The 56,026-nt window shown below is 54.0% G+C and carries 64 protein-coding genes, 1 tRNA gene, 1 other RNA gene and 1 other annotated feature (1 of these 67 only partly in view); of the genes, 12 read left to right on the forward strand and 54 right to left on the reverse strand.

Annotated features, from left to right (window positions below):
- Window positions 1-92: 92 nt before the first annotated feature.
- The 10 genes from ABUA09_RS00960 to ABUA09_RS01005 all read right to left on the reverse strand — a co-directional run bounded on the left by ABUA09_RS00960 (window position 93) and on the right by ABUA09_RS01005 (window position 5,311).
- The gene (locus tag ABUA09_RS00960; RefSeq protein ID WP_208319115.1) at window positions 93-827 is read right to left on the reverse strand and encodes an ATP-binding protein; all 735 of its coding nucleotides are present in this window, start codon (window positions 825-827) and stop codon (window positions 93-95) included.
- Between the two features lie 218 nt (window positions 828-1,045).
- On the reverse strand, window positions 1,046-1,234 hold the full coding sequence (locus tag ABUA09_RS00965) for a hypothetical protein (protein WP_208319116.1): 189 nt from the start codon (window positions 1,232-1,234) through the stop codon (window positions 1,046-1,048).
- A gap of 25 nt (window positions 1,235-1,259) precedes the next feature.
- Window positions 1,260-1,427, reverse strand: coding sequence for a hypothetical protein (locus ABUA09_RS00970; protein ID WP_156113726.1), 168 nt, complete (start codon window positions 1,425-1,427; stop codon window positions 1,260-1,262).
- Between the two features lie 301 nt (window positions 1,428-1,728).
- Window positions 1,729-2,253, reverse strand: coding sequence for a hypothetical protein (locus ABUA09_RS00975; RefSeq protein WP_208319117.1), 525 nt, complete (start codon window positions 2,251-2,253; stop codon window positions 1,729-1,731).
- Window positions 2,254-2,423: 170 nt separating this feature from the next.
- Window positions 2,424-2,636: a hypothetical protein gene (locus ABUA09_RS00980; protein ID WP_208319118.1), complete on the reverse strand. Its 213-nt coding sequence runs from the start codon at window positions 2,634-2,636 to the stop codon at window positions 2,424-2,426.
- The gene (locus tag ABUA09_RS00985; protein ID WP_279201875.1) at window positions 2,636-3,754 is read right to left on the reverse strand and encodes a hypothetical protein; all 1,119 of its coding nucleotides are present in this window, start codon (window positions 3,752-3,754) and stop codon (window positions 2,636-2,638) included. The genes ABUA09_RS00980 and ABUA09_RS00985 overlap by 1 nt, the downstream gene beginning before the upstream one ends.
- 25 nt (window positions 3,755-3,779) lie before the next feature.
- Window positions 3,780-3,854 (reverse strand) — tRNA-Thr (locus tag ABUA09_RS00990).
- Entirely contained in the window at window positions 3,833-4,687 is an 855-nt protein-coding gene (locus tag ABUA09_RS00995) for a rolling circle replication-associated protein (RefSeq protein WP_208319120.1), read from the reverse strand. The genes ABUA09_RS00990 and ABUA09_RS00995 overlap by 22 nt, the downstream gene beginning before the upstream one ends.
- A gap of 101 nt (window positions 4,688-4,788) precedes the next feature.
- Window positions 4,789-4,995, reverse strand: coding sequence for a hypothetical protein (locus ABUA09_RS01000; protein ID WP_208319121.1), 207 nt, complete (start codon window positions 4,993-4,995; stop codon window positions 4,789-4,791).
- Window positions 4,996-5,065: 70 nt separating this feature from the next.
- A complete protein-coding gene (locus tag ABUA09_RS01005) occupies window positions 5,066-5,311 on the reverse strand; it encodes a hypothetical protein (RefSeq protein ID WP_208319122.1) in 246 nt (81 codons plus the stop codon).
- A gap of 397 nt (window positions 5,312-5,708) precedes the next feature.
- On the opposite strand from ABUA09_RS01005, the gene ABUA09_RS01010 reads away from it, so the two are divergent.
- From ABUA09_RS01010 to ABUA09_RS01025, 4 genes are all read left to right on the forward strand, one after another.
- Window positions 5,709-5,927, forward strand: coding sequence for a helix-turn-helix transcriptional regulator (locus tag ABUA09_RS01010; protein ID WP_195615481.1), 219 nt, complete (start codon window positions 5,709-5,711; stop codon window positions 5,925-5,927).
- Window positions 5,928-6,280: 353 nt separating this feature from the next.
- Window positions 6,281-6,460, forward strand: a complete 180-nt coding sequence (locus tag ABUA09_RS01015) for a hypothetical protein (protein WP_033116695.1) — start codon at window positions 6,281-6,283, stop codon at window positions 6,458-6,460.
- A 1-nt stretch (window position 6,461) separates the two neighbouring features.
- On the forward strand, window positions 6,462-6,701 hold the full coding sequence (locus ABUA09_RS01020; protein WP_208319124.1) for a hypothetical protein: 240 nt from the start codon (window positions 6,462-6,464) through the stop codon (window positions 6,699-6,701).
- An 83-nt stretch (window positions 6,702-6,784) separates the two neighbouring features.
- A complete protein-coding gene (locus ABUA09_RS01025; RefSeq protein ID WP_208319125.1) occupies window positions 6,785-7,015 on the forward strand; it encodes a hypothetical protein in 231 nt (76 codons plus the stop codon).
- A 316-nt stretch (window positions 7,016-7,331) separates the two neighbouring features.
- Here ABUA09_RS01025 and radA read toward each other — a convergent pair whose 3' ends face one another.
- The 3 genes from radA to ABUA09_RS01040 are packed head-to-tail and all read right to left on the reverse strand — an operon-like array spanning window position 7,332 to window position 10,868.
- Complete coding sequence (gene radA / locus ABUA09_RS01030; protein WP_033116693.1) at window positions 7,332-8,702, reverse strand: DNA repair protein RadA; 1,371 nt, start codon at window positions 8,700-8,702, stop codon at window positions 7,332-7,334.
- Window positions 8,692-9,441 (reverse strand): N-acetylmuramoyl-L-alanine amidase, encoded by a 750-nt coding sequence (locus ABUA09_RS01035; protein ID WP_147586118.1) that lies wholly within the window; start codon window positions 9,439-9,441, stop codon window positions 8,692-8,694. The genes radA and ABUA09_RS01035 overlap by 11 nt, the downstream gene beginning before the upstream one ends.
- A gap of 50 nt (window positions 9,442-9,491) precedes the next feature.
- Entirely contained in the window at window positions 9,492-10,868 is a 1,377-nt protein-coding gene (locus ABUA09_RS01040) for an MATE family efflux transporter (RefSeq protein WP_208319126.1), read from the reverse strand.
- Between the two features lie 186 nt (window positions 10,869-11,054).
- Here ABUA09_RS01040 and ABUA09_RS01045 point away from each other — a divergent pair, with 186 nt between their 5' ends.
- Window positions 11,055-11,513, forward strand: coding sequence for a spore coat protein CotJB (locus ABUA09_RS01045; protein ID WP_058117713.1), 459 nt, complete (start codon window positions 11,055-11,057; stop codon window positions 11,511-11,513).
- On the forward strand, window positions 11,514-12,110 hold the full coding sequence (locus ABUA09_RS01050; protein ID WP_033116692.1) for a manganese catalase family protein: 597 nt from the start codon (window positions 11,514-11,516) through the stop codon (window positions 12,108-12,110). It begins immediately after the preceding gene.
- A gap of 63 nt (window positions 12,111-12,173) precedes the next feature.
- Here the strand turns inward: ABUA09_RS01050 and ABUA09_RS01055 are convergent, their stop codons facing one another.
- The 9 genes from ABUA09_RS01055 to murD all read right to left on the reverse strand — a co-directional run bounded on the left by ABUA09_RS01055 (window position 12,174) and on the right by murD (window position 22,791).
- Window positions 12,174-13,535, reverse strand: a complete 1,362-nt coding sequence (locus ABUA09_RS01055) for a radical SAM/SPASM domain-containing protein (protein WP_279204867.1) — start codon at window positions 13,533-13,535, stop codon at window positions 12,174-12,176.
- A 141-nt stretch (window positions 13,536-13,676) separates the two neighbouring features.
- A complete protein-coding gene (gene ligA / locus ABUA09_RS01060) occupies window positions 13,677-15,653 on the reverse strand; it encodes an NAD-dependent DNA ligase LigA (RefSeq protein WP_195614467.1) in 1,977 nt (658 codons plus the stop codon).
- Window positions 15,631-16,245: a VanZ family protein gene (locus ABUA09_RS01065; RefSeq protein ID WP_081959787.1), complete on the reverse strand. Its 615-nt coding sequence runs from the start codon at window positions 16,243-16,245 to the stop codon at window positions 15,631-15,633. Before ABUA09_RS01065 ends, ligA begins: the two co-directional genes overlap by 23 nt.
- 13 nt (window positions 16,246-16,258) lie before the next feature.
- Entirely contained in the window at window positions 16,259-16,954 is a 696-nt protein-coding gene (gene yunB / locus ABUA09_RS01070) for a sporulation protein YunB (protein ID WP_082636035.1), read from the reverse strand.
- Between the two features lie 30 nt (window positions 16,955-16,984).
- Entirely contained in the window at window positions 16,985-18,235 is a 1,251-nt protein-coding gene (locus ABUA09_RS01075) for a methionine gamma-lyase family protein (RefSeq protein WP_058118747.1), read from the reverse strand.
- Between the two features lie 35 nt (window positions 18,236-18,270).
- Window positions 18,271-19,263 carry a M42 family metallopeptidase gene (locus ABUA09_RS01080; RefSeq protein ID WP_058117717.1) on the reverse strand — a complete coding sequence of 331 codons (993 nt, stop codon included), beginning with the start codon at window positions 19,261-19,263 and terminating at the stop codon, window positions 18,271-18,273.
- 16 nt (window positions 19,264-19,279) lie between these two features.
- A complete protein-coding gene (locus ABUA09_RS01085; RefSeq protein WP_195969455.1) occupies window positions 19,280-20,302 on the reverse strand; it encodes a M42 family metallopeptidase in 1,023 nt (340 codons plus the stop codon).
- A complete protein-coding gene (locus tag ABUA09_RS01090; protein ID WP_242943921.1) occupies window positions 20,296-21,336 on the reverse strand; it encodes a zinc-binding metallopeptidase family protein in 1,041 nt (346 codons plus the stop codon). The genes ABUA09_RS01085 and ABUA09_RS01090 overlap by 7 nt, the downstream gene beginning before the upstream one ends.
- Before the next feature lie 78 nt (window positions 21,337-21,414).
- Window positions 21,415-22,791 carry a UDP-N-acetylmuramoyl-L-alanine--D-glutamate ligase gene (gene murD / locus ABUA09_RS01095; protein WP_075703869.1) on the reverse strand — a complete coding sequence of 459 codons (1,377 nt, stop codon included), beginning with the start codon at window positions 22,789-22,791 and terminating at the stop codon, window positions 21,415-21,417.
- Between the two features lie 115 nt (window positions 22,792-22,906).
- On the opposite strand from murD, the gene rnpB reads away from it, so the two are divergent.
- Window positions 22,907-23,303, forward strand: an RNA gene (rnpB, locus tag ABUA09_RS01100) — RNase P RNA component class A.
- Between the two features lie 78 nt (window positions 23,304-23,381).
- Here the strand turns inward: rnpB and ABUA09_RS01105 are convergent.
- The 19 genes from ABUA09_RS01105 to ABUA09_RS01195 all read right to left on the reverse strand — a co-directional run bounded on the left by ABUA09_RS01105 (window position 23,382) and on the right by ABUA09_RS01195 (window position 39,559).
- Window positions 23,382-24,110 carry a YebC/PmpR family DNA-binding transcriptional regulator gene (locus tag ABUA09_RS01105; protein ID WP_033116685.1) on the reverse strand — a complete coding sequence of 243 codons (729 nt, stop codon included), beginning with the start codon at window positions 24,108-24,110 and terminating at the stop codon, window positions 23,382-23,384.
- A 74-nt stretch (window positions 24,111-24,184) separates the two neighbouring features.
- Window positions 24,185-24,985 carry a Nif3-like dinuclear metal center hexameric protein gene (locus tag ABUA09_RS01110; protein WP_075703870.1) on the reverse strand — a complete coding sequence of 267 codons (801 nt, stop codon included), beginning with the start codon at window positions 24,983-24,985 and terminating at the stop codon, window positions 24,185-24,187.
- Window positions 24,973-25,683: a tRNA (adenine(22)-N(1))-methyltransferase gene (locus ABUA09_RS01115; RefSeq protein WP_075703871.1), complete on the reverse strand. Its 711-nt coding sequence runs from the start codon at window positions 25,681-25,683 to the stop codon at window positions 24,973-24,975. Before ABUA09_RS01115 ends, ABUA09_RS01110 begins: the two co-directional genes overlap by 13 nt.
- Window positions 25,684-25,782: 99 nt before the next feature.
- Window positions 25,783-25,989, reverse strand: coding sequence for a DUF1858 domain-containing protein (locus tag ABUA09_RS01120; protein ID WP_033116682.1), 207 nt, complete (start codon window positions 25,987-25,989; stop codon window positions 25,783-25,785).
- 183 nt (window positions 25,990-26,172) lie between these two features.
- Window positions 26,173-26,457: a zinc-ribbon domain containing protein gene (locus tag ABUA09_RS01125; protein ID WP_033116681.1), complete on the reverse strand. Its 285-nt coding sequence runs from the start codon at window positions 26,455-26,457 to the stop codon at window positions 26,173-26,175.
- 74 nt (window positions 26,458-26,531) lie between these two features.
- Window positions 26,532-27,167: a sigma-70 family RNA polymerase sigma factor gene (locus ABUA09_RS01130; RefSeq protein WP_033116680.1), complete on the reverse strand. Its 636-nt coding sequence runs from the start codon at window positions 27,165-27,167 to the stop codon at window positions 26,532-26,534.
- Window positions 27,168-27,250: 83 nt separating this feature from the next.
- Complete coding sequence (gene glmM / locus ABUA09_RS01135; protein ID WP_033116679.1) at window positions 27,251-28,603, reverse strand: phosphoglucosamine mutase; 1,353 nt, start codon at window positions 28,601-28,603, stop codon at window positions 27,251-27,253.
- Window positions 28,604-28,623: 20 nt separating this feature from the next.
- Entirely contained in the window at window positions 28,624-29,673 is a 1,050-nt protein-coding gene (gene ruvB, locus ABUA09_RS01140; RefSeq protein ID WP_052082488.1) for a Holliday junction branch migration DNA helicase RuvB, read from the reverse strand.
- Between the two features lie 39 nt (window positions 29,674-29,712).
- Complete coding sequence (gene ruvA, locus ABUA09_RS01145) at window positions 29,713-30,321, reverse strand: Holliday junction branch migration protein RuvA (protein WP_279204857.1); 609 nt, start codon at window positions 30,319-30,321, stop codon at window positions 29,713-29,715.
- Window positions 30,322-30,332: 11 nt separating this feature from the next.
- Window positions 30,333-30,866: a crossover junction endodeoxyribonuclease RuvC gene (gene ruvC / locus ABUA09_RS01150; protein WP_058117725.1), complete on the reverse strand. Its 534-nt coding sequence runs from the start codon at window positions 30,864-30,866 to the stop codon at window positions 30,333-30,335.
- 138 nt (window positions 30,867-31,004) lie between these two features.
- Window positions 31,005-31,883 (reverse strand): site-specific tyrosine recombinase XerD, encoded by an 879-nt coding sequence (gene xerD, locus ABUA09_RS01155; protein ID WP_033116676.1) that lies wholly within the window; start codon window positions 31,881-31,883, stop codon window positions 31,005-31,007.
- 29 nt (window positions 31,884-31,912) lie between these two features.
- Window positions 31,913-32,539: a hypothetical protein gene (locus ABUA09_RS01160; protein WP_033116675.1), complete on the reverse strand. Its 627-nt coding sequence runs from the start codon at window positions 32,537-32,539 to the stop codon at window positions 31,913-31,915.
- A gap of 52 nt (window positions 32,540-32,591) precedes the next feature.
- Window positions 32,592-33,392: a pyrroline-5-carboxylate reductase gene (proC, locus tag ABUA09_RS01165; protein WP_052082486.1), complete on the reverse strand. Its 801-nt coding sequence runs from the start codon at window positions 33,390-33,392 to the stop codon at window positions 32,592-32,594.
- Between the two features lie 325 nt (window positions 33,393-33,717).
- On the reverse strand, window positions 33,718-34,134 hold the full coding sequence (locus ABUA09_RS01170; RefSeq protein WP_279204852.1) for a TIGR04086 family membrane protein: 417 nt from the start codon (window positions 34,132-34,134) through the stop codon (window positions 33,718-33,720).
- 65 nt (window positions 34,135-34,199) lie between these two features.
- Window positions 34,200-34,487, reverse strand: coding sequence for a preprotein translocase subunit YajC (gene yajC, locus ABUA09_RS01175; protein ID WP_033116673.1), 288 nt, complete (start codon window positions 34,485-34,487; stop codon window positions 34,200-34,202).
- 101 nt (window positions 34,488-34,588) lie between these two features.
- On the reverse strand, window positions 34,589-35,722 hold the full coding sequence (gene tgt, locus ABUA09_RS01180) for a tRNA guanosine(34) transglycosylase Tgt (protein ID WP_058117726.1): 1,134 nt from the start codon (window positions 35,720-35,722) through the stop codon (window positions 34,589-34,591).
- A gap of 559 nt (window positions 35,723-36,281) precedes the next feature.
- Window positions 36,282-36,491, reverse strand: a complete 210-nt coding sequence (locus tag ABUA09_RS01185) for an enolase C-terminal domain-like protein (RefSeq protein ID WP_147586122.1) — start codon at window positions 36,489-36,491, stop codon at window positions 36,282-36,284.
- Window positions 36,492-36,940: 449 nt separating this feature from the next.
- Window positions 36,941-37,966 (reverse strand): tRNA preQ1(34) S-adenosylmethionine ribosyltransferase-isomerase QueA, encoded by a 1,026-nt coding sequence (queA, locus tag ABUA09_RS01190; RefSeq protein WP_033116671.1) that lies wholly within the window; start codon window positions 37,964-37,966, stop codon window positions 36,941-36,943.
- A 27-nt stretch (window positions 37,967-37,993) separates the two neighbouring features.
- Window positions 37,994-39,559 carry a SpoIID/LytB domain-containing protein gene (locus ABUA09_RS01195; RefSeq protein WP_272052046.1) on the reverse strand — a complete coding sequence of 522 codons (1,566 nt, stop codon included), beginning with the start codon at window positions 39,557-39,559 and terminating at the stop codon, window positions 37,994-37,996.
- 313 nt (window positions 39,560-39,872) lie between these two features.
- Here ABUA09_RS01195 and asd point away from each other — a divergent pair, with 313 nt between their 5' ends.
- The 5 genes from asd (at window position 39,873) to ABUA09_RS01220 (ending at window position 43,662) form a co-directional block, all read left to right on the forward strand.
- Window positions 39,873-40,958: an aspartate-semialdehyde dehydrogenase gene (asd, locus tag ABUA09_RS01200; protein WP_033116669.1), complete on the forward strand. Its 1,086-nt coding sequence runs from the start codon at window positions 39,873-39,875 to the stop codon at window positions 40,956-40,958.
- Window positions 40,959-41,028: 70 nt separating this feature from the next.
- Window positions 41,029-41,943 carry a 4-hydroxy-tetrahydrodipicolinate synthase gene (dapA, locus tag ABUA09_RS01205; protein WP_195614533.1) on the forward strand — a complete coding sequence of 305 codons (915 nt, stop codon included), beginning with the start codon at window positions 41,029-41,031 and terminating at the stop codon, window positions 41,941-41,943.
- 74 nt (window positions 41,944-42,017) lie between these two features.
- Window positions 42,018-42,635 carry a GNAT family N-acetyltransferase gene (locus ABUA09_RS01210; RefSeq protein ID WP_033116667.1) on the forward strand — a complete coding sequence of 206 codons (618 nt, stop codon included), beginning with the start codon at window positions 42,018-42,020 and terminating at the stop codon, window positions 42,633-42,635.
- A gap of 1 nt (window position 42,636) precedes the next feature.
- On the forward strand, window positions 42,637-43,413 hold the full coding sequence (dapB, locus tag ABUA09_RS01215; RefSeq protein ID WP_033116666.1) for a 4-hydroxy-tetrahydrodipicolinate reductase: 777 nt from the start codon (window positions 42,637-42,639) through the stop codon (window positions 43,411-43,413).
- Between the two features lie 48 nt (window positions 43,414-43,461).
- Window positions 43,462-43,662 carry a hypothetical protein gene (locus tag ABUA09_RS01220; RefSeq protein ID WP_373688370.1) on the forward strand — a complete coding sequence of 67 codons (201 nt, stop codon included), beginning with the start codon at window positions 43,462-43,464 and terminating at the stop codon, window positions 43,660-43,662.
- A gap of 52 nt (window positions 43,663-43,714) precedes the next feature.
- Here ABUA09_RS01220 and ABUA09_RS01225 read toward each other — a convergent pair whose 3' ends face one another.
- From ABUA09_RS01225 to ABUA09_RS01285, 13 genes are all read right to left on the reverse strand, one after another.
- Complete coding sequence (locus ABUA09_RS01225) at window positions 43,715-44,848, reverse strand: AI-2E family transporter (RefSeq protein ID WP_242848449.1); 1,134 nt, start codon at window positions 44,846-44,848, stop codon at window positions 43,715-43,717.
- Between the two features lie 188 nt (window positions 44,849-45,036).
- Window positions 45,037-46,263, reverse strand: coding sequence for a tyrosine--tRNA ligase (gene tyrS / locus ABUA09_RS01230; protein WP_033116664.1), 1,227 nt, complete (start codon window positions 46,261-46,263; stop codon window positions 45,037-45,039).
- A 248-nt stretch (window positions 46,264-46,511) separates the two neighbouring features.
- Window positions 46,512-46,752, reverse strand: a binding site (T-box leader).
- Window positions 46,753-46,786: 34 nt separating this feature from the next.
- Window positions 46,787-47,320: a YcxB family protein gene (locus tag ABUA09_RS01235; RefSeq protein ID WP_279204846.1), complete on the reverse strand. Its 534-nt coding sequence runs from the start codon at window positions 47,318-47,320 to the stop codon at window positions 46,787-46,789.
- Entirely contained in the window at window positions 47,307-49,010 is a 1,704-nt protein-coding gene (gene recN, locus ABUA09_RS01240) for a DNA repair protein RecN (protein ID WP_033116662.1), read from the reverse strand. Before recN ends, ABUA09_RS01235 begins: the two co-directional genes overlap by 14 nt.
- Window positions 49,011-49,029: 19 nt before the next feature.
- Window positions 49,030-49,482, reverse strand: coding sequence for an arginine repressor (locus ABUA09_RS01245; protein ID WP_058117734.1), 453 nt, complete (start codon window positions 49,480-49,482; stop codon window positions 49,030-49,032).
- Between the two features lie 5 nt (window positions 49,483-49,487).
- Window positions 49,488-50,357: an NAD(+)/NADH kinase gene (locus ABUA09_RS01250; protein ID WP_033116661.1), complete on the reverse strand. Its 870-nt coding sequence runs from the start codon at window positions 50,355-50,357 to the stop codon at window positions 49,488-49,490.
- Window positions 50,354-51,166: a TlyA family RNA methyltransferase gene (locus tag ABUA09_RS01255; protein ID WP_033116660.1), complete on the reverse strand. Its 813-nt coding sequence runs from the start codon at window positions 51,164-51,166 to the stop codon at window positions 50,354-50,356. Before ABUA09_RS01255 ends, ABUA09_RS01250 begins: the two co-directional genes overlap by 4 nt.
- The gene (dxs, locus tag ABUA09_RS01260) at window positions 51,159-53,006 is read right to left on the reverse strand and encodes a 1-deoxy-D-xylulose-5-phosphate synthase (RefSeq protein ID WP_208318380.1); all 1,848 of its coding nucleotides are present in this window, start codon (window positions 53,004-53,006) and stop codon (window positions 51,159-51,161) included. Before dxs ends, ABUA09_RS01255 begins: the two co-directional genes overlap by 8 nt.
- 70 nt (window positions 53,007-53,076) lie before the next feature.
- A complete protein-coding gene (locus ABUA09_RS01265; RefSeq protein WP_033116658.1) occupies window positions 53,077-53,541 on the reverse strand; it encodes a divergent PAP2 family protein in 465 nt (154 codons plus the stop codon).
- Window positions 53,542-53,547: 6 nt separating this feature from the next.
- The gene (locus tag ABUA09_RS01270; protein WP_033116657.1) at window positions 53,548-54,429 is read right to left on the reverse strand and encodes a polyprenyl synthetase family protein; all 882 of its coding nucleotides are present in this window, start codon (window positions 54,427-54,429) and stop codon (window positions 53,548-53,550) included.
- A 5-nt stretch (window positions 54,430-54,434) separates the two neighbouring features.
- On the reverse strand, window positions 54,435-54,668 hold the full coding sequence (gene xseB / locus ABUA09_RS01275; protein WP_033116656.1) for an exodeoxyribonuclease VII small subunit: 234 nt from the start codon (window positions 54,666-54,668) through the stop codon (window positions 54,435-54,437).
- Window positions 54,669-54,670: 2 nt separating this feature from the next.
- A complete protein-coding gene (gene xseA, locus ABUA09_RS01280) occupies window positions 54,671-55,885 on the reverse strand; it encodes an exodeoxyribonuclease VII large subunit (RefSeq protein ID WP_279204839.1) in 1,215 nt (404 codons plus the stop codon).
- A protein-coding gene (locus ABUA09_RS01285; RefSeq protein ID WP_195607648.1) for a Kae1-like domain-containing protein crosses the window boundary here: on the reverse strand, window positions 55,882-56,026 show its end. Its footprint extends 791 nt past the window's final position; only the last 145 of its 936 coding nucleotides appear in the window; its start codon lies off the right edge, out of view — the gene reads right to left on this strand; its stop codon occupies window positions 55,882-55,884. Before ABUA09_RS01285 ends, xseA begins: the two co-directional genes overlap by 4 nt.

Consider the following 56,026-nt stretch of genomic DNA (forward strand, 5'->3'; position numbering starts at 1 on the left):
GGCACAAAAAAGGGAGAGCCGTAAGGCCCTCCCCTTTTTATCGAAAGAAACAAGAATCTTTATTTTGTTTACTTGGAGGTAAATCCGTATGCCTACCTCCTCCCTCTGAGTTTAAGCCTCGGAAACAGTCTAGCACGTTTCACCGGGATTTTCAATTCCGGAACCTTTTCAAAATCCCGCTGCTTCAGCTCAGGAACCTTGAAGGAATCGAAATACTTAGTATACCTAGGGATGAAAGTAAACTTCCGAGCACCAGCCCAAAACAAAAGCAAAGAATCAAACACAAGATTCTCATCGATTTTACTCGGACTCTGGCCCGTAGCTTCCACCAAAACCGTTTGACGGAGAATCTTCTTCGCATAAGAAAATACGCGCAGTTTCTTAGTAACAAGATACATTTCATCGGCCAAGTCCCTTATCTTCTTATCAACATCGAAAGTCTGACTAGCAAGAATCACCACATGCTGATAATGACGCTGGAGCTTAAAATAATCTCTAACCTGGGTAGAGAAATTCTTAAAATCTCTATTATCCCAGATCATACCGACCTCATCCACGATGATAACAGACCTGGGAGGAAACTGAACAACACCAACATCTTCCGGACGGATATGATATGTACCAGGACAATTTTCTGTAGAATAGACATTCCAACCACGTTTCAGGTAATCTAAAGCATATTTTGTAAGAAGAGTAGACTTACCACTCCCCTTCTTACCGAAGATGAAAATCAGCTTATAGGGATTTACATACTTTTGAGTACAACGGAAGTAAACAAAAAATAAGATAGGGAAAATAACAAACGCAAAAACAGCAAAAGCAGTCATCAAAAAGACCTCATCAATCGTTTAATCAGGACAAAGGAAAAGCAGAACAGGAAAACACCGAAAACTACAAGGAAAAGACTATTATCAGAAAGAGAAAAAGGGAAAAACAATAGATTAAGCAGAGCTTCAACCAAATCCGGTCCATTCATAAAAACACCTCAAATACAGACAGAGGGGCCCCGGCCAAACTAAAGTTTATGGCCGGGGCCCCTCTATACTCAACTCCGAGACAGGAGACGGCCAAAGATGCCGATCACGCCGCCGATAAAAAGGAACCCTACCGTGAGCAGGAGCAGGGGCTGAGCAACAATAACACCGGCCACATCAGACACAGTATCAAGGACCGAAGTACCGACCGTGCCCAGATCACTGAGGAGAGAAGTCATAGCGGAAGGAGTTTCTGTCAAAAGACCACCTTTCAAAAATCATATCCTAGCCGCGAGAGAGCAGCCGCCCAAAAATGCCGATCACACCACCGATGAAGAGGAAGCCGACAGTCAGCAGAAGCAAAGGCTCACTGGTGATTGTCGAACAGACGGAAGCAACAAAAGTCAAAACCTTAGTAGCAACCTCTCCAAGAGACGTAAGCAAAGCAGCCATATTCCTATCCTCCCTTCTAATAGAGTTGGCGAAATATCTTCACGACCTTACGCAGGAGCCATAAGGCCAAAACGCCCGTAAGAACCATCGTGCCAGTATAAAGATTAAAGATAGACGTGAGCAGGTCAAAGATAGAACCGACCATCAGAGTAAGATCATCCAGCACACTACTTCCCCCCTATCCAGCTGAGCACAGACCAGAGGACAGAGGAAACAAACTGGAGGAACCACAGGAGCAGGAGACAGCAAAACACATAGACAAGAGGTTCAAACCCCTGGGGGACCTCACCAAGGAGGGCGACTACTTCTTCATAAAGCATACGACAAGGACACCTCCAAGAAACAAAAGACCAATGAACGGTAACAGATCAGAAACAGAGTAAGTAGGACTAGGAGAGTCAGGCAAAACCAGATTCGACTCTGAGGGTACCAGATAAAGATCATAATACTGATAACTAGAGCCGCTATAAAGCCGGTAACGAGGAGTAGCAAAAGAGCCAAAGGATACATAGTAAGAAGCCCCCGAAGAATCATACAAAACACCAGTAAAAGAGGCGTCCGAGACATTGAAGAGCCTGCCGGAAGAATCCAGGCCAAGATAGCCATCCTTACGATTGATCGGGAAAAACAGAGCGACTTCACCCAGGCCGGAGGCCGTCCCCTTCACCCAGGAGGAGCCATAAAACGGGAAGCCATCACCAGCAGAGGCCAGAGCAGGGGCGGAGAAAACAACCGGCTCAGAGAGCTCATAAACCGGATCAGCCTCAGCAGCAGAAGCCGGAACCACCAGCAGGAGCGAGACCAGGACACCCAGAAGAAGCGACATACCGACCACCCTACAAATGGAAAATAGCAGCACGAACAATCAAACTAACAAAAATAGACGCCAAAATAATCCACATAACAGAGACACCAAGAAGCTGAACAGAGCCCAACCACTGAACAGAAGTCTGAATAAGGGCAATACACCATTCAATCCAATCCGTCATAAAAAAATCACCTATCTATCAGAAGGAAAAAGATAGAAACCGTTATACAAGTAGACGCAAAAACAAACAATACAGAAGGAAGATACCCAAGAACAACAACAAAAAAAGTAAAAGACTGACCGACTAAAATAAACACCTGAACAAGACCTGAAAAAAAAGAAACAATAGCGTTTAAAACAACCCCCATAGCCTGGGCAAAAGAAGAAAGGAAACCAAGCATCAAGGATACCTCCCACTACCAGCAGAAGAGGAAGAACGAGAACGTGAAAGCCTACCAACAAGAACCGAACAGACAGCCAAAGTCAAAGGGAACACAAAAAGTATCTTATAATCTCCGAAAGCATACCAGATATCTTGAAAAATACCTGTAAGAAGAGCAGGCGCATTTTCAAAATCAGTAGGAAATGTGAAATCAGAAACAGACAAGGAATTAAAGTTATCTGCCATCTTCTGACCCCAGTCAGTTTCAAGGCCTTCCATTTCATCTATCTTAGACTGAGTATTATCGGATATGCCACCTAAAGCATCAGACCCGGAAAGGATAGAAAACGTAAAATCATACCCAAAAAAACTAAGCCAGAGAGAATAAGAAGAAACAGCATCAGAACCAGAAACATAAGACAGAGGATAATCAACCACAAAATAGACAGACGTGATAGGAACCGATTTGGTGAAAATATAAGACCCAAAATCATACCAACCCTTACTATCAGGGTAGAAAGTTTCCATCAAAGCACCATTAACATATAGAGAAAGGCTTTCAGTACTAGGACTATCAGTATAAAAAGGAAAGAGAATACCAGACAACTCAAAAGATGAAAAAGAAGAAAGGCCCTCCAAACTCAAATCATACCTAAAAGACATATTAGGCTCAGATTTATTATAAGGAGGCACACAAAAACCATAGACCCCCTCATAATCACCATTATTCAAATTATCCTGAGTAGGAATAACGGCACTAACATAAAAATTATTTTTATCATAATGAGGTGTAAGTACTACACCATCAACCGGAGAACTACGGAATTCCTCCCAAGCAGGGACAGAAACACCGGCAACAATTTTAGATTCATGATAGACCCTAACGACAGCGGAAACCGTATCATGAGCAAAAGAAAACCGGCTAAAAAGGTCAATACCTGACAAAACAGTAGCAGAAAAACCCGACTCCGCAGCATAAGCAGAAACAGATCTGGAAGCCCTGCGAATTGCAGGAGTATCCCCTATTGCGTACATGCTGTAATCATTGCCTATAAAAGACTCCGAATCCCAGGCGAAACACGTACCAACAAGGAGAGAGGCGGACAGCGACAGAACCACCAACAGACGACGAATCACTTCTACCTCTCCCCTCTTCAAATTCTGGGTGCGGGGGCTGGAATCGAACCAGCGGCCAGTCATGACAAGAGACTAATGTTAGCCACTACACCACCCCGCAGGATCAAACATAGACAACTGCAACGGCGCATTGGACATACAAAGAGGAACTGGAGACTCAGGCGCATAACACGGAAGCTGGAGCGGCTCAGCCGGAAGGTAATCCAACCAGAAAGACCAATCAACATCCTTCACATACCCGGTAGAACAATACTTCCCATCATTCTGGATAAACTCATCCAAAGTAGCATACCGCTCATAACTATACCCCATAGCGACAGCACGGGCCAGACGAATAGAGCAGTAATACATGTGAAGCCCGTAGCCTACACACGCCTCGGCCATATCTTCCGTAATATACTTGGTCACATAATGACCAGCAGCGACAGGATCCTTGATACGGGCAAGACTGCAAAAGCCGAATTTATAAGAGCAATCTCCCCAATTCAAAAAACCGCCATCCACCAGATCGCGAGGATGAATACCACGAACAAAAGGCGTCAGGCGATCAGAAGGAACGCCACGGAGAAACCCGTGAATATGCCAGGCGCCATCTTTATGACGCTCAGGCACTAAGAGATAACGTATCTTACAACGGTACTTCTTGTTATAATCCCGGAGCCATTGAGGGAATACTTTACGAAAAGAGTCCAGGTCATAACGGTCATGCTTAGCCCCATCCAAAGTACAAGTAAAGAAATAATCCCAATCATTACAGATAGCGACCTGAGTAATTACAGACCGGGCACGGGCAATCGCCTGAGACAACTTCTTCTCCGCATCACCAAAAGCCTCACGAGGAGTCGGGAGCCGAGGGATACGAGGCGTATTAAAGCGGATCAGCTTATAATACCCATCACGAAAATACTTGACGCTATAGACTGGACACAACATATAAAAAGCACTCTCCCCGACTTATGTTACAGAGTCAAGTGCCCCACTGGGAGGCCTCAGCCTCCCGGGAGCACCGCGGAGAATGCATGTCATCACGACGTTCATTCACGCAGACGGTCAAACATGGACCGCCGTACCTTAATCCCATGCTCACGGCACAGGTCCAACAATTCAGTGTTCACTACTACCTCACAGCGATAGAGGAACTCAGTATGGTTATAGGAGGCCCGGAGAGCGTCCAATTCCTTTTCAAGGGATTCTATCCGGGCACGGAGGGAAAGAACCTCATTGGAGTCCGTGAGGCTCACAGAGAGGCTTACAGGCCCCTCCCCTACCCTGTCCGCCAACCGGGACAAGGCAGAGACCAAAGGCGAGAGATCAGACCGGGACGATATCCGCGATCTTGCCATACTTGTTATACAGCAGCCGGCACCGAGCGCCGATCTCAGGAACAAAAGACAGAGAGGAAAACCGCCTAGAGGTGACAAAAACCTTCTCGACCCCTACGCCCTCAATATATTCGTCCTCATAAGTAAGATAGAGGTTTGTACCCTCCACCTGCTTGCCATCGGAGCCCGTGAAACTCACGCCACGAATACCGACCAACTCATACACATCATTCATTACTAACTACTCCTTTCTTACTATTTTTTATCATCACGCCAAAAGGCGGGATTAACTATTCTTCTCCGAAACAGGGTCATCAGACTGACGCTCCAATTCAATACGGTCGATAGGGTCAGGAGGCAAAAACCGAAAGACGCAGACCAGGACGCTCCTCATGAAACTTCGCTAGAAAATAGTATTGCGCAGACGCGAAAGAGGCAAAATCCTTATGCCGTCGATCTTCAAACTTCCCAGAAACATAACTTACTCGAAACATACAATTCATCCCTTCTAAAAAAGCAGTGACTAATACTTCACAAAAAATATTATAGTGACGCTTTAGTCACAAATCAATAGTGAAGAATAGGTCACATGATAAAATCAGCAATATAAACAAATGGAGAACCTTAAAAATATGGAAATATACGAAAGATTAAAAGCCACAAGAGAAGACAAAGACATAACGCAAGAACAAGCAGCGCAAGCAGCCGGATGCAGTCGAAGACAATATATAAGACACGAACGAGGAGAACAGGAAATGACCATAAGCAAATTAAAAGCGTTATGTCTTTATTACCACGTATCCGCAGACTACATCTTAGGGCTACCCAAAGGACTTGACTGGCCAAGATAAATAAAGAAAAGAGGTAAAAAAAACATGGAACTAATAACCAGCGCAATAAAATTCATAGTCCCCTGCTTTATACTTGCAACGATTGGAGCCATAATAAAGATGGTAAAAGGAAAATAAAAAAAAGCCGTCTCCCCGCCCAGGGAGGCGGTTTTCTTATGCGCACTACCGCCGCCATCGTGCGGTATTGTTTTGGCACATCTGGGCTTTGCACCATAGCAGGCCAGAGGCCTATGGATACAAGGGTCAAGACGAGCGCCTGCGGCGCCCTTGTATCCGGCCCTCCAGCCTGCTCTTTGTGCTTTGCCAGATGTACCTTGACAAACCAATACACAGCACCGAAGGAGGCGATCAGGTTGCGCAAAAGAAGGTACGCCCTCCCGGCTAACGAGGCGGAGATCGTAAGACTGGCGTTACGCATCACCCTCGACGGCCTGGAGGAAACCAAAAACGACAGCGCCTACATGAAGTGGGTACACGCACGGGCCGAAGAGCTCCTAAACAAACTGCAAAATTATCAATGGGAGGTATTCTAAAATGAAAAATTACCGTGATTGCATCGCAGACGCAAAAATCCTAAGCGAAACACTGGAACATTTGCAAGAAAGAATTGAATCCTTCGCGGAAAGAGAAGAAGAAAACAGAAAACACGCAGAAGAAGAAATAGACAGCCCAGGCTCAGGAGAATACTACGAAGAAGAAGCCAACGAATGCAGAGCAAAAGCAGAAGCCGCCGAAAGACTACTCAAAAAGCTGATAAACGGTACATTCAAATAAAAGAGGGGAGGCCAACCCCTCCCCTCTTCCTTGACAACCATGTTATAATCAAATCACTCAGATCACCAAAGGGAGGCGTTACAATGACAGATCAGGAAATGCTCCAGGCAATGAGCAAAATGATGGACGAAAAACTCGACCCCATCAAAAAAGAGATCAGCACAATAAGAGAAGACCTGGAAGAGACCCGCGAAGAGATCAGCATGATCCGAGAGGACCTGGAGGAAGTACGTACCGGAGTAAATACCCTCCTGGACTGGGCGGAACGGACGAGCCAAGTACTAGAGTTCCCGCTGCCAAAGGTAATCGAATAAAACAAAGGGGAGAGGTAAAAGCCTCTCCCCTTTTCTATGCCAAAACAACGGCAAGAAAGTCTTTATTTTGTTTACTTGGAAATCTCCAACTCTGCCGCCGCGACACCTCCTCTTCTTTGATATTTTTATATTCTTATCATTGCTGGACAGACTAACCAAACACAAAAGCTTTGGAGGGATTTCCTTGAGTTTGATCGCCTGTACCAGCGAATGCATCTACCAGCAGGACGGCTACTGTGTACTCACCCATGCGACGTCGATTGGAACGCCCAGTCATCTGAATTCCTGCGTCAACTTCGCACCACGTAAAGACCATTCACAAAACTGCACTGAGCGCCTCCCGAATATTTCGGACTCGGACAAGCTGTAAGCCCTCAGGTTCCACCAGCTTCATACTGTTTTGAGCTGGGATCAGACACCGTTTAAAGCCCAAACGCCTAACTTCAGAAAGACGCTGCCCCAAGGCGCTGACGGAACGGAGTTCGCCGGTAAGCCCCACCTCGCCAATTGCAGTCAATTCGCCCGGTACAGGCTTGTCCCGAAAACTAGATGCAATGGAAATAATTGCAGCTAAGTCCGCAGCGGGTTCATCCAGATAAAGTCCGCCTATCACATTCATATAGGCGTCACAAGAACTTACTATGAGCCCGCCCCTCTTTTCCAAAACCGCCAGCAAGAGCATCGCGCGGTTGTAGTCAAACCCATTGCTGGTCCTGCGAGGGTTTCCAAAACTTGTAGGGGCAAGCAGCGCCTGGATCTCAGCCAGCACAGGTCGATTTCCCTCCATAACACAAGTCACACAGGTTCCTGGAGTGTCCTTGGGGCGGCCTGCCAATAGTGTCTCGGAGGGATTTGGGACCTCGACGAGACCGCTGTCGGCCATCTCAAAAACACCGATCTCATTGGTGGCTCCGAACCGGTTCTTTGCTGCTCGCAGGATCCGATAGGACATATGGGGCTCCCCTTCAAAGTATAGAACACAGTCTACCATATGTTCCAGTACCTTGGGCCCGGCAATGGAGCCTTCCTTGTTCACATGTCCAATGACGAATACAGTGATTCCCTCTCCTTTTGCGAGCTGCATCAGTGACATGGTACAGCACTTTACCTGACCTACACTGCCTGGAGAAGTAGTCTGCTCCTCGTCGTACATGGTCTGAATAGAGTCCACAATAAGTACATCGGGTTTTAACTCATGGACGGACTCCAGAATATTCTCCAGACTAGTTTCAGCCAGCAGATAAAGGCTCTCACTGCGGACGCCTAACCGCTCGGCCCGCAGCTTGATCTGCCGTTCAGACTCTTCGCCGGATACATAGAGCACTTTGGAAAAGCGGCAAAGATTATCGCAGATTTGAAGCATCAGCGTAGACTTTCCAATCCCCGGAGCACCGCCCACCAAAACCAGAGATCCCTGAACAGCTCCGCCGCCCAAGACACGGTCCAACTCACTCAGGCCTGTGGGGAATCGCAGTTCATCTGTAGTTTCGACCTCTGCAAGAGATTTAGGACGACTGACAGAACTCCCTCTGACAGATATCCCCTGAGCCACAGGACTCCCTTTCTTTTTGGCCTCTTGGGGCTGTTCCACCATAGTATTCCAGCTCCCGCAGGCAGGACACTTCCCTACCCATTTGGGCGTTTCATTGCCGCATTCCGTACAATAAAAAATCGTTTTAGCCCTCATTTTGGAATGGTTCCTCCAAATTTGTCTCAGAATAACCAAGATAAGCTCCCGCCAGTGCAGTTGCGATTTTGGTTTGATAGCCACTGGTTTGAAGCAGGACGTCCTCATCCGGGTTGGATAGAAAGCCGCATTCTACCAAGATAGCCCGGCAGGTAATGTGGTTCATGAGATAAACGGTATCTGGGATTTTAGCAGCTTTCCGCCCGTTTTCAGGATCCAATACCACGCGCAGTGTCTCTTGTGCAAATTTGGCAAAGGGCAGGCTCGACGCTTCGCTTGCATAAAAGACCTGTGCACCGTGATATTTCGAACTGCCGCTGTAGGTATTCTGGTGGATACTGATGAGGGTTGCATTGGGAGTTTCCTCAATGATTTTTACCCGGTTATGAAGATCCGACACTTTTTTTTGACGTAGCGTCTCGGAGCCGGGATCATGAAGGGACACATCCTTTTCCCGAAGCATGATGACATTGGCCCCATAAAGGCCTAGAATGGAGTCCAGCCGCTTCGCAACGGCCAAATTGATGCTGCTCTCCACTGTCCCGGAAGGCGAGACGGCTCCCCCGTCCTCACCGCCGTGTCCGGCATCGATTACGATTGTCTCGGCTGAGAATCGGTCGGGATGCGCCATGGCAGGTACCGTGTTTCCCTTCCAGAGAAAAAGATAATAGCAGGTACTTAACGTTAATATACTCAGCAAGGCGACAGAAAAAATGCGTTTCTCAAAGATCTGTTTCACTGTGGACACCCCCTCTCTGCACTCTATGAGAGGGAGGCATCCGATATGTATTACACCTCAGGCAGGGGTTCCGCAGGGGAACGCTTGTTTAATATCTTTCGGATGGTCAGCAGGTAGACCACGACAGATACCAACGCTCCTCCAAAATCTGAAATGGGGCCGGTAAAGAAGACTGCCTCCGCTCCAAAGGCGGCGGGAAGGGCAAACAGACTTACAAAGTAGATCAGCTTGCGCCAAAATGAGAGCGGCAGCGCGGCCTGGACCACCCCCATTCCAGTAAAGCCATCCACAATTTCATACTGTATCCCCAAGGGGATGATGCCCAATGTATAAATTCTTATGGCGCGCGAAGCCAACGCCACATATTCCGGTTCACGTGTGAAAATCAAAACAAACAAGTGAGGAGCCAGTTGGGCAAACAAGAACAAGAGTGCAGTGAAGGAGACGCAGAGCAGGATAATATACTTTTGCGCCTTGAGCACCCGGTCTGGCCGCCTCGCTCCATAGTTAAAGCCCAGGATGCTCTGCGTGCCCCCCGTGATGCCGCCTAACGGCATGGTAACCATCAGCATAAAGCTCTGCATAATGGTGCAGCAGGTAATCAAGATATCCCCCTGTCCAGGGCCTCCATATCGCTGTAGCACAGCATTCATGGCAATGATCATCCCATTATCGATGGCAATAATCAGAAAGGATGTGAAGCCCACGGTCAGAACCGAACGGACGACCTTGAGCTGGTAGCCGCCAAATGTAATTCGAATCGGCGGGCGCTGTCCGAACAGGAAGAGAAGTACATACGTGCATGACGCCATTTGGGAGAGAACGGTAGCCAAGGCCGCCCCTTTTACCCCCATATCCAAGCTGAAAATAAAAATCGGATCAAGAATAATGTTGAGCACCGCGCCCAAAAGGACCGAGCGCATCCCTGCGTTTGCAAATCCCTGGCAGACGATAAATTGATTCAATCCGGAAGACATCAGGGCAAAGACTGTGCCTAGGAGATAGATTGTGATATAGTCGTTTGCGTATGGGAATGTCAATGCACTGGCGCCAAACCACATCAGGAGCCGTTCCCTCCAGACAAGCGCCAGCGCGGTCAGCAGAGCGGACAGGGCGGCAAGCATCAAAAAGCAATTGGAGAGGATTCTTTGCGCCCCCTCCCGGTCTCCCTCTCCCAGCTTGATGCTCATCAAAGGGGCACCGCCTACCCCGACTAAAAAGGCAAATGCGCCAACTAGGTTCACAATTGGACCGCAGATTCCCACGCCGGCCAGGGCTGTATCGCCGATCTCCGGGATATTCCCGATGTACATCCGGTCCACGATGCTATAGAGTACGCTGACGAATTGCGCCAACATGGAGGGCAGCGCTACACGCAGGACAAGCTGCTTGATGTCGTCTCTGCCCAGGTCATTTACATGCTGCAAAAATTTTTTCTCCCCTAAATCATATTCACTGTGGGCCATTATACCACACCCGCGCTTCAAAAGCAAAATGGTTTCCGGCTTTAAAACGTCAGGTTCCCTTTTGCACCATGTCACATAAGATAAAACGGAGGGGAACTCTGCCGTACAGAGTGTTCTCTCTGAAACCATAGAAGGAGGAATCCTGAATTGTACCCTGACAATGCACCGAACCCCGCCACATGCAGCGATAACTGCGGCACACTGCCCGAATGTGCCCCTCTGGCGGTACCATATGTCCCCTTTCAGCAAAACAATCCAAAGCGATATTCCCAAATGGATGCCCTCAATAATGGGACGCTTTATCCCGGCTTAAATCTCCCCTTCCGTGCCAAAGTCAACGCGGCCAGCCTGCCGCAGACGCCTATGACGGAACTGCAAGCGCTGGAATTTGTGCTCCAGGAGCTGGCGCTCTATCTGGATACGCATCCCTCTGACGGCGAGGCCTTCGAGCTTTTCCGCCAGTATGCCGCTCTGGAGGAGACCGCGCGGGCCGACTATGTAGAGATCGGCGGCCCCATTATGCGCGGCGAAACCGCCAGGAGCAAGACCTACACTTGGCTCCAGGATCCGTGGCCCTGGAACTACACAGAGAAGGAGGGCAAATAAATGTTTTCTTACGAGAAGAAACTACAGTATCCAGTGAAAATCAAGACGCCCAATCCCAAACTGGCGTCCTTCATTATCAGTCAGTATGGCGGACCGGATGGCGAACTCGGCGCATCTTTACGCTATCTGAGCCAGAGATACGCGATGCCCTACGCCGAACTGAAAGGCCTTTTGACCGATATTGGTACAGAAGAACTGGGGCATTTAGAGATGATTGGCGCCATCGTCCATCAGCTCACGCGGAACATCAGCGACACCGATGCTCGTATTGCTGAGTTTGCCCCCTACTTTGTGGACCATACCACAGGGGTCTATCCGACTGCGGCCTCCGGTTTTCCCTGGAGCGCCGCCTCCATGGCTGTAAAAGGCGATGTAATCGCCGACCTTACCGAGGACATGGCCGCGGAGCAAAAGGCCAGAGTCACCTACGATAACATTTTACGCCTTTGTGATGATCCGGACGTTACCGACGTAATCCGGTTCCTCCGTGAGCGGGAGGTCGTCCACTTCCAGAGATTTGGTGAAGCGGTCCGCCTGGCAAAAGAAAAAATGGATCAGAAAAATATTTACTTCACCAATCCCGTTACAGACAAATAATCCCCTTCAGGCCGAAAGCGGCGCAAGGCCGATCGCCTTGCGCCGCTTTGAAATAAGAGAAATCTATTCCGCCTTATGGACGCCATCCGGATGTGAAGCCGCCCACAGCGCTCCAGCGGTGACTGCCCAGTGTTCAGCTGCATCCTTACATTTTCCGCAGAGGGTATGTACATCCTCCGGTGCAGTGAGATCCGTAGACTTTGCTGCGCTCTGATCCACCATGTCCGCCAGCCGTCCATAGTTATCCAGCAGCGGGCAAGGACGCAGATGATTTTGATTGAAAGGCTGATTGTCATGATAGGCCATAAAGAGCGGAGATTGATAGGCCTCCAGAAGGGTTTTATTGTGGATATTGGAGTCTGAATAATGGATAAACGCACAGGGCTCAATGTCCCCCGCCGCATTGATGTGGCAGTAGTGCCGTCCGCCGGCAATACACCCCTCCACATACTCTCCGTCATTCCAGAAATCCAGCGTAAAGATGGGTTTGGAATCCCGGAATTTTCGAATTTGATGGTACATAAACTCCCGCTGCTCGGCAGTGACCATCAACTCCGGCACCGCGTCGGCGCCGATCGGCATATATGTGAAGAACCAAGCAAACTTTGCCCCCCACTCCACCATCTTGTCAAAATAGGCCTCGCTGCCGATAACATCCACATTGGCGCGAGTATAGCAGCAAGAGACGCCGAAGGGCAGCTTTTTGCGCTTGAGTATCTCCATGGCGCGCATCACAGCTTGGAAAGTGCCATGCCCTCTCCTGGAATCTGTCGCCTCTTCAAAGCCTTCTACGCTGATAGCGGGGACAAAATTCTTGACACGCAGCATCTCGTCGGCAAATGCCTCATCGATCAGCGTCGCGTTGGTAAAAGACATAAATACACAGTCGGGATGGCGTTCGCAGAGGGTAATGATATCCTTTTTCCGAACAAGCGGTTCGCCGCCGGTATAGAGATACATGTAGGTACCCAACTCCGTACCCTGGCGGATGATGGAGTCCATCGTATCCAAGTCCATATTCATCTTATTGCCGTATTCCGCCGCCCAGCAGCCTGTACAGTGAAGATTGCAGGCAGAAGTGGGGTCCATCAGGATAGCCCATGGGATATTGCAGCCGTACTTCTCACGGTTGTCACACTCTTTTGGGAACCCGATCAGCGCCGAGTTCACAATAAAATTTTCAAAAAGCGTCTTACGAACTCCGTCGTCGATGTCTGTCCACAGACTTTTAATCAGACGATACCAGTTGTTGTCCGGATCCTCGATCACCTTCCGGGCCTGCTTCCGGGCAGCAGCAAAGACATCTTTTCCCGCAAACTGATCTACCCAGTCCATAATTTTCGGCAGATTCCGATCCGGGTCCTTGTCCAAATAGTCGTACATGATGGACATGCCTGTTTTTTTAACCCGATCCATCAGTCCCATGCAGAATCACTCCTTTTTGAATGCAAAAACATTTCGAAACTGCTTTCGCTTTCGTAGTTCTATTATAAAGCGAATTTTTAAGGACTTCCATAGACAAAACAGGGAAACTGTGTCACAGGACGCAAGATTTCTGGATATGATCTATGTGCCGATCATATCCAGAAACTCCTGCTCAGAGAGCACAGGGACCCCCAGCGTACGAGCCTTTTCCAGTTTGGAGCCCGCCTCTTCTCCGGCCACCACATAGCTGGTTTTTTTGGAGACGGAAGAGGACACCTTCCCGCCCAGCGCCTCAATACATGCTCCGGCTTCAGAACGGCTGAAATGAGCCAGTGTCCCCGTAAGGACAAAGGTTTTTCCGGCAAGCTGATCTCCTGTGCTCTGCGCGCTGCTTGCCATATTCACACCCGCATCCTTCAGCGCAGAGATTAGGTGTTCCGCCTGAGGACTATGGAGCCACGCAACCAGACTCCGCGCCGTAATTTCACCAATATCGTTTACCTCGGTGAGGGTTTCCACCGTCGCCCCGCGCAGTGCGTCCAACGTACCAAAACGGGCGGCCAGGACCTTGGCCGCCTTCTGTCCCACCTGTCGGATACCAAAGGCGAACAAGAGACGGGAAAGGTCGTTCTGCTTGGAACGCTCAATAGCGTGGATCAGGTTTTCCGCGGACTTTGGTCCCATTCGCTCCAATTTGGCAACTTCATCGATCCGCAGGGTGTAAAGGTCTCCCGGAGCCTTCAACAGACCGGCGTTTACCAGACTCTCCACCACGGCCGGTCCCAGCCCTTCAATATCCATGGCATCCCTAGATGCAAAATGCGTTAGATTTCTCAGGAGCTGCGCCGGACACTCGGCGCCGGTACAGCGAATGGCCGCTCCCTCCTCGTCCCGTACTACCGGGGCGCCGCAGACAGGACATTTCCCCGGCAGATGATAGGGGGCTGAATTTGGAAGGCGTTTTTCCTTTACAACTCTTACTACCTCGGGGATGATTTCTCCGGCCTTCTGGACCAAAACGGTATCTCCGATCCGAATATCCTTTTCTGCAATATAGTCCTGGTTGTGCAGACTGGCGCTGGTGACTGTGGTGCCGGCCAGACGCACTGGGCTCAAAGTGGCTTTTGGCGTCAGAACACCGGTGCGCCCCACTTGGACCATGATATCAAGGACCGTAGCCTCCTTTTGCTCCGGCGGGTATTTAAACGCTGCAGCCCAGCGTGGAAACTTTGCGGTACTGCCCAATTCTACACGCTCTGAAAGGGAATTTACCTTTACAACTGCGCCGTCAATGTCGTAGGGGAATTGAATCCGGTTATCTCCAATATCTTCCACCTGTTTCTGGGCCTCACGTATCGTCTGACAGATCTTACGGGGAATCACTTTGAATTTCATCTGCTCCAGAAAATCCAGCGTTTCTGAATGCGTCTGGAACGAGCGGCCCTCCATATACTGGATATTGAAAAGGACAATGTCCAAACGGCGGGCCGCTGCGATTTTAGGGTCCAATTGCCGGAGCGAACCCGCAGCGGCGTTGCGGGGATTTGCAAAAAGGGATTCTCCGTTTTGTTCCCGCTCTTCATTGAGTTTTGCAAATACGGTGCGTGGCATGAACACCTCTCCGCGGACAATGAGGCTGGGCAGTCGTTGTGGCAGCAACATGGGAATGGATTTGATGGTACGAAGATTTTCGGTGACATCCTCTCCCACCAGCCCATCCCCGCGGGTAGCGCCCCTGACAAAAAGGCCATCCCGGTATTCCAGCGCCACAGAGAGGCCGTCTACTTTGGGCTCCACCGTATACTCCACATCCCCAACGCTCTCATGGACTCGCTGGTCGAAGTCGGAGAGTTCTTCCATGGAAAACACATCCTGAAGACTTTCCAGCGGAACACGGTGGCGGACCTCTTCAAATCCGGAGACCGCCTCTCCCCCCACCCGCTGGGTGGGAGAATCCGGTGTGATATACTCCGGGTATGCCTTCTCCAGCTCCTCTAAACGCCGGAGCCGGTGATCATAATCGTAATCGCTCATGGTAGGGCGATCCAAAACATAGTATTCATAGCCAGCCTCGTTGAGCGCGGCACGCAACTGTTCAATCTCCTGTTTTACATCCATGGGAGGTCTCCTCTTCTGTCTTGTATATCACTTTACAGGCTTTTGTCCACCGCGGTCTCCGTCCGGCCAAGGTCCGATATAGTGCATATCCAATTGCTGTGCCCAACGTGTTGAGCCAAAGGTCGTCGATATCGGTGCTGCGTCCCAGGGGAAGCTGGCACAACTCGATGGTGAGTGAGGTGCAGGCTCCGATCAGCAGTGCGATCCGAAAGGTAATTCTGTGCCAAAGCAGTGCGGGGCAAAATCCTAAAGGCAAAAACATAACAATATTTCCCAGGAAACTAATCCAAAATCCCATCCAGATTCCGGCATGCAGCTCTGAGGCCAGGTCCGCAATTATTTGGAACGGGATTAGATTGTAGTGCAGTCCTCCGGAAGATTTTCCGGAGGACTGCACGATCAGCGCAAAAAGCCCCGCAAGAAAAGCGGTGAAGAGCATCAAGCAAAGCTCATGCGCGGCGCTTGTGCCCATATTGTTTCGAGAAAGTCTCCTGCGCCGTAGAGGCAGTGTCGCCGCGCAGAACAGCACCCCGAAGCACCCAGCGGGGAACATTTTGACCATATAAGTTCCGATCACTGCAATCTCGCGCAAAGTACCGCCTCTCTTATGTTCCAAGCTGCAAGTAAGTGTCCGGTACTGCACCCACGATAACAGTTTCCGCCACGGGGACCTGTGCGGTGACCTCGGTCCGTAAGGTATCCCCGGGCAGCAGGATGTCCACAGCGACGGACACATCCAGCAGGATCTGATGCCGGGTCTGGTTGATCCCGGCATAGTCGAACTGATTGTGAAATTCCGCATGGGCGGAACCCACGGCCACCACTTCCACTGGCAGAGATATGCCTCTTCCGGAGAGAAAGTTGATCCCTGTCAGGTTTCCCACCGGAATTGCAAGCTGCTCCTGATCCAGGGTATCCACGGCTGTGACCACAGCGCTGAGAATACTCGTCCGGAGTCGGTTGAGCTCCGCCATATTGCTGGTAAGGGCGGTCACGCGCCCCGTACTGTCCTTTTCCATAGAGATGAGATCTCCGTAGGTGATCCCAACGGAGGATATCTCATTGGCGATGGCGCCATCCAGCGTCTGCGTAACCGTATTGGTCACCTTTGCCGTGGCCATAGCGTTCAGGATTGGATGCAGCCTGATTTCCAGGTATCCGATGAGGAGGAGCGCAAGGCTCACCCCGAGCAGTCCGCTGAGCAGCAGTCCATGCGCCTTTCGGGCTTGGGGCGGTCCCCGTCGCCTGAATCGGGGAAATCCCCATCTGTGCCAAGTCCGCATATATAAGGTCACCCCCATATGCAGACTTTATGCGCACACCGGCTTGTATCAGTCCTTTAAAAGTTCCTCCACGGCCAAAAGCACGCCCGCTTTCCCGGATTCATAGGTGAGGCCGCCCTGAAGATAGAGGGTATAGGGCTCACGCATGGGAGCGTCGCAGGAGAGCTCGATGGAAGCCCCCTGGATAAAAGCGCCAGCCGCCATGATGACAGGGCAGTCATAGCCCGGCATATCCCAGGGCTCCGGCGTCACGTAGGAGTCGACCGGCGCCCCCATCTGGATACCTTTGCAAAACTTTTTCAGCTTTTCCGGCTCACCGAAATGAATCATCTGAATGATATCGTGCCGCAGCGCACTGGAGGCGGGCTCAGCCCGATAACCAAGCAGTTCCATCGTCTTGGCGGCAAATACAGCGGTCTTTACCGCCTGAGCCACGGTGTGGGGTGCAAGGAAAAGTCCCTGATAGAGCAGACGATTGTTTCCCAAAGTAGAGCCGCATTCTCTGCCGATTCCAGGCGTAGTGAGGCGCATAGAGGCCGCCTCCACCAGATCGCGGCGTCCGGCGATGTATCCCCCGGTGGGCGCAAGACCGCCCCCCGGGTTTTTGATGAGGGACCCCACGACCAGATCCGCCCCGGCCTGTGTTGGTTCACGCTCCTCCACAAACTCTCCGTAGCAGTTGTCTACCAAGATATTGACCCCAGGGTTGGCGCTGCGAATGGCGGCGCACAGCGTTCCAATTTCATCCACAGAGAGAGAAGCTCGGGTCGCATATCCCCTTGAGCGCTGGATCAGCACCGTACTTACGGAGGGGGCCTTTACCGCCTCCACGATTCCCTCCACATCCGGGCGGTCCTCGGGGGTGACATCTACCTGACGGTAGTTTACGCCATACTGCTTGAGCGATCCTGGGCCTTTATCCACCACTCCGATCACGCCTAAAAGGGTATCATAAGGAGCGCCCACCGCCGAAACCAGAGTATCTCCCGGCTTCAGCGCGCCAAAAAGCGCGCAAGAGATGGCATGTGTGCCGTTGACAAAGCCGATTCGGACCAGAGCATCTTCCGTCCCAAAAAGGTCCGCAAAAATGGCGTCCAACTGGTCACGGCCCAGGTCATCGTATCCATAGCCGGTGGTCCCGGCAAAATAGGACTCCGCCACCCGATGTCTCTGGAAGGCGGCCAGGACCTTCTGGGTATTCTCCTCCGCAATGGCGTCAATGCGTGCAAACTGTTCCCCCAGTGCCGCCTGCGCCTCCCTGCCCAATGTGCGGACGTGATCGCTTATCTGTAATGGCATTTCCCTTTTCACACTCTGCTTTCCTAATAGTTTTATTATAGACTGGCTTCTGCAAAAGCGCAAACCAGCCGGGCACAGGCCTCTACATCGCCGCGGTCCACCATCTCTTGCGGAGTATGGACATATCGGCATGGGATGGAAATTCCACCGGTCAGTACCCCCATCTTCGTGGTATAGATGCTTCCGGCATCGGTGCCGCCGGATCGGATGACATCCATCTGGACATCGATCCCCCGCTCCCCGGCCAGCGCCGATAATTTGGAGACCATTTCAGGGTGACATATGATGGAGGAGTCCATGACCTTGATCGCCGCGCCTCCGCCCAGCCTGCTGCTGCCGGAGTGCTTACTGCCCAATTCATCGGCGGATACGGTCACGTCCACTGCAATGCCGTAGTCCGGATCGATGGCGTAGGCTGCAGTTTTCGCCCCGCGCAGCCCCAGCTCCTCCTGGACGGTAAATACAAAATAGAGATCGTTCTCGCTCTTTTGGAACTGCTCCATCGCCATCAGAAGGACAATGCAGGAAATGCGATTGTCCATGTAGGGGGAGACCAGACGGTCTCCCGCGCCAAAGGTGGGAGTATCATAGACTGCGGTATCGCCAATGCCCACCATTGCGCGTGCCTCCTCTTCGTCATGGGCCCCAATGTCAATATAGAGATCCTCCAAAGTCATTTCCTTGGGCTCGACACCCTCGTTCAGGCAGATCACGCCCCGCACTCCGTTTTTAAAGCGTACAGGTGTGGCGATCAGGTCAGGCGCATGGAGGCCGCCCACTTTGCAGAAGCGGACAAAGCCCTCCTTCTCAATATAGGTGGCGATGAAGCCGATGGAGTCCATATGGGCTGCAAACAGGACCCGTGACCCAGCCCCCTTCTTGTGGGCAATCAGATTCCCCATGGTGTCCCGGCGGCACTCGTCTACAAAGGGCATGGCCAGCTTCTCCAGCAGCGAAGCCACCTCTGCTTCGTCTCCAGAGGGGCCGTGACAGGCATTTAAGCTTTGCAGCGTTTTTAAAATATTCATTTCCTATCCTCCCGTATTATAAGCATGCGACGGCTTCAATCCACTTCCTCGCCAAAGCATGCATATGATCAAAATCCTGGACGCAAGCCACACTGGATGGCGCGTGCAGATAGCGCACGGCCACGGATATTGCCGCCACCCTGACGCCCTCCTTGGTACGTTGGACGGCAGATGCGTCGTTGCCGCCCGAGATGCCGCTTTTCAACTGCCATGGAATCTGGTGCTTTTCGCCCAACTCCCGCATCAGCTCAAAAAGTTCGCGGTCGTATACCGTGCCTCCGTCCATGAACGAGAGAACCGGACCCCTTCCGGGGACGGCCACCTGTCTGTGGCTGTCGGTTCCTGGCAGATCTGCCGCCGTGGTCCCCTCCAGGACCAGCGCGATCTCCGGCGTCACGGAAAAGGCGGCCCCAAAAGCCCCTCGGGTCCCCACTTCCTCCTGTGTGGAAAATACGAAGGTACAGTCCATGGGAAGCTCCTCTTCCAGGAGCTTGAGCATAACGGCACATCCCACCCGGTCGTCAATTGCCTTCGCTTTAAACATCCCGCATCCAAATTCCACAGCATCGCTCTCAAAGGAGACCAGGGCCCCCAATGCGACTGCGGCTTCCGCGTCCGCCCGGTCCCTGGCTCCGATGTCAATATACATATCTTCAAATTTGGGGACGTTCTTTTCCTCTTCCGCACTGACCAGATGATACGCCTTGAGACCGATTGCGCCCTGGACCCGTCCCAGACCCACGCTGACCCGTTTGCCGATCACGACCCTGGGATCGATCCCGCCTACCGGAGCAAATTTCAAATATCCATCCTCTGTGATGTCATTGACGATAAAACCGACTTCATCCATGTGGGCGGTCAGCATCAGCTTGTTTCCGGTGGCCTTCGCCCCTTTTTTGAATACAATGAGGTTGCCCAGGGCGTCGGTCCGCATCGCTTCGGCATAAGGGGCAGCCTTTTCACGGATAAAGGCCCGGACTTCATCCTCTCCGCTGGAGACGCCGTTGAGCAGGCACAATTCCTTTACAAGACTCAGCATATGCTTCCGGCCTCCTTCCCCAAATGTTCGGCAAAGGCGGCCAAGAGCTGCGCTGTCTGCTCGATATCCGCCAGGTCCAGCACCTCGATAGGGCTGTGCATATATTTCAGCGGCAGGGATACCACAGAGGTAGCCACACCTTCGCGGACTATCTGCATGTGCCAGCCATTGGTGCCGGTGTGCCCCTCCATGACCTCCAGATCATAGGGAATTCCAAGCTCACGGGCCTTGCCGACCATACGCTCCGTCATCCAGCGCGTCATATTGGGCCCCACTCCAATTTGTGGGCCGCCGCCGATATTGCTGCGGCGGCCCTTTCCCATATCGGGCGTCTTGGCATGTGTGACGTCCACCGCCACACAGTAATCGGGATGTATCCCGTAGGTCCCCACCTTGGCCCCCGCTCCGCTGACCTCTTCCCGGGTGCTGCCCATCACATAGAGGTCAACATCCAGCGGCTTGTCCTTCAAAAGCTCCGCCGTCCGCAGGAGGATGGTAAAGCAGGACCGGTCATCCATAGATTTGCCGCAGAGCCTTCCGTTCTTCAAATCGAAGCATCCGCCGCGAAAGACCATAGGAGTGCCGATGGGAACTGTACGCTCGGCTTCTTTTTGGTCCATACCGATATCTACGCGCAACTCGGAAATTGGGATGGCCTTCTTGGTATCCCCCGGCTTGAGCACATGGGGCGGCAGACAGGTCACCACGCCTAAGATAGAGGGATGCGTGAGCACGGTGAGTTCCCGGTCCGGCAGCATGCGGGGATCTACTCCGCCGATGGTGCGGAAACGGAGAAATCCATCCTCAACTCCGGTCACCATCAGGCCGATTTCATCTAAATGAGCATCCAAAAGCAAGCGGGGGGCTCCCGGCTTGCCACAAAGGCGCACCCCCACCGCATTTCCGAAGCGGTCTACATTGGCTTCGTCCAGAAAGGGCCGCATCAGCTCGGCCGCCTGCTCCGCTACAGGGTGCTCAAAGCCTGAAGGACCTGCCATAGCACTCAGTGTACCAAGTGTCTCTCTGATATTCAAAGTCTTCCCTCCTTGGCAGGAAACTCGTCGTTCCGCCGTCTGAATTGTCCGTATATCCACGTGCCCTTGGAACCGGGCCTACAGCTCATAGATGATCTTCTTGAATGCTTCGCCACGCTGGGCAAAGTTTTTGAACTGGTCAAACGAGGCACAGGCCGGTGAGAAGAGGACCACATCCCCTGGCTGGGCCATACCGTGGGCTGCCATCACAGCGGCGCTGAAATCCTCATATTGGGAGATGGACGGCTCGCCACGGTATTCCGCGCATCCCCGGACCGCCGCACTGATCTTATCCGCCGTGGCGCCGGTGAGGACCAGATGCTTCACATGAGCGACCACCTCGGGCCCCAGCACATCAAAGGGGATATGCTTGTCATACCCTCCGGCAATCAGAATGACCTTGTCCGGGAAGGAGCGCAGTCCGGCGATGGTCCTGGAGGGGCTGGAGGCGATGGAGTCGTTGTAATACCGCACGCCGTTCCGCGTGCGCACCAGCTCGATACGGTGCTCCACCCCGCCAAACTCCGCGGCAAACTTGCGGATCACCTCGTCGGGCACCATGCCGTCTACTGCGGCGATGGCGGCCATGTAGTTCTCCACATTATGCTCACCCGGGAGAAGGATCCCGTCCAGGGGGAGAACCGATCTCCTGCCCTGATCGTTGGCGACCCAGATCGCGCCATCCTTCCCATACACACCTTGGGAGAGCTCCTGCCTGAGGCTGAAGGAGACGGCCCGGCCGGGGGTCTCCTCGAGAAACTCACGCGTGATCTCATTATCATAGTTGAATACGGCGCGGTCCGCTGTACCCTGATGCAGAAAAATATTTTTCTTTGCCGCAGTATACTCCTCCATGGACGTGTGAACATCCAAATGGTTGGGCGCAAGATTGGTGACCACTGCGATCTCAGGACTCAGGTCCATGGTCATCAGTTGGAAAGAGGAGAGCTCCAGTACGGCCCAATCGTCCGGCTCCATCCCGTCTGCGTCGGCCAGAAGGGGGCGGCCAATATTGCCGCCTACAAAAGTATGATAGCCGGCCGCTTTTAAAAGCGAGGCAATGATCGTCGTCGTGGTGGTCTTTCCATCGCTTCCTGTAACCCCAATGGTATGGCATGGGCAGACTTGGAAAAACGCTTCCATTTCAGAGGTGATCATGCTGCCCTTTGCCTGGGCCGACAAAAGTTCGGGAACATCGGGGCGCAACCCGGGTGTGCGGAAGATCACATCCTGATCCAGACCTCTCAGATAGTCAGGCCCCAGGCGCAATTCGGCCCCCAGACTCTCCAGTTCCTCCGCCAAGCCGCCGAAATCCTCGCGGCGATTCTTATCGCAGGCGGTAACGCGGATTCCTGTCCGCAACAGCATTTTAATAAGCGGCGTGTTGGATACGCCGATGCCGATCACAGCCACTGTTTTCCCCTTGAGCCCGGCCAGATATTCTTTGAGCGTCATTTGCACTGCCGTTCCCCCTTTTGATCGTAATATCGTAAAATTTATTATATCTTATTGCGCAGAATATTTCAATCGAATTGACAGTGTGCTTCTCTTCCGATATAATAAAACACTGCAAGCAGGCTGGACAGCCACGTGGACAGTGCCGAAAGGCCGTTCATGAGGAAAGTCCGGGCTCCACAGGGCAAGGATAACGGGTAACGCCCGCCGGAGGCAACTCTAGGAAAAGTGCAACAGAGAGATACCGCCTCGCCCCTTGAATGCGCTTTCTGTAAGGACTTTGTTTTTGCGGGAACATGCGTCGGCGAGGTAAGGGTGGAAAGGTGAGGTAAGAGCTCACCCGATGGCTGGAGACTGCCCATCGATGTAAACTCTATCCGGAGCAACACCGTGGAGGGACACACGGCCGGCCCGGCCGTCCCGGGGAGGTGGCTGGAACGCGTTGGCAACGGCGCGTCTAGATAGATGGCTGTCTTAAATGACAGAACCCGGCTTACAGGCCTACTTGCATACAGGAAGCGGCGGGGAGCATATCCCCGCCGCTTCTCTTCTTCATTCTAGCAAAAAGATCCATCCCTAAGCTCAGTAGCTCAGTCCTGCTCCCAGTTGTGGTACACGTTCTGCACATCGTCATTCTCTTCCAACAGATCGATGAGCTTCTCCATGTTTTTGATATCCTCTTCTTTTTCCAGCTTCACATAGTTCTGCGGGACCATATCCACTCCGGCGGAAAGGAAGGCATATCCCTTCTCTTCCAGCTTAGCCAAGACCTCGCCGAAGGAATCCGGCGTAGTAGTGATTTCAAAGCACTCCTCATCCGCCTGCATATCGTCGGCGCCGCTGTCCAGAGCGTCCATCATAACGGTATCCTCATCCAAGTCTTCCCTCTCAATGACGATAACACCCTTCTGATCAAAGGACCAGGAAACACAGCCGGTAGCGCCCAGCCCCTTTCCGTACTTGTCCAAAAGATGGCGCACCTCCGGAGCCGTACGGTTCCGGTTGTCTGTCAGCGCCTCCACGATCACGGCGACGCCGCAGGGGCCGTAGCCCTCATAGACCACGCTCTCAAAATCGTCAGCGTTCCCGGAGCCAAGCGCCTTGTCAATGGTCCGCTTGATGTTATCGTTGGGCATATTGGCGGCTTTGGCCTTGGCAATCACGGTGGCCAGTCGGGAGTTATTGTTGGGGTCCCCGCTGCCGCCCTGTTTCACTGCCACGATCATCTCACGGGCGATCTTTGTGAAGATCTGAGAACGCTTCGCGTCGGCTGCCCCTTTGGTCTTCTGAATATTATGCCACTTGGAATGTCCTGACATTGGATTCGTCCCCTTCTAGAAATCTCAAAATTAGCTAAAATATTTTACCATACCGGCGTCTGTAACGCAACCCCTCACAAGTAGGAAAAAACCTCTTTATGACGCTGAGAAAGCATGACCTCCACGCCTGGAAATATATTGCGCAACTTTTGGGCCAAAATCGGGCAAATCACATTTTCCGTTGGAAAATGTCCTGCGTCGATGAGATTGACGCCCTCCGCCTTGGCGTCCAAAAAAATATTATATTTTACGTCTGCGGTAACAAAGGTATCACATCTCAGCTTGCAGGCCAAGGACAGCATATCCCCGCAGGCGCCGCCGCCAACGGCCACCCGATAGACGGGACGCCCCACGTCCACATAGCGTACCCCATTTGCCCCCAGCGCCTTTTTTACCTGTGCGGCATAGGCTGCCGCATCCATGCCCGTTCCAGTCCGCAGCACACCGGTGCGACCAATCCCGATCACCGCCCCCGCGCGGTCTGTGCCGGACGGTTCCAACACGGTGCACTCCGTCAGGCCCAAGGCATCGGCCAGCGCGTCGTTGACGCCGCCCACCGAGGCGTCCAGATTCGTGTGTGCACAAATTGCGGCAATTCCCCGCTCCGCCAGGGCCAATACGATTCGTCCTACCGAGGTCTCGTCGGTAATGCTGCGGGCAGGATGAAAAATAATGGGATGGTGGGAGACAATGAGTTCAACTCCCCGCTCCACGGCCTCCCAGACGACCTCTTCCGTAATATCCAGCGACACCAGCAGCCGTGTGACCTGCTGCTCTCCCCTGCCCACCAGAAACCCGGCGTTGTCAAAATCCATTTGTGCAGCAAAGGGGGCAATCTGATCCACAGCAGCGTAGACATCCTTCACCGTTGCCATGCTATCCATTCCTCCTTCATCTGTTTTAATTCCGAAACAAGACCTCTCCAACGCTTTGCTCTCTCCTGGTCCTTCAAACGCGCAGAACATCCCAAACCTTCTAGGGCCCGTTCGGCTCTGGAAAGCATCATCGACAGATACTCCCCTCTGTAAGGTGACGTCATGTCGCGGGCCTGTTTCCCACACCATTCTTCTGCGGGCGTCAGCGGCGCCATCTCTCCTCCACGAACTGTGAGCACCACATAGAGCTTGTCTTCACGGACCAATTCCTCACGTTCGATGACAAAACCATTCCGCCATAGCCACCGCCGCAGATCAGGCGCTGAAGTCATGGGTTGGAGGTAAAAAAGGCAGGTCCCCTCGGATGCCCACGGAGCATTTCCCAAAATAGAAGCAATGGTCTCACCGCCCATACCCGCGATTGCTACGGCATCGGCCTCCTCAGGTCCCAGAGGTGTCAATCCATCTCCCAAGCGGAATGAAATACGCTCCGTTAGATTATGACGCGCAGCAGTCTGGCGCGCACGCGAAAGCGGTCCTTCCTTCAAGTCGGCCGCAATGGCGCTGGGGATTCTTCCGTGTTCCAGAAGCCAGACCGGCAGCCTGGCATGGTCTGTACCGATATCGGCAAAACGCGCACCCAACGGAACTTGGTGGGCAATTGCCAGCAGTCTGGGGGACAACTCAACAGGGCGCACAGTGACCACCTTCCTTTATGCATGATGCACGAGAATCCTCCCGATCTCGATCACATAAAAACGGGGCGGCAATTGCCGCCCCGTTTTTATGTGACGATCTTATTTTGCGGCGGGCACCAGCGCGTTGATCTTCTCCAGCAGAGCGTCAACATCCACGCCATGGACCATGCAGGCCTGCTCTACAGTCTCCCCGCGGGAAGAGGGACAGCCCAGGCAGTGCATCCCGATGGACAGGAAAACCGGAGCGGTCTCCGGCGCAATATCCAGAATATCGCCGATGATGGTATCTTTGGTGATGGTAGCCATAAAATAAACCTCCAAAAAACTAGGATTTAGGATATGCTTTAGTATACCCTATCGTTCCCTATTTTTCAATAGGAATCGCAGTTTTTTCTGGGAAACAAAATGTTGGATCATTTCTACCTCGGTATGATTGCAAATCAAAAAACAGGGGCGCCCTCTGAGCGCCCCTGTTTTTATTGGCCTTAGTTAGCGGCCCTGCTCCTCACGCATGCGAGCGAAGCACTCGCTGCAGTAAACAGGACGATCGGACTTGGGCTCGAAGGGAACCTTTGCCTCGCCGCCGCAGGCAGCACAAGTGGCGGTGAAGTACTCACGGGGGCCGCGGGCAGCCTGCTTGCGAGCGTCACGGCAGGCCTTGCAGCGCTGAGGCTCGTTCTGGAAGCCGCGCTCCGCATAGAACTCCTGCTCACCGGCGGTGAACACGAACTCCTGGCCGCATTCCTTGCATACAAGTGTCTTGTCTTCGTACATGATCTTTTCCCTCTCTTTGACTCGTTTGCCCAGGCCCGGAATAAACCGACAGTGCTGGGTCTGTAATATTGCGTTCAGCTCTCGCTGAAATCGCCGGAAAAAAGGTGCCGCGCTACTTTGCGCCGGATGCGCTGCACGGCGTTGTCCACCGCTTTCGGGGAACGGTTTACCTGTTCTGCAATCTCCACATAAGAATACCCGCGGAGATAGAGTTCCAGGATATTGGCCTCTAACCCGGATAACTGTCCCTTGAGCGTTCCAAGACGTTCCCGGCGCTCCTCCCTGCTGATCAACATATCTTCAGGATTTTGAAGCGGCTGCCGGGACGCGTTGAATGGATAACTGTCGGCAATCCCATCTAAAAGAGGGGGTTCGAAAGAGACATAGTGGTTGAGCGGAGTGTGCTTATCTCTAGATGCCGCCCGGATGGCGGACAGGATACGATTGCGGATACATATCTCAGCATAAGTCCGAAAGGCCGTACCCTTTTGGGGTACATACTCCCGGATGGCATTCAGCAGCCCCACCATGCCCTCCTGAATCAAATCTTCGCTGTCGCCCCCTGCGAGAAAATAAGGGCGGGCACAAATACGCACCAGACGATTATACCGCATCACAAGAGTCTCTTCTGCGATGCGGTCGCCTGATGCGGCTTGCAAACACAGGATCTCGTCGGTGAGCGAATTGGGGGTTTCTTCTGCTGGCTTCATTCCAAGGCTCCTTGTGTATTATAGGGCCGAAGTACCCGAAATGTCAAGTGTTTATGCAGATTATTTTAGGAATTTCAATGAAATCAAAGCTTTTTTATGAGATTTGCCAGTTCCTGTGCACGGCTGTCGGCGACTCCTTCCGTTTCAGCTTCCACCATGACCCGGATCAGGGCCTCCGTGCCGGAGGGGCGTACCAGGATGCGGCCATTCCCGGCCAGTGCCCTCTCTCCAGCCGCGATCGCGTTCTTCAGTTGTACAGAGCCCATGACCGCCTGCTTCTGGGCATTATCCGCAACCGCTACATTTACTAGCACCTGGGGATACTGCCGACAGTCCGCAACAAGCTTGGAAGCCGGCTGACGGGACTGATGAAGAATATTCAGAAACTGGAGCGCCGTAAGCTGTCCGTCACCGGTGGTGGCGTGCTCCAGAAAAATCATGTGGCCGGACTGTTCGCCGCCGAGCGAAAAGCCATTCTCCAGCATCCGCTCCAACACATTTCGATCTCCTACGTCGGTACAGACCACTTCCATATTATTTTCCGCTGCAAAACGGTGGAGCCCTATGTTGGACATAACTGTGGCAACAATGGTGTCTCCCGCCAGTTTTCCCCGGCTTTTCAGATAGCGACCGCAGACGGCCATAACCTGATCGCCGTCAATGGGTATGCCCGCTTCACTGACGGCCAAAAACCGGTCTGCATCCCCATCAAAAGCCAAACCCAAGTCGTAGCCTCCTGCCTTTACCATGGCCGCCAACCCCTCCAAGTGAGTGGAGCCACAGTTTGTATTGATGTTGATGCCATCGGGATCGGCATTGATGATGTCACAGTGAAGATCATCAAAGCGGTCAAAGAGCTGAGGCGCCGTCGCAGAGGCAGCGCCATTGGCGCAGTCGACAAGGATGCGAAGTCCGGCCAGGCCGTCCTCTACTGTGGACGCCAAATGATCAATATAGTCGTCCCGCGTCCGGTCTTCCGCATAAGTCACACGTCCGATCTCTCCGCCCGTTTTGAGGGAAACCTCCGCGCCGGAGAGAATGATATCCTCAATTTTCCCCTCCAGCTCGTCAGAGAGCTTAAAGCCCTGACCGTTAAAAATCTTAATGCCGTTGTGTTCAAAGGGATTATGGGAGGCAGAGATAACTACGCCTGCATCCGCCCCCTGATCCACTGTGATCCACGCCACTGCTGGAGTAGGAATGACGCCCAGATGGAGGACGTCGGCGCCCGCCGAACAAAGGCCGGCCACCAGCGCGCCCTCCAAAAGGTCAGAGGAGATACGCGTATCTTTTCCGATGGTTACCAAAGGCTTCTTTCCAGGCTTGCCCTCGCCCAGCACTTGCGCCGTGGCCAAGCCCACCTGAAAAGCCAGCGCGGCATCCAACCCGGCATTTACCACGCCCCGAATGCCGTCGGTTCCAAACAGTTTACCCATGGGTCAAAACTCCTTCTGGTTCAAAATTCGAGCTGTTCCTGTCCGAAATAGGACAAGCCCAAATGTTCATACGCCTTTCTGGTCACACAGCGCCCCCTGGGCGTGCGGGTGAGAAAGCCCATCTGCATGAGATAGGGCTCATAGACATCTTCCAAAGTGACGGACTCCTCATTGATGGTGGCCGCCAGAGTGTCCAGCCCTACCGGCCCCCCGCCGTAATTTTCAATGATGCTGTGAAGCATCCGGCGATCCACGGCATCCAATCCCAAATAGTCCACCTCCAGGGCGCTGAGCGCTTCGTCAGCCACCCTTCTGGTGATCACGCCCCCAGCCTTGACCTGAGCGAAATCACGGACACGGCGAAGCATCCGGTTGGCGATCCGAGGAGTACCGCGGGAGCGTTTGGCGATCTCCAGAGCGCCGTCCTCCTCGATAGGTACCCCCAGAATACCGGCGGAACGTGTGACGATCAGGCACAGTTCCTCCGGGGTGTAGAGCTCCAACCGGAGCGTGACGCCGAAACGATCCCGGAGAGGGGCGGAGAGCTGCCCGGCGCGGGTCGTGGCCCCAATCAGCGTAAACTTGGGCAGATCCAACCGGATCGAATTGGCCGAGGGGCCTTTGCCGACGATGATATCAATGGCGTAATCCTCCATCGCCGGATACAGGATCTCCTCTACAGAGCGGTTGAGGCGGTGGATCTCGTCTACAAATAAGATATCATTTTCATTGAGATTGGTGAGCAGAGCGGCCAGATCACCGGGTTTTTCGATCGCCGGTCCAGAGGTGATCCGGATATTGACACCCATCTCGTTGGCAATGATGCCGCTGAGTGTCGTCTTTCCCAGCCCCGGGGGGCCGTGAAGCAAGACATGATCCAGGGGTTCCTTACGCATTTTGGCGGCCTCGATGAAGATGGATAGGTTCCCTTTTGCCTTCTGCTGTCCAATATACTCACTGAGCGTTTGGGGACGCAGGGAATATTCCCCCTCATCTTCCCTCAGCAGCGAAGTCGCGACCAAGGGCTCCTCCGTCTCAAAACCACCGTCACTGGAAAAGTCGATGCTCATTCCGTTCGCCCCTTCCCCTATCTGTCTCCGGCCCCGGCATTATTTGACCATCCTTTTGAGGGCCTGACGAATGATTTCCTCCAATTTTTGGGACTCCATATCGACTCCCTTCAGGGCGACGGCAATTTCAGCCTGACTGTAGCCCAACACAGCCAAGGCGGCGGCGGCCTCAGTAGATTTATTTTCCGGAATGATCGTGACCCCGGTTCCCCCGTACTGTTCGCCGCCCGCTGATGTACCGAGCTGGCCTTTCGCCAGCTTATCCTTGAGCTCCAGAATGATACGCTGGGCAATTTTTTTGCCGATACCCTGAGCGACCGTAAGGGCCTTCTCGTCCCCTGTGATGATGCTCATGGCAAGCCCCTCTGGTGACGTGGCGGACAAAATGGAGAGCGCCGCCTTGGGCCCCACGCCGGATACCCCGATCAAAAGTTCAAAGCAACTGCGCTCCTCTTCTGTGGAAAAACCATAGAGATCAAACAATTCCTCGCGCACGTGGAGATAGGTATACAGCTTTGTCACCTCGCCCTTTTTCAAATAAGAAAGCGTGTTGGCGGTGGTATGGCAGGCATAACCGACCCCGCCGCAGTCTATAACGGCCAGGTAGGGCGCAATATGGGCGACAGGGCCCTTCACATAATAAAACATTCGGTTTTCTCCTACTTCTTTCGCACTTCATAGCGTCCGCTGCCGGGTGTGGCTGGGTCTAGGGAGGCAAGCAGAGAGGCGTGCGAGCGGGCGTGACAGAGGGCGATCGCCACAGCGTCTGCGGCATCGTCCGGCTTTGGTACTGTCCTGAGATTCAATATCCGTTTGGTCATATCCATGACCTGACGTTTTTCCGCCTTGCCATAGCCGACCACAGCCTGCTTGACCTGGGAGGGCGTATATTCATAAATAGAGACTCCGGCTCGTTCGGCCGCCGTCAGAATAACACCACGCGCCTGCGCCACACCGATGCCGGTGGTCACATTATTGTTGAAAAAAAGCTCCTCTACAGCCATCGCCTCCGGATGAAATACAGCGATGAGCTCATCCATATCCTGCTCAATCTGGAGCAGTCGCGCCGGCAGCGGGAGCCCTGCCTGGGTGGTGATGGCACCGCACTGGATTAGTCGCTGTTTCCCGTGATTCGCCTCTAAAATGGCAAAACCGACAATGGCAAAGCCGGGATCGATGCCTAAAATGATCATAACGTCCTCCAAATATTCATACATCGTGTATTGTACCACGGCAAAACTGGAGGCGCAACCACAAAATAGGCATAATATACGGGGCGTGCCGTTTTCAAACAGCGCGCCCCGTATCAGCCGAAAAGGTCTTCCCTACTCTCAAGCCCGCGGGTGCGCCTTGATGTAGACGTCCTTTAATTTCTGTTTGACCAGTTGTGCATAGATCTGTGTGGAAGAGATGTCCGCATGTCCCAGCATTTCTTGGATCGACCTCAGATCCGCCCCATTTTCCAGCAGATGGGCCGCAAAGGAGTGGCGGAGCGTATGAGGCGTAATCTCCTTTTTGATTCCGGCCTTCTCCTGATAGTGCTTGATGATTTTCCAAAAGCCCTGCCGGGACATACGCTTGCCGTTCATATTGACAAAAAGGGCCGTCTCCGTCTCGTCTTCCACCAATTGAGGGCGTACATCCCGCAGATAGTCGCCCAGCGCCTTGACTGCCGCGGGATAGAGGGGAATGATGCGCTCTTTTCCCTTCCCCACACAGCGCAAGAAACCGCCGGAGAGGCTGAGATGCTCCATATCCAAGTCGATGAGTTCACTCACCCGTATCCCGGTGGCATAGAGCAGCTCCAGCATGGCATGGTCCCGATATCCCTTGGCATCGGTACACTCCGGCTGCTCTAGAAACAACTCGACCTCTTTGCTGGTCAAAATCTGCGGGAGCTTTCGCTCGACCTTGGCGGGAGCCACTCCGCGGGCCGGATTGGCGTCGATATATCCCTCCCGATACAAATACCCAAAAAAGGACTTGAGAGAAGCCACCGCCCTAGTAACGGTGGATACCGACTTTCCGCGGCTCATTAAATATTTGGCGTATCGTTCCACGTCCCCCGTGGTCGTCTCCGTCAACTCCAATGTCTCCCGCTGACAGTATTCGGAAAACTGCCGGACATCTCTCAGATAAGAGCTGAGCGTATTCTCAGACGCCTTTTTTTCAGTTGTGAGATATGCCTCATAACCCTTTAAATAGTCCATCCGCTCAAACCCTTCTTACCGCTCCAAAATCAAAAGAGTCCGGCCACCGAGCACAACAGTGCCGGGACCGCCCAGTATTCCAGCACCGCGCTGAGCGCAACTGCGCCGGCACACAGAGCGCAGCGGACCCAATAAGCCCTCCCAAAGGGAAACACGCCCTTCTTCCCGGACAGGGCCCTGCCCGCAAGTTCCCGCGCACCTGCAAAGCTCTGGACACCCAGGACGAAGAGCGCCGGTACAGCCGCAAGCCCCGTGATCCCAAACGCAAAAAAGGCCAAAATCCCCCCTGTCCCTCCAAACATGCGCACAAAGGAAGAGACTGCAAAAGAGAGAAGAAAACCGCGCACTGCGAACAAAGTGGGGATCCCCAGCACGCCTAAGGCGGTAAACCCCATCAGAAAGGCAAACAGAGGCCATCGGACGCTCTCCCACAAGACGGACAGCAGCCCGGGAGACAGAACAACAGAGCCGGACTTTGCCGCCGCCAGATACCCCTCTATGTATGCCGCCAGGCTGTCATGCCCACCGCCGCCCACTTGGGCGGCCAGCAGCATACCGGCCAGTCCTCCAATACAGAAAGCGGAAGCCACTGTAATCAGCGCGGGCAGCAGCCCGCCCGCAGGCACATCCCAAATCCGTACGATTCGCTTTCTCATGGCTGTCCCCCCTCTGGGACAGCATATGAGACAAGCGTTCCAAATATCAATGTTACTTGCCGAGTTCCTTCGACCGCTTTGTACACCGGTCCATAGCGTCCAGCATGAGCCCGTCAAAGTCCCGCTCTTCGAAAACAGAGAGGGACGCCAAGGTCGTACCGCCAGGAGAACAGACCTGACGACAAAGCTCTTCCGGTGTCTTTCCGGACTCCGCCAACATACGGGCCGCACCCTCCATCGTCGCCGCCGTCAGCCGCAGCGCCGTATCTGCATCGATTCCCACAGAGACGGCACGTTTTACCATGATGTCTGCAAGGCGAAAAAACCAAGCCGGGGAGGAGCCGTTGACATTGATGATATCGTCCATCTGACTCTCTTCAATCACCGCCACCACCCCGGCCGCCCGAAAGAGCTCAAGTACCGTCTGAAATAGCTCCGGTGCGACGTCCTCCGCACGGGCCACCGCTGTAGCCCCCACTCCCAGCATCAGCGGAGTATTGGGCATGGCGCGGATGATATGAGCGCCGGGGAGCTTAGCCTTCAAATAAGAGGCTGAAATACCGGCGGCAATAGAGATTACACACTTTTCCGATACAAGATCCTTCAGTTCGGGGAGCACATCGCCGAACATCTGAGGCTTTACGCCCAGGATCAGAATATCCGCGTTCCGGGCAACCGCGCGGTTATCCGTCGTGGTGCGGATTCCCAGTTTGGAGAAAGCAGAGAGCTTTTCGGCATGCCGGTTGGAGAGCCAGATCCGTTCAGGTGGAAACATTTGCTTCCGCAATACGCCGCTCAGAATCGCAGTGTTCATGTTTCCAGCACCAATAAAGCCCAGCACCAAGTCTTTCATTTCCAACAGCTCCCATCCAAGCTGAAAAGTTAACGTAAAAATACTATAAGCCACCCTGCCGGATTATGCAATGTTTTGCCGCAAACTTTTTCATTTTTGTTTATTATGCCTGCTGATTATGTAAATATAATTATGTAAACTTAACTTAACTCGGCTCAGTCCGCTCCCTGCACAGTTATGTATTTTGCGTTTTCGACATAAAATCATCTACATATTGTGTGCTTTCTCTTTTTGCAAACAGTATACATTTTGTATTATTACATTCCGTATTGCGTGCCCGCTTCTAACCCGTCCTCTTGGCGCATGCCAACAGCGGAACCCCGATTTATTTTCTACGCTTCTTCTTTTTGGGCCTGGTCCCTAAAATCCCTGCCGCCCCGCCGCCGCAGAGCGCTCCGGACAAGAGACCCAGTCCCCCGGCTTCTATCGACATGTCCTCAAACAGCAATACCCCCGCAGTAAGAATCAATAGGAAAAAGACTCCCCCCGAGGCAAGCCCTACAATCAGAGCCCGTGCGCCGCTGTGTCGCACGGCAAAAATTCCGCCGGAAAATCCCCCTATGACGCAACCTACGACTGAGAGCTGGTACATGAGGTCCTCCTCCACCCAGCCTCCAGAAATCCCCACAGAGCAAATCAGCAGGAATACCAGGCATACTACCAGCGCAAGGCCGCCGCCCAGCAGCACGTCGGTCATAGCCCGTACCAGCTTCGCCCCCTGGTCCTCCTCTGTCTTACGCATAAAAACACCCTCCTCACAACAGCTTTGTACAGCCTATGCGAAGAGGGTGTTGGTCATGCTTTTATTTACTTTGTAGTTTCAGTGGTCTGAGCACCCTTAGTGGAGATGGCCCACTTGGCAAATTCGATGCGCACACGGTCCGCGCTGGTCTCGATCACAATGCTCTCTTCCTTTACTGCGCAGATCGTACCGATGATTCCGCCGATAGTGGTGATCTCATCCCCTACCGCCAGTTCGCTGCGCATTTTTGCCAGCTCTTTCTTCTTCTTGTTTTCGGGCCGGATCAACATGAAGTAGAAGATAGCCAGCATGACAACCAGCATACCAACCGTGCCTAACATATTAGCGTCCAAATTTGTCCCCTCCAATGAAAATATCCGTTTTTCCACGGCATTAGAACATATTATACAGGGAAAGTGCTCGATTGACAAGACCTTTTCCAAAAAACATTATACTAAATCCGGGTCTCCAATTTTCGGGAATATGCTTCGCGGAATGCGGAAAAACACCCTTCATCCAGTGCGGCGCGGATGCGGGCGGCCAACTCATTATAAAACCAGAGATTATGCAGGACAGCCAGTCTCATCCCCAGCATCTCACCCGCGGCAAAAAGATGACGGATGTAAGAACGAGAAAAAGAACGGCAGGCTGGACACTGACAATTTGGATCGATGGGCCGCTCGTCGAGTTTGTATTTCTCATTTTTGATGTTGAGCGCGCCTTCCCATGTAAAGAGCTTCGCATGTCGGGCATTTCTGGCCGGCATAACGCAGTCGAAGAAGTCTACGCCCCGCGCCACGCCCTCAATGATATTGGAGGGCGTACCGACTCCCATCAGATAACGCGGCTTGTCCGCCGGCATGAAGGGTTCCACTGCATCGATCATGTCGTACATGGTCTGGGTGGGCTCACCCACCGCCAATCCCCCGACGGCATACCCGTCGCAGCCAAGCTTGGCGATTTCTTTCATATGCCAGATGCGCAGGTCGGCATAAGTTCCGCCCTGATTGATGCCGAAGAGCATCTGGTGGGGATTGACTGTGCCGGGCAGTGCATTCAGGCGATCGTGCTCCGCTTTGCACCGCTCCAGCCATCGCAGCGTGCGCTCACAGGAGGGCTTTACATACTCATAGGTGGCCGGATTTTCCACGCACTCATCAAAGGCCATGGCAATATCAGAACCCAGATTGGACTGGATCCGCATGGATTCCTCCGGCCCCATAAAAATGCGCCTGCCATCGATATGAGAGGCAAATGTAACGCCTTCTTCGGTAATTTTTCTGAGCCCTGCAAGGGAAAACACCTGAAATCCACCGGAATCCGTGAGGATCGGCCCGTCCCAGTCCATAAATTTATGGAGACCGCCCATCTGCCGTACCACATCGTCTCCCGGCCGCAGATGCAGGTGGTACGTATTGGACAACTCAATCTGGCACCCGATCTCTTTCAGATCGTGGGCGGACACCGCGCCCTTGATGGCACCCTGTGTACCGACATTCATAAAAACCGGGGTCTGGACCACGCCTCCGTGGGCACAGGAAAATTCGCCGCGCCGCGCACAGCCTTCCGTCTTGATGACCTTGAACACAGAAAAACTCCTTTATGCTAAGCTGGTGTAAATTTTTGAGGGTTCCCCCAATAAAAAGGGGCTCCGAAAATTATGACCATCCTTATCAGAACAATAGTATTATACCTTTACCAGCCTCTTTTTTCAAGGCAATAAAAGCGGCGCACAGAATTGCAGTCCCCCAACTACGCATACCCAAAATTCAGCTTTGCGCAAAAACTTTTATAGATTGTTACAAGCGAGGACCAAACCTTCATTTCTGCTAAACAAACTGTGCCACCGCCCATTTTCAATGCTGGTGGTGGTACAGTTCAAACCCAATGAAACTTAAATCAATTCCGGCGGCGAAGCGTACCGGAGCAACGCCTGCAGCGGCTTTGGGGTCCTGAATCTTTGCGTAGAGCGCAATCCCCTCTATTTGCGGAGCACCGTATAGTGGTCCAAGAACTCATGGTTCACCTCGACTCCAAGTCCAGGCCCCGCCGGTACACGGATGTAGCCGTCGCTCTCTACCTCCAGCGGTTCCGTTAACATGAGATCCCGTACCTTATAGTCCCAGTGCGGAGGATCGTAGTAGTACTCAATTAGATGGACAGTTGTTCACCGCGCCGGCCATGTGCAAAGCCGCAGCGAGTCCCATGCCATGGATCCATGTATGCGGCGTACAGATCTTGTTCTCAGCTTCGACCATCGCCGCGCCCTTCCTATTTTGCGCAAAGCCACCCGACAGACCCACATCCATCGAAACATTGATGCTTGAGCATATCCCTATATTCGTGTACCTGTGCATTCAGTTCTCAGCCGGCAATGTTGAGAGTTGTACTTCTTCGCAGCTCCGCTAGGCCCTCAAAATCATAACCGTACAGGGGCTCCTCCAGCCACTCTATACCGAATTTCCTTAAAGGCCCTGCATACATTGATCGCCTTTTTGACATCCCTTTTCGCCACCACTCGCTTCCCGATGAAAAACCACCCTTGATTGGTGTCTACGGCAATCTTAATCCTATCCCCTACCCGTTCCTTCCCCTACCCGCAGGGGTCCTCTTTACTCTGTTTTCTGCAATTATGTCAAACCCTGCTGTTTGAAACAAACGCAACTCTCTGCCCGCCCCTGCTCACTGGGACCGGGACGGGAAAAGCCGCGGCCCTATAGACAGAGCCTGCGGCTTTTCCTCGTTTTTCCATATGGAAGGAGCATGCTCCACCGTTCTGACGGAATCAGCACGGCTCCAGCTTTCCCTAGCCGATAAACATTGCATCCCCAAAGGAAAAAAAGCGATATTTCTCTCGCACCGCCTCCTCATAGGCAGCCAGGATATGCTCCCGCCCCGCCAGTGCAGAGACCAACATAACCAGTGTGGATTCCGGCAAATGGAAATTGGTGATCAGGCCGTCCAGCACCTTGAAGCGGTATCCGGGATAAATATAAATGCTCGTCCACCCCGCAGCTTCCCTCAGGGTACCGTCCTCTGCCGCCCAGGACTCTATGGTGCGGCAGGACGTGGTTCCCACACAGATGATCCTGCCCCCATTTTTCTTTGTACGATTGATGAGGTCTGCCGTCTCCCGGGAGATTGCACAGTACTCCGCATGCATCTCATGGTCGGTGATCTCCTCTTCCTTGACCGGACGGAAGGTCCCCAATCCTACGTGGAGCGTTACATAGGCCAGATTTACGCCCATGGTCTGTATCTGCTCCAGCAGTTCCCGTGTAAAGTGAAGTCCTGCGGTAGGGGCTGCAGCCGAACCCACCTCTTTGGAATAGACAGTCTGATACCGCTCGGGATCACTGAGTTCTTCCTTGATATAGGGCGGCAAGGGCATCTTGCCGAGTCGCTCCAAGATCTCCAGAAAGATCCCGTCATAATCAAAGCGGATCAGACGGTTCCCCCCCTCCAATGTCTCCACGACTTCAGCGGTGAGCAGTCCATCCCCAAATGACAGACGCGCCCCGGGCCGCACCTTTTTACCGGGCCGCACCAGGCACTCCCAAACCTTATCCCCCCTGTCAGTGAGCAGGAGGACCTCCACCGCTCCCCCTGTGGGCTCACGGTGGCCCAAAAGCCGCGCGGGCAGAACTCTGGAGTCATTGAGCACCAAACAGTCTCCCGGCCTCAGCAACGTGGGGATGTCATAAAAGTGCCGATGCGCTGTCGCGCCAGTCTTTTTGTCCAGTACCATCAGCCGGGAGCCATCCCGCCGTTCAAGCGGCGTCTGAGCAATGAGCTCCTGAGGCAGATCATAATAGAAATCCGATGTTTTCAAAATATTGTTCCAGCTTTCTTCGAGTTCTCACCGGACATCTACGCCGGTAAAATAGAATTTCAAAATCTCATCGTAGGTTTTCCCCTGTTCCGCCATAGCGTAGGCCCCCCACTGGCTCATACCCACGTTATGCCCCCAGCCTGACCCTGTAATGGTAAAGGAATTTCCAGCGGACGAGGAGACGAGCTGCTCCGTGCCGCTGCCAGTGATCACATAGGGCGTGCCTGTAATCGCAGTGATGTTCCCGGCGCCGTCAACGGCGTAAGCGCCGGATGCGGAGGCTATCGTGGTGCTGCTGTCATTGACAAAGAATTTACCGCCCCCGCCGGAAATGGTATATCGGATAGAATTCAGCCCCAAAAGTGTACGGGCATACTCTTTGGTCGTGTTGACAAAAGACCAGCTTTTTCCCGCTGCATCTAGAAATGTGATTTTATAGACATTGCCTGTGGGCGTATACTCCGCCACATAGAAGTCCACGATATCGTCGCAAAGGTACCCTTTCTTATGTAAGATATCTTTGAGTTCCTGCTTGGTAAAAGTGACCGTCCAATTATACTTCCCCGTCTTATCGGCTACAGAGGGCTCATAGATGTCCACGACTCCGGTCAGGTAGGGCAAGTTTTGTCCGCTGCTCCCCCACACGTTCTTTACATCCTCGGTGGCTCCGCCGTCGCAGGAAAAATAATACGTCTGTGCCAGCTCGCCGGCATACCAGACATATTTTCCATAGGTCTCAGCAGCCGCTTGGTCCGTACGTGCGTTGGAGAGTCCGGCCCCTTGATAAACCTGACAATCTGTCGTATTGCAGATATCAAATCCACTCTTCTGATGTTTGCCGAGATTCATATAAGCATAGGTCCTGGCACACACCGCCTGTGCCTTCAGGGCCTCGAGCGGCCAATCGTTGCTCATCTCATAGGGCAGGACACCACGGACATAGTCCTCCAGCGGAACCACATTGATGACGCTCAGATTTCCCCCGCTCTCACGGACATACCGGAAGGAGCCATAATAGCGGTAGCCTTTGAACCAGGTGACCGTTTCTGTCGCATCATCCAATCCAGGCTTGACCCCCAGCGTATAGGATGCGCCTCCGTCAAACTGGAACAGAGGTCGGCCCGTCTTAGTGGCCACCACAGTGACCCCATAGCTGCTGGTCCCCGTCACCGACGCGTCAGACAGCCCAAGGGTGTTCTGGGCGGCCGTCGCGGCTTCCTTTGTGGCGTATGCGCCGACACGCACGAAATAAGCGCCCTCTATCCAGGCCGGAAAAGCGCCTTGGAGGGCCGCCGCAGCCGCGGCTGCGCTCTCAAAATCAGGATAGCTCCCCGGCATCTGCAAATGATAGCAGCCTACGGTCACAGAGCCGGTCCCATCCACATAATTTCCGTTGGACAGAGATACGTTCTGGGTCTTTACCATAGAGATCTGAGTCTCTGGCGTATGCCCAAGCGTGACAAAATGCAAGTCCTCGTCAAAATACCCCAGGCGGTACCCGCTGCCTGTATAGTTTTCCAGGTTTGCCCCCGGGAGGGCGTTCTGACCATAGAAGAGCCCCACCTGGATGGTCGGGTTGATCTCAGCGTCCACAGCCGATACCATACTAGTAAGACATATGGCCGCCACAAAAAATATTATCACAAATTTACCCATTTTCCCGGCCATAGTAACCTCCATTTCTACAAATTAGCGGTTTACACTGGAAAAGAAGTGTGCTAATATAACAAAAATACCTGCCTCTGCTTTCGTAGGCAAGGCAGATTCCTTGTGCGCCATACGCTCAGTTTAGATATTATAGTACAAAACCTGACTCTATTGCAACCGCCGTTTTTCTGGTGGACTAGCAATTTATAGGCGGATACAGTATAGAATGGATAGAGTAACAGGCATGGAGGTCTGCGGAATGGAAAAGTATCAGGTAGGCGTGATCGGCGGAACCGGTATGGTGGGACAGCGTTTCATCACCCTCTTGGAGCATCACCCCTGGTTTGAATTGAAGGTCATCGCGGCCAGTCCTCGTTCTGCAGGGAAATCTTATGCGGAGGCCGTTGGCAACCGGTGGGCTATGGATACGCCGATCCCTGAGCAGGCCAAAGACATCGTGGTCTTAAACGCCGAGGAGGATGTGGCGGAGATTGCCGATCAGGTGGATTTTGTCTTTTCCGCCGTGGATATGAAAAAAGAGGATATTAAGAGTCTGGAGGAGCGCTACGCCCGACACGAGTGCCCCGTGGTCTCCAACAATTCCGCCCACCGCTGGACGCCTGATGTCCCTATGGTGGTGCCGGAGCTGAACCCTGAGCACATCAAAGTGATAGAGGCACAGCGAAAGCGATTGGGGATGAAGCGCGGGCTCATTGCGGTCAAGTCCAACTGCTCCATCCAGAGCTATGTGCCCGCCCTCCATCCCCTGCGCGGCTTCGGCCTGGAGCGGGTCCTGGTATGTACATATCAGGCCATTTCCGGTGCCGGCAAGACCTTCGCCACCTGGCCGGAGATGGTGGATAACCTGATCCCCTATATCGGCGGCGAAGAGGAAAAGTCCGAGCAGGAGCCATTGAAGGTCTGGGGACGGATAGAAAACGGCGTCATTGTAAATGCGGAAAAGCCCGCCATCACTGCGCAATGTCTCCGCGTTCCCGTGTCGAACGGCCACACTGCTGCGGTCTTCGTGGATTTTGAGAAAAAGCCCTCGATGGATGAGATGAAGGCCATCTGGGCGGAATACAAGGGCCGTCCTCAGGAGCTGAAACTCCCCACGGCCCCGGAACAGTTCCTGCGATATTTCGAAGAGCCCGACCGGCCCCAGTCCAAGCTGGATCGGGATTTGGGCGGTGGCATGACCGTCTCTATCGGTCGCCTCCGTCCTGACACCCAGTACGATTATAAGTTCGTATGTCTGTCCCATAACACGCTCCGCGGCGCGGCCGGCGGCGCGGTGGAACTTGCCGAGTTGCTGTGCGCCGAAGGCTATATTACCAAGGCGTAACAATTACATCATTCATGGATTCTTGCGCCTCCGGGACAGCATACCTGTCTTTTTTGGAGGTATGATTCAGATGAGAGAACCTGTTTTTACCGGCGCCTGTCCTGCTATCGTCACTCCGTTCGATCAGAGCGGAGCCATCCACTACGACCGATTTGCCCAACTGATCGATGAACAAATCGCCGCCGGTGTGGATGCCATCTGTGTGGTCGGGACCACCGGCGAGTGCTCTACACTCAGTCTGCGGGAGCATATTTCGGCCGTTAATTTCTGTGTCAAGTATGTCAACCATCGGGTCAAAGTCATTGCCGGGGCGGGAAGCAACGATACCTCCGCCGCCGTATATCTGTCCCAGCACGCGGAGGACTCCGGCGCCGACGCGCTTCTGCATGTAACCCCCTATTACAATAAGTGTTCCCAAGAAGGACTGATCCGGCACTATGAGTACATCGCAGACCGAACGGAGTTACCCATCATTCTCTACAATGTTCCCTCCCGCACGGGCGTCTCTTTTACCGCCGATACCTACCGTACACTTTCTCAAAACCCCAAAATCAACGGCGTCAAGGAGGCCAGCGGAAATCTTTCCCTGATTACCCATACCCGATACCTCTGTGGAGATGATTTTTACATCTGGTCCGGCAATGATGATCAGGTGGTCCCCATGATGTCCTTGGGCGCCAAAGGCGTCATCTCTGTTGTGGCCAATATCGCCCCCCAACTGATGGTGAATATGACACACCTGTGTCTGGACGGATGCTTCGAGGAGGCTTCCAAGCTTCAGATTACATATATGGATCTGATCGACACGCTTTTTCTGGAGGTCAACCCCATCCCCGTAAAGGCCGCGCTTGGCCTGATGGGGCGGGATGTCGGCGGCCTCCGGCTCCCCCTGTGTGAAATCTCTGCCAGTAACCTGGAAAAGCTCAGAGCTGCCATGGAGCGTGCCGGTTTGCTGGATGCGTCCAAGAATAGCGTCGCGTCCTGAAGATTTGTTGTTCACCGCAGGCGGCCATACAAAATGTGTGGCCGCCTGCACGTCTATCAGGGAGGAAGTTCACGATGTCCCACACAGTCCTTAGACGGGCCGATATCTCTGATGCGGCCCGTATCTTGGAGATCTATACTCCATATATCACCGATACCAATATTACTTTTGAATATGATATCCCTACCTTAGAAGAGTTTTCAGCGCGTATCCGGAAGATCTCTGCCGACTATCCCTATTTAGTCTGTACAGTGGATAACCTTGTCGCAGGTTATGCCTATGCCCACCGCCATATGGAGCGGGCGGCTTATCAATGGAATGCGGAGCTCTCCATCTATCTCGCGCCCCGTTTCCGGGGAGCCGGGCTCGGAACCGCCCTCTATACCGCATTGATCGAGATCCTTCGTCAGATGCATGTACGCAACGCCTATGGATGCGTGACGCTCCCCAATGAGGGCAGTGCGGGCCTTCATAAGAGCATGGGCTTCTCCCTCCTCGGCATCTTTCACCATACCGGCTATAAACTTGGCGCTTGGCACGATGTGGGGTGGTTTGAGCGCCCCGTCTGCCAAGGAAGCGAGGCGCCGCTCCCTCTGCTTTCTGTTCAGGATATCCCGGACGGACAGATCCGGGATATCCTTGCCCATTGTAAGCGGTTGATTCAAACCGACGTGCTGGAAGGACGTGTTTAAAATGCTGGATATCATTCTCTCAGGATGCAACGGTCGGATGGGCCATGCGCTGGAAGCGCAGTGCAGCACGGACACAGAGCTGAATATCGTTGCCGGGTTCGACATCCTTGGCACCTCCGAGCGTAACTTTCCTATATTCGCAGTTCCTTCGGAATTCTCCGGTTCTGCCGACGTTGTCGTGGATTTTTCTCACCCCGCCGCCCTCTCTTCCCTGCTGTCCTTCTGCCTTCAGCGCCGTCTCCCCATCGTATTGGCGACTACCGGGTATTCCCAAGCCCAGCTTGCGGAAATTGAGGACGCCTCCCAAAGTATCCCCATCTTCCGATCCGGGAATTTTTCTTTGGGCGTCAATGTCCTTTTGGAACTGGTGCGTCAAGCCGGCGCCATGCTGGGAGAGGACTTCGACGTGGAGATCATAGAGCGGCATCATAGTAAAAAGGTGGATGCGCCCAGCGGCACCGCACTGATGCTGGTGGAAGCCCTCGCTGTGTCTCTCCCCTACGAACCTGAATACGTCTATGACCGGCACATGGTTCGCAGACCCCGGGAACACCGTGAAATCGGAATCTCCTCTGTGCGGGGCGGTACCATTGCCGGAGATCACGAGGTGCTCTTTGCCGGAAAGGATGAGATCATCGAACTGCGGCACTGCGCCCAATCCAGGGAGGTCTTTGCCGCCGGAGCACTGAAAGCCGCCAGGTATCTAGCAGGACGTGATGCTCCGGGCTTATACGGCATGCGGGATTTGACCAACAGCCTGCTGGAGGCACAGTCCTGATCCTCTCCGTCTCGCGCCGGACAGACATTCCCTGCTGTGGGCTGTATCGTGTTCTGGGCCAAGGACCCGTCTCCCCTTCTCCCTCACCTGGCGGAGATAGACCGTATGGGCTGCCGCCATTATTTCCAGTTCACATTGATGCCGAGCTTTTTTGCAAATCCCAGCTTCTTCCATAACTTTCCCTCGTTTAAAAACATGTCCCGGCCGACGGGAAGAGGCCATAAAACAACAAAGCATCCTGTCCGGTGATTGGGCAGGATGCTTTGCTGTGAGTGGGCCGCACAACAAAATGTGACGTTTTTTATCTTTTTATGTCAGCGCGCGGCAAAGGGTTTCCCTCTCCGTCAATTCCCTTTCCCTTCAAACGATGGTAAGTCCACTCGCGGACCAATGCATACAGAACCGCAAAGGTGGGAACGCCCAGCAGCATTCCCGCAAAGCCGAAAAGTCCGCCGCCCACCACGATGGCCACCAATACCCAGATTGCCGACAAGCCTGTACTGTTTCCCAGTATCTTGGGTCCGAGTATATTGCCGTCGAACTGCTGCAGTGCGATGACCAGGACTCCAAAGCGCAGCGCAGCCCACGGGTCCACGATCAGCAGAATCATCACGCAGGGCACAGCGCCGATGATAGGGCCAAAAAAGGGGATCACATTGGTCACGCCGATGACTACGGCGATGAGGATATTATATGGAATTTGCAGAATCAGGTTAAGAACAAAGCAAAGTACGCCGATGATCGCACTGTCGATGAGCTTACCGTTGATAAAACCCACAAATACATTGTTTGCCTGGCTGCACACACTTAAAAACCAGCTTGCTTTCTCCGTGGGGAAAATTGCGTAAATCAGCTTCTTCAGCTGCGGCACCAGCCGCTCCTTGCCCGAGAGCATATAGATAGAGGCAATGAGCGCTGTCACACCGGTGATTACGCCGTTGCCGACGGCGACCCCAAAATTCAGGATTTGCGGTAAGGCCTCCGAAACGGCAGTGATTGTTTTTTTCGTCAGGCCGGCCATGAGCTCCTGATAAGAGACCAGCAGTTCATTGATCCCCTCACCCTCCAGGTCGAACCGCGTGATCAGCTCCTGCACCAGAACATCCAGACCCTTCATATATTCCGGCATCTTATTGACCAACTCTACAGCACTGCTCCAGACTTGAGGTAGAATGAGATTGAGCAGAACCACCAGCAACAAGACAGCCAGCAGATAGACAGAGATGATGGACCATGTGCGTCTGTGACGGCAGTGCGCAAAAAGCTCGCGCTCCAAAAACTTGGCGGGCGTGTTCAGCAGATAGGCGACGGCAAAACCCACGATAAACGGCGCCACCACGCTGAGAAACATATCCAGCTTTTCTCTTACCAAGTCGAAGTGGGACAGCCCCAGATAAAAAGTAATCCCAATGAGCACAACAATAAGGTTTGACAACGTTCTCGGCTCCAAAGGCCATATTTTTCGTCCCCGCTCTATGCCGCACACACCCTTTCTGTTACGCTCATCATACCATGCTCAGGAGGCTTTGTCTAATCATTATCACGTAAAATTCTTTTACAATTTTATGAAGGGGAACGCCCCGCAGGCGTCCCCCTTCTCCACAAAGCAACGGCAGCAATCTCTCAGGCCAGTAAAATACGGTGGAATACCTTTTTCCCCTTCTTCACCGTCAATCCTTCGCCGCGCATCGCCTCGGCCTTACAGACAGCGGTGGTATCGATCACCTTTTCTCCGTTGATTTCCACCCCTCCCTGCTGAATCAGGCGGCGTGCCTCGCCTTTAGAAGGCGCAAGGCCGCATTTCACCATCAGATCCACCACGCTCAGCTTTCCGTCGCTGAGGTCTGCGTCGGTCAGCGTGGTGGTGGGCATGTTGGAACGGTCTCCTCCCTGGGCGAAGAGAGCCCGGGCAGCATCCTGTGCCTTCTGTGCCTCCACCTCGTCATGGACCAATTTTGTAAGCTCAAAAGCCAGAATCTCTTTGGCACGATTGAGTTGGGCCCCCTCCCACTTATCCATCTCATCAATCTGCTCTAGAGGAAGGAAAGTCAGCATTCGCAGACATTTGAGCACGTCGGCGTCGTCAATATTTCGCCAGTACTGATAAAACTCGTAAGGCGAAGTCTTTTCCGGGTCCAGCCACACCGCCCCCGCCTGGGTCTTGCCCATCTTTTTCCCCTCGGAGGTAAGCAGCAGTGTAATCGTCATGGCATAAGCGTCCTTGCCAAGTTTCCGGCGAATGAGTTCGGTGCCGCCCAGCATATTGGACCATTGGTCATCGCCGCCGCACTGCATATTGCAGCCCACGGTCTGGAACATATGATAAAAATCATAGCTCTGCATAATCATGTAATTGAACTCCAAGAAGCTGAGCCCTTTCTCCATCCGCTGCTTGTAGCACTCCGCACGAAGCATATTATTGACGGAGAAACATGCGCCCACTTCCCGGAGAAGTTCCACATAATTGAGCTTCAGCAGCCAGTCGGCATTATTGAGCATCAGCGCCTTCCCTTCGCTGAAATCGATGAATTTGCTCATCTGCTTCTTAAAGCAGTCGCAATTGTGCTGGATGGTCTCCACCGTCATCATAGAACGCATATCAGAGCGTCCGGAGGGATCTCCGATCATGCCTGTGCCGCCGCCTACCAGAGCGATGGGGCGGTTGCCCGCCATCTGAAGCCGCTTCATTAAGCACAACGCCATAAAATGACCCACGTGGAGGGAGTCGGCGGTGGGATCAAAGCCAATGTAAAAGGTTGCTTTTCCGTTGTTGATCAGCTCTTTGATCTCCTCTTCGTCGGTCACCTGTGCGATAAGCCCTCTGGCCTTCAGTTCATCATAAATGGTCATATTTCTTTCTCCTCTCGCTTTTTTGGGGGAGGGCCTTTTGAGCAAAATAGCCTTGCAGCTTTCGCTCCATCTATATATGCTCTCACACGGCCCCGCCCACCGTAGCACACTCTGTTCCAGCCCGCTGTTTTGGGGCCGTTCATCCGAGATGCCTCTTGATCATAGGACCGAAACGCCTTTTCTGCATAACAGCCCCTTCCATTCGTGTCGGTTCCGCTTCAAATAAAAAACACCCCCTGTCCCATTGGACAGAGGGCGTCGAAACGCGGTACCACCTCTGGTTGCCCCACCCTCACAGGCGCGGGCCTCACGGGGTGCCGACACACCCCTGCGCGATAACGGGCGCACCCGACTCTCTCTACTGCGCTGTAAGACGGTTCAAGAGGCCGCTCCGAGGGGTATTCACAGCCGCTCTCTCTCCCCTTTTCACCAGACAGGGGCTCTCTATGCAGACGGGCGGCTGCTACTGTTCCTCATCCTCGCGTTGTACGTGACGGCATTTTAGCACATGCCGGACGGATTGTCAACCAAAATGCCGGAAGATCATATCCGGGTTTGCCTCTTGCGCCAGAGACTCAAAGCGCAGCCGTGCCTCCTCATCCTGGAATGCGCGCAGCGGAAGCAGCGTATAACCCTCACTGGAACCGAAGAGGTAATAGAATTCCGGTCCTCGCCAGAGCTTTTTGATATCCCAGTCCAAAAGCGCCGCCGCCGTCTCATCCTGCCGGGCCACGTCCTCCTGGGTAAACAAAAAGGTCACAGGCTCTGCCAGCTCCGCCTCCCGGTCAAAAATGCGCCCCGGTTTGATCCAATACAGCCACAGACCATACAGCGCAGCCATCGCCATCAGGACCAGCACCAAGGTGTTCAGGAAGTTGAGTCTCCCCATCATAAGCGTGACCGTGACCGTCGCGGCCAGCGCAAACAGCATGACCAGGACCTGGACCCAGCTTACCAGGTGACTTTTTCTCAAATAGTACCGGACTCCACGGATATATTCCCCACGTTCCAGTTGAAAGGTGACCCGGACCTGGTCCGGGAGCTCATTTTTCCCCATTATAGCCTCTCTTATACGTCTCTGCTGCCTCCAGAAGCTCTCCTGCGCTCTCCAGCATGGCGGATGTGATATGGGCCCCTCCGGTAAGGCGGGCCAACTCCTCACGGCGGCGCGTTTTGTCCAGCCGCTCCACCGCCGTATAGGTGCGTCCGTCCCGCTCCCCCTTCTCCACTGAGAAATGGGTATCTGCCATTGCCGCAATCTGGGGCAGGTGTGTAACGCACAGAACCTGTTTGTGTCTGGCCACGTCGGCCATTTTCTCCGCTACCTTCTGGGCCGCACGGCCGCTAACGCCAGTATCCACTTCATCAAAGACCAAGGTGGACACGTCATCATTTTCCGCCAGGACATTCTTGAGCGCCAGCATGATGCGGGCCAATTCACCGCCGGAGGCGATTTTCTGGATGGGCTTGAGCGCCTCGCCCACATTCGCGGACATCAGGAACTGGACCTCATCCATTCCTGTTGCATCCATGCCGTATTCTGCGGCGTTAGGCGAAAACTCCACATGAAAGCGGACTTTGGGCATATCCAACTGTTCCAGCTCCTTCTGGATACGCGCTTCCAATGCATCCGCCGATTCCCTGCGGACCGTGGACAGCGCACTGCCCAGCATTTGCGCCTCCTTCAAGGTCACAGCCTGCTTTTTCTCCAATCGTGCCAAGATATCGCTGGAGTACTGGATTTGGTCCAGTTCTTTTTTACAGGACTCCAGATAGGCGAGCATATCGGCCTCCGTGGCACCATATTTCTTTTTCAGACGATAGATCACGTCCAGGCGGCTTTCCAACTCATCCAGCTCTCCCGGCTCAAACTCCAAGCTGTCCCTCAAGTCACGGACCAGCTCGGCGGCGTCATCCGCCGCACATCGCAGCTCCGTGAGCTTTTCCGCAAGGGCAGACACCTCATCGCTCACGGTACGGGCCGAAAAGAGGCTCTGTTCTGCCTCCATAACAAGGGACGTCGCACCCGCACTGTCGTCATCGCCGGAAAGCGCCCGATGGGCATCCTCCACCGCCTCGATCAGCTTTCCGGCGTTGCGCAGCACCTTTCTCCGGGCGGCCAGTTCGTCCTCCTCGCCCACTCGCAGCCCGGCCCGTTCCAACTCGCTGATCTGGTAGCTCAGACTGTCCATGCGGCGGGACTTCTCCGCTTCGTCCATCTGCAAGGCCGATATCTCATGCCTCACCTGACTCAGAGCCGCATAGGCCTCCTGAAATGCCAGAAGCTCCGCTTGGTCGCCCCCAAAACGGTCCAGATAGGAGAGATGGCAGGCGGGGTCCAGGAGCTGCTGTCCGTCGTGCTGGCCGTGGATATTCAAAAGCTGCTGTCCTAGGGTACGAAGCTGTGACACCGTCAAAGGCCGCCCATTCAGGCGGCAGACATTTTTGCCGTCGGCCTGGATTTCCCTTTGCAGCAGAAGGGTTCCATCTTCATCCGGCCCCATCCCGTTTTCTGAAAACCAGGAGAGCGCCGGAAGCTCCAAAAAAAGCGCACTCACCAAGGCCGACCGGGCCCCTGTGCGGATCAGATCGCGGGAGGTCCGGTCCCCGATCACCGCTCCAATGGCATCTACTACAATCGACTTGCCCGCGCCGGTCTCGCCCGTCAGGGCATTGAAACCCCGGTCGAATTGGATATCCGCCGACTCGATCACCGCAATGTTTTCAATGTGGAGCAGAGACAGCATGCCTCATCCCTCCCTGTGCTCACTGGAGCATCTTATGGATTTCGTCACAAAAGGCCTCTGCTTTCTCAGTGTCCCGCATGATGAGAAGGGCCGTGTCATCCCCGGCGAGACTTCCGACCAGATCTCCGATTTCCATACCGTCAATCGCGGCACAGGCTGCAGAAGCGAGGCCCGGCATGGTTTTGATCACAACAATATTCTGGGCGCGGTCAAAGGACGTGACCCCCTCCTTGAAAATGGTCCGCAGACGTCCCGCGAAGTTCAGACTGGCCCTGCGGCCGGATACCACATATTTGTAGGTCCCGTAACTGGTAAGTTCCTTCACCAGATGCAGCTCCTTGATGTCTCTTGAGATCGTTGCCTGGGTAGAGGTGACGCCCCGCAGCTTCAACTCAGCCAACAACTGATCCTGGGTCTCAACATCAACCTCCTCAATGATTCGCAAAATTTCTGCCTGCCGTTTGGACTTCATATCCGTCATGCCCTCCCCAACTTCTGATTGATGATTTCATAAAAGCTGTGATCCGTCAGTCGGACCAACCTGGTCACACTTTTGGAGCGGCGGACTTCAACAGTGTCCCCGCCACAGAGCTTAAAGGCTCTTCCTCCGTCCACAGACAAGTAAGCCGTTTTCCTTGACAGCTTTCCAATCCGGACAGAGACAATCCTGTCCCTTCCCATTACCAGCGGCTTTGCATGGAGGGAATGGGCGCAAATGGGAGTCACAAGGATATTCTCAGAGGTTGGCTCCACAATGGGGCCCCCCGCAGACATAGAATAGGCCGTGGAGCCTGTGGGCGTGGCAAGGATCACTCCGTCTCCGGAGTAGTCATAAATGTGAACACCGTCTCCCCGCACGATCAAGTCAATCACTCTCGCCACCGCACCCTTGGTGATGACAGCATCGTTCAGCGCCAAGTCTCGGTAAAGGGTCTCTCGACCTCTTCGCACCGACACGTCCAGCATCATTCGCGGCTCGATTGTATATTTGCGCTTGGAGAGCTGGGAGAGCATATCCAGTTCGCTGTGCTCCAGTTCTGCCATAAAGCCGACACTGCCCATATTGACCCCCAAAATAGGGACGTTGTGAGCATTGGCGTCCCGCGCGGCATGAAGGATGGTGCCATCCCCGCCAAAGCAGAGGAGAATATCCGCCCTCTCCAGCTCATCCTGCATGTTGCGATAGTCCAGATCCCTGGGCAATTCAGCATGACCGCTCCCTTGCTCTAAGTCGAAAGGAAGGCACAATGAGGTGTCGACCCCGCCCGACTTTAAGATCTCACGGGCCTTCAATGCCGCTTTCAATCCCCGATCCCGGTATGGGTTCGGGCTGAGCACTACTTTCACGGGTGAACCGCCCCCTCGAGTTCAGCATGGGACCTCTCAACCAGTGCAGCGAGGTTCCCCACATAGGGCTCACTGACACCGACGCACAAAAAACCCAGGTATTCAATGTTGCCCTCCGGTCCCTTTATAGGTGAAAAGTCCATATCCTTTACAGAAAATCCGGCATCAGATGCGTGAATCAAAAATTGCTCCAACACCTCCAGATGTACTTCCGGGTCGCGTACGACCCCTTTCTTTCCCACCTTTTCCCTGCCCGCCTCGAATTGCGGTTTGACCAGGCACACCACCTGCCCCTGCGGCTTCAGCAGACCGCGTAGGGCCGGCAAAATCAGCTTCAAAGAAATGAAGGATACATCCACGCTTCCAAAGTCCAGCGGTTCAGCAATCTGCTCCGCAGTCAGATATCTCACGTTCGTCCGCTCCATGCATATCACCCTTGGGTCCTGGCGCAGGCTCCAGGCCAATTGTCCGTAGCCGACATCCACGGCGTATACCTTGGCCGCCCCATTTTGCAACATGCAATCCGTAAAGCCTCCGGTGGAGGCGCCGCAATCAATGCAGATTTTTCCCTTGAGGTCCAGCGGGAAGCGCTGGAGCGCCTTTTCTAGTTTCAGGCCTCCCCGGCTCACATAGGCCAAAGCCTTGCCGTGCAGCTCGATCTCCGCGCTCTCTTCCACTGCAAATCCAGCCTTGTCGATCTTCTGCCCGCCCACAAAAATCTGCCCCGCCATAATCAGGGCCTGCGCTTTTTGTCGGCTCTCCGCCAGTCCCCTCTCACACACCAGTACATCCAGACGTTTTTTACTCACGCTTTAAAACCTCCACTGCCGCCTGGTAAAGCGATTCCGCATCCAGCCCGCACAGGCGGCGCAGCTCCGCCGTGGTTCCATGGGTGATAAACCCACTTCCCGTATTGCAGAGCGCCATCGCTTTGGGCACGACCCCCTGTGCCGCCATGTGGGCAGCGATTTGCTGCCCCATACCTCCCATTGCGGCGCACTCCTCGGCAATCAGGACCCGCTCCGTTTTCTTTACGGAAGCAAGGATTTCTTCGTCATCCAACGGCATAAGGCGATTCAGCTTTATGATTTCCGGGACGTATCCAGCCGCCTCCAACATAGCGCCGGCCTCCAGTACACTCCCCGTAGTGATCCCATAAGTGACAAGTGTTATTGCTTTCCCCACTTTCAGACACACAGTCGGCTCCACACCTGCATCTCCCCGATAGCCGCTCTCTCCGCCTCTTGGATAGCGGAGAGCCACTGGCCCCGATACCTTCCGCACGGCGTGGCGCAGCATGCTCCGCACTTCAGCAAAGCTGGCCGGCGCGAAGAGCGTCATCCCCGGGACCGAGGAGAGATACGCCACATCAAACAGACCGTGGTGGGTCTCGCCGTCTTCTCCCACCAATCCAGCACGGTCTACGCCGAAGACCACATGGAGGCCAAGGATCGCCACATCGTGGAGCAGCATATCATACCCGCGCTGCAGAAACGAGGAGTACACGGCAAAGATCGGCAGACTTCCCTGCTTGGCCATTCCAGCCGCCATCGCCACGGCGTGCCCCTCCGCAATCCCCACATCGAAAAATCGTTCCGGGAATTGAGCCTCAAAGGAGCCCAGTCCGGTGCCGTCCCGCATGGCAGCAGTCACCGCACAGATTCTCCCATCCTCCGCCGCCAGCTCGCAGACAGCCTGTCCAAACGCGCTGGAAAAGGAGGGCCTGGAGGGCTGCAGCGGCTCACCTGTCTGGACACAAAACCGTGATACGCCATGGTAGGCATCCGGATTCTTTTCAGCTGGCGGATAGCCTTTCCCCTTTACAGTCCTTACATGAAGCAATACAGGGCCTTTCAACTCCTTGGCGTAGCGCATCAGGCGAGTGAGCCCTCTCACATCATGCCCGTCCACCGGCCCCAGGTAAATGAACCCCATATCCTCGAACATACTGCAGGGGAGCAGAGTCTCCTTTATCGCCGTTTTGATTTTATGGGTCACACGGTAGATTTGGGGACCGCCTGGCAGCACCGACATCATTTTTCGGTATCCCTTTTTGAACTGAAGATACTGTGGCTTGAGCCGCTGATGTGCTAGGTGTTGGGCCACGCCCCCCACATTTTTGGTAATGGACATGCCATTGTCATTTAGGATGACCAGAAGGGGCTCTCCGCTCAACCCTGCGTTGGAAAGCCCTTCATAGGCAAGTCCGCCTGTCAGGGCCCCGTCTCCAATGAGGGCGATCACGTGGTAGTCCTCCCCTCTCTGGCTCCTGGCTCTGGCCATTCCCAGCGCCACAGAAACAGAGTTGGAGGCATGTCCCGCAATAAAGGCGTCATCCTGGCTTTCCTGTGGCTTGGGGTAGCCCGCAATCCCTCCAAACGTGCGGAGGGTGTCCATGGCCGTGTCCCGCCCCGTCAGGATCTTGTGGGAATAGCATTGGTGTCCCACGTCAAAAACCACTCTGTCCCGCCCGGTATCAAATACCCGGTGGAGCGCTACGGTGATCTCCACCGTACCGAGATTGGAGGCCAAATGTCCTCCCGTGCGTGAGACCGCGTCGATAATGCGGGCCCGCAGCCGCGCACAGAGGCCCTCCGCCTCGCTGTCGCTAATCTCTTTTAGATTTGGAATCTCATCGAGCTGTATCAAAAACGCACCCCCAAGGATGGGATCTATGAAGCTGGGCGCTCCGGCGCCGTTTGTAGCCCTTCCCGCCTGATCAGCGGAACAGCCAGGTCCCCGCAAGACCAATGACGATCCCCAGCACCGCGCCGGCAATGACCTGGACCGGAGTATGTCCCAAAAACTCCTTGAGCTCTTTGCCGAAAAGTTCCGGCTTCATCTCCATCCAGTGTTCCATCATGTAATTTAAAATCTTGGCCTGCTCTCCGGCTGCCTTGCGGACATTTGCCGCATCATACATGACCACGATGGCTAGAACAGCAGCCAGAGCGAAAATGGGCGAGGACCAGCCGTATAGATTTCCGGTCGCACTTGCGCAGGCACAGACAAAGGCGGAATGAGAGCTCGGCATTCCCCCGCTTCCCGTGATCCGTCGGAAATCCAGCCTGTGGTTTTGGATCAGGACGACCACGACCTTTAGCACCTGAGCGATTGCCCAAGCGACGACCGCGAGGGCCAGGATCAGATTTCCCAAATGGCCGTTCAGAAGATTATTCTCCATATCCGGTCAGCTCTCCCGCCCGGCCAAGGCCCGGGCAAGCCAGCACAGAAAATCCGCCCGTCCCCCGAAGGGCTCTAAGGCGGCTACCGCCGCATCAGTCAGGGTATCCACCAGCTCACGGCAGCCATCCATACCCAGCAGGGTAACAAAAGTTGTTTTTTCGTTGGCCTGGTCTGAGCCGATGGGTTTTCCCAGCGTCCTCTCATCCCCCTCTACATCCAACATATCATCCCGGACCTGGAAGGCCAATCCCAGCTTCTGGGCGTAGCGGCGAACGGCAGCCCGGTCATCCGTGCCGCCGCCGGCGATCACACACCCCATCTCAGCCGCCGCACTGAGCAGCGCGCCGGTTTTCAGCTTTTGGAGGTCTTCCACATCCCGCCGGGTCACCGCCCGTCCCTCGGCGGCCATATCCAGCGACTGACCACCCACCATGCCGCGCGCACCGGCGGCATGCGCCAGACAGGCAGCAGCGGCTACCACGCGGTCCGACGGGACCCCGGAGCTCTGCTCCAGTGCGGTTTCAAAGGCGGCGGTGAGCAGCGCATCGCCAGCCAGTACCGCCGTGGCCTCCCCATAGATCTTGTGGTTGGTAGGCTTTCCCCGGCGCAGATCATCGTCATCCATGCAGGGCAGGTCGTCATGGATCAGGGAATACGTGTGGATCATCTCCACCGCGCAGGCGAATGGCAGGGCTTGTGCAACATCTCCCCCACACATCCGGCAGACCTCCAGTGTGAGGAGGGGACGGATGCGCTTTCCGCCGGCCATCAGACTGTACTCCATGGCGTCATAGATATTGGCCATAGGCTCCCTGCCCGCAAAGCACGACTGCAGCGCACGTTCAATCAGGGCCTGTCCGTCACGTAACTGCCGCTCATATTCCATACCGATCATCCCTCCCCGTGGAACGGCGTTTCTACCGGTCCTCCGTCTGTCCCGACGGTGAGCTTGGACACCTTCTGCTCCGCCTTGTCCAGCAGTGCGGAACACTGCTTCATCAGCGTCATTCCCTCCTCAAAGAGCTTCAGCGACTCCTCCAGAGGGGCTTCGCCCTTTTCCAGCTGCGTGACGATCTCCTCCAGGCGTATCATGGCCTGTTCGAAGGTCTTTTTCTTTTCCGCCATATTTATAACAGCCTCCTCTTATCGTCCACACGACAGTCCAGCACACCGTCGGAGAGACGAACCGACAGCTTACCACCCGGCTCCACCTCATCCACAGAAGTTGCCACCTTTCCGTTGGCGGTCTGAGCCAGCGCATACCCTCGCCCCAGTACCTTGAGCGGGCTCATCGCATCCAGGGCCGCCGCCAGACGGGCGAACCGTTCCCGTTCCCCCGCCATCACGCCGCCGAGACCGTGAACCAGCCGCCGCCGCCGATCCTCCAAAAGTGCCCGCCGATCCAAAATGTAATTTATGGGGTCCTGGAGCACGCGATTTTTCTCCAGGCGCTCCAGCTCCCGGCGCGCCCGATCCAGCCGGACCTCCATGGTCCCCATCAGCTTGTCCTCATAGTAAGCGAGATTGGCATAGATCTCGTTCTGATCCGGCACCGCCAGTTCCGCCGCATTGGAGGGCGTAGCCGCCCGCAGGTCTGCCACAAAATCTGCGATCGTCACGTCAGGTTCATGCCCTACCGCGGAAATCACGGGGATTGTGCAGTCGTAAATCGCACGGGCCACCCGTTCGTCGTTGAAGCACCAGAGGTCCTCCGTCGAGCCGCCGCCTCTGCCCGTAATCAGAAGATCCGCCAAAGCATGGGCACTGGCATACCGGATAGCGGAGGCAATCTCTCCCGCCGCCTCTTCCCCTTGTACGCGGACCGGGAGGAGAAGGACCTTCGCCAGCGGATACCGCGCCCCCAGGATGCGCAGCATATCTCTCACCGCTGCGCCGGCCGAAGAGGTGACCAGCGCGATTCGCCCTGGATATCTCGGAATGTTTTTTTTATGCGCCGGGTCAAATAGCCCCTCCCGGAAGAGCTTTTCCTTGAGCTGCTCAAAGGCCACATGGAGGTCTCCGACCCCGTCCGGCATGAGGTCCGAGCAGTAGAGCTGATACTGGCCATCCCGGGGGAATACCGCCACACGTCCAAAGGCAATGACCTTCATACCATTTTCCGGACGAAAGCGGAGGCGGGATGCCTCCCGCCGGAACATCACGCAGCGGAGCGCCCCGCCCTCATCCTTCATGGAAAAATAATGGTGTCCAGAGGGGTAACTTTTGTAATTGGAAATTTCGCCTCGAACAAATACGCCGCTTAAAAGTCCATCCCGATCCAACAGATTTTTAATATAGCCGTTGACTTGGGTGACAGTATAGACAGGCTGACCCTCTCTCATAGCCGGCTCCCCCCCGTCAGGGCCCGCCGGGCCAGGATCGCCACACCAAGAGCGTTATCTGTGGAGTATTGCGGTGGTGCAAACACCGCGTCCCGCAGAGCCGCCCGCAAGGCGGAATTGGAGGCCACCCCTCCGGAACAC

It is taken from the genome of Intestinimonas sp. RTP31139st1_F5_RTP31139_211217 (genome assembly GCF_040226735.1).
Classification (GTDB): domain Bacteria; phylum Bacillota; class Clostridia; order Oscillospirales; family Oscillospiraceae; genus Intestinimonas; species Intestinimonas butyriciproducens.

Excerpts from the sequence above, each read along its gene's own strand:
- ABUA09_RS01080 (WP_058117717.1), bottom strand. The coding sequence starts at position 19,263 with ATGAATATTTTAAAAACGCTGCAAAGCTTAAATGCCTGTCACGGCCCC.
- ABUA09_RS00995 (WP_208319120.1), bottom strand. The coding sequence starts at position 4,687 with ATGTTGTGTCCAGTCTATAGCGTCAAGTATTTTCGTGATGGGTATTAT.
- ruvB (WP_052082488.1), bottom strand. The coding sequence starts at position 29,673 with ATGAGCATCGACTTTTCCAGTGACGGTGGTTTTGAGACGGAGGAGCCC.
- ABUA09_RS01020 (WP_208319124.1), top strand. The coding sequence starts at position 6,462 with ATGAAAAATTACCGTGATTGCATCGCAGACGCAAAAATCCTAAGCGAA.
- yunB (WP_082636035.1), bottom strand. The coding sequence starts at position 16,954 with ATGGGGGTGACCTTATATATGCGGACTTGGCACAGATGGGGATTTCCC.
- ABUA09_RS00975 (WP_208319117.1), bottom strand. The coding sequence starts at position 2,253 with ATGTCGCTTCTTCTGGGTGTCCTGGTCTCGCTCCTGCTGGTGGTTCCG.
- ABUA09_RS01265 (WP_033116658.1), bottom strand. The coding sequence starts at position 53,541 with ATGGAGAATAATCTTCTGAACGGCCATTTGGGAAATCTGATCCTGGCC.
- ABUA09_RS00960 (WP_208319115.1), bottom strand. The coding sequence starts at position 827 with ATGACTGCTTTTGCTGTTTTTGCGTTTGTTATTTTCCCTATCTTATTT.
- xseB (WP_033116656.1), bottom strand. The coding sequence starts at position 54,668 with ATGGCGGAAAAGAAAAAGACCTTCGAACAGGCCATGATACGCCTGGAG.
- ABUA09_RS01110 (WP_075703870.1), bottom strand. The coding sequence starts at position 24,985 with ATGGCAACGGTGAAGGATGTCTACGCTGCTGTGGATCAGATTGCCCCC.
- ruvA (WP_279204857.1), bottom strand. The coding sequence starts at position 30,321 with ATGTTTTATTATGTGAAGGGCCCTGTCGCCCATATTGCGCCCTACCTG.
- proC (WP_052082486.1), bottom strand. The coding sequence starts at position 33,392 with ATGAAAGACTTGGTGCTGGGCTTTATTGGTGCTGGAAACATGAACACT.
- ABUA09_RS01185 (WP_147586122.1), bottom strand. The coding sequence starts at position 36,491 with ATGCACAGGTACACGAATATAGGGATATGCTCAAGCATCAATGTTTCG.
- ABUA09_RS01120 (WP_033116682.1), bottom strand. The coding sequence starts at position 25,989 with ATGGCTACCATCACCAAAGATACCATCATCGGCGATATTCTGGATATT.
- recN (WP_033116662.1), bottom strand. The coding sequence starts at position 49,010 with ATGCTGTCTCTGCTCCACATTGAAAACATTGCGGTGATCGAGTCGGCG.
- ABUA09_RS01245 (WP_058117734.1), bottom strand. The coding sequence starts at position 49,482 with ATGAAGTCCAAACGGCAGGCAGAAATTTTGCGAATCATTGAGGAGGTT.
- ruvC (WP_058117725.1), bottom strand. The coding sequence starts at position 30,866 with ATGATCATTTTAGGCATCGATCCCGGCTTTGCCATTGTCGGTTTTGCC.
- asd (WP_033116669.1), top strand. The coding sequence starts at position 39,873 with ATGGAAAAGTATCAGGTAGGCGTGATCGGCGGAACCGGTATGGTGGGA.
- ABUA09_RS01270 (WP_033116657.1), bottom strand. The coding sequence starts at position 54,429 with ATGGAATATGAGCGGCAGTTACGTGACGGACAGGCCCTGATTGAACGT.
- xerD (WP_033116676.1), bottom strand. The coding sequence starts at position 31,883 with ATGGACTATTTAAAGGGTTATGAGGCATATCTCACAACTGAAAAAAAG.
- ABUA09_RS01025 (WP_208319125.1), top strand. The coding sequence starts at position 6,785 with ATGACAGATCAGGAAATGCTCCAGGCAATGAGCAAAATGATGGACGAA.
- radA (WP_033116693.1), bottom strand. The coding sequence starts at position 8,702 with ATGAGGGCTAAAACGATTTTTTATTGTACGGAATGCGGCAATGAAACG.
- ABUA09_RS00970 (WP_156113726.1), bottom strand. The coding sequence starts at position 1,427 with ATGGCTGCTTTGCTTACGTCTCTTGGAGAGGTTGCTACTAAGGTTTTG.
- ABUA09_RS01235 (WP_279204846.1), bottom strand. The coding sequence starts at position 47,320 with ATGGGGAAAAATGAGCTCCCGGACCAGGTCCGGGTCACCTTTCAACTG.
- ABUA09_RS01105 (WP_033116685.1), bottom strand. The coding sequence starts at position 24,110 with ATGTCAGGACATTCCAAGTGGCATAATATTCAGAAGACCAAAGGGGCA.
- ABUA09_RS01170 (WP_279204852.1), bottom strand. The coding sequence starts at position 34,134 with ATGCGTAAGACAGAGGAGGACCAGGGGGCGAAGCTGGTACGGGCTATG.
- ABUA09_RS01130 (WP_033116680.1), bottom strand. The coding sequence starts at position 27,167 with ATGAAGCCAGCAGAAGAAACCCCCAATTCGCTCACCGACGAGATCCTG.
- ABUA09_RS01160 (WP_033116675.1), bottom strand. The coding sequence starts at position 32,539 with ATGAGAAAGCGAATCGTACGGATTTGGGATGTGCCTGCGGGCGGGCTG.
- dapB (WP_033116666.1), top strand. The coding sequence starts at position 42,637 with ATGCTGGATATCATTCTCTCAGGATGCAACGGTCGGATGGGCCATGCG.
- ABUA09_RS00980 (WP_208319118.1), bottom strand. The coding sequence starts at position 2,636 with ATGCTTGGTTTCCTTTCTTCTTTTGCCCAGGCTATGGGGGTTGTTTTA.
- ligA (WP_195614467.1), bottom strand. The coding sequence starts at position 15,653 with ATGGATGTAAAACAGGAGATTGAACAGTTGCGTGCCGCGCTCAACGAG.
- ABUA09_RS01085 (WP_195969455.1), bottom strand. The coding sequence starts at position 20,302 with ATGCTGAGTCTTGTAAAGGAATTGTGCCTGCTCAACGGCGTCTCCAGC.
- ABUA09_RS01125 (WP_033116681.1), bottom strand. The coding sequence starts at position 26,457 with ATGTACGAAGACAAGACACTTGTATGCAAGGAATGCGGCCAGGAGTTC.
- tyrS (WP_033116664.1), bottom strand. The coding sequence starts at position 46,263 with ATGACCATTTATGATGAACTGAAGGCCAGAGGGCTTATCGCACAGGTG.
- ABUA09_RS01050 (WP_033116692.1), top strand. The coding sequence starts at position 11,514 with ATGTTTTCTTACGAGAAGAAACTACAGTATCCAGTGAAAATCAAGACG.
- ABUA09_RS01005 (WP_208319122.1), bottom strand. The coding sequence starts at position 5,311 with ATGAATGATGTGTATGAGTTGGTCGGTATTCGTGGCGTGAGTTTCACG.
- ABUA09_RS01210 (WP_033116667.1), top strand. The coding sequence starts at position 42,018 with ATGTCCCACACAGTCCTTAGACGGGCCGATATCTCTGATGCGGCCCGT.
- ABUA09_RS01075 (WP_058118747.1), bottom strand. The coding sequence starts at position 18,235 with ATGCCATTACAGATAAGCGATCACGTCCGCACATTGGGCAGGGAGGCG.
- glmM (WP_033116679.1), bottom strand. The coding sequence starts at position 28,603 with ATGGGTAAACTGTTTGGAACCGACGGCATTCGGGGCGTGGTAAATGCC.
- xseA (WP_279204839.1), bottom strand. The coding sequence starts at position 55,885 with ATGAGAGAGGGTCAGCCTGTCTATACTGTCACCCAAGTCAACGGCTAT.
- ABUA09_RS01010 (WP_195615481.1), top strand. The coding sequence starts at position 5,709 with ATGGAAATATACGAAAGATTAAAAGCCACAAGAGAAGACAAAGACATA.
- murD (WP_075703869.1), bottom strand. The coding sequence starts at position 22,791 with ATGACGCTCAAAGAATATCTGGCCGGGCTCAAGGGGAAAACAGTGGCT.
- ABUA09_RS01055 (WP_279204867.1), bottom strand. The coding sequence starts at position 13,535 with ATGGGACTGATGGATCGGGTTAAAAAAACAGGCATGTCCATCATGTAC.
- dapA (WP_195614533.1), top strand. The coding sequence starts at position 41,029 with ATGAGAGAACCTGTTTTTACCGGCGCCTGTCCTGCTATCGTCACTCCG.